This window comes from Pararhodobacter sp. (assembly GCF_034676545.1).
Taxonomy (GTDB): domain Bacteria; phylum Pseudomonadota; class Alphaproteobacteria; order Rhodobacterales; family Rhodobacteraceae; genus Pararhodobacter.
The window spans coordinates 3,455,574-3,509,337 of the sequence record NZ_JAUCBZ010000015.1; the positions used below are offsets into that span (position 1 = coordinate 3,455,574).

General features: G+C 61.9%; 62 protein-coding genes and 2 pseudogenes (2 of these 64 only partly in view). 41 read left to right on the forward strand and 23 right to left on the reverse strand.

The features are described from left to right. Together VDQ28_RS20355 and VDQ28_RS20360 are read right to left on the reverse strand one after the other, a co-directional pair. Positions 1-1,069: the 5' portion of an ATP-dependent endonuclease gene (locus VDQ28_RS20355; RefSeq protein ID WP_323037674.1), read on the reverse strand. 671 nt of this gene lie to the left of the window's left edge; only the first 1,069 of its 1,740 coding nucleotides appear in the window; the start codon lies at positions 1,067-1,069; the stop codon falls past the left edge of the window. A gap of 326 nt (positions 1,070-1,395) precedes the next feature. Next, positions 1,396-2,388 carry a WYL domain-containing protein gene (locus VDQ28_RS20360; protein WP_323037675.1) on the reverse strand — a complete coding sequence of 331 codons (993 nt, stop codon included), beginning with the start codon at positions 2,386-2,388 and terminating at the stop codon, positions 1,396-1,398. 196 nt (positions 2,389-2,584) lie between these two features. Between VDQ28_RS20360 and VDQ28_RS20365 the strand changes: the two genes are divergently transcribed. Then, the gene (locus VDQ28_RS20365; protein WP_323037676.1) at positions 2,585-3,196 is read left to right on the forward strand and encodes a hypothetical protein; all 612 of its coding nucleotides are present in this window, start codon (positions 2,585-2,587) and stop codon (positions 3,194-3,196) included. On the opposite strand, the gene VDQ28_RS20370 is transcribed toward VDQ28_RS20365, so the two are convergent. Continuing rightward, positions 3,177-4,496 (reverse strand): tyrosine-type recombinase/integrase, encoded by a 1,320-nt coding sequence (locus VDQ28_RS20370; protein WP_323037677.1) that lies wholly within the window; start codon positions 4,494-4,496, stop codon positions 3,177-3,179. The genes VDQ28_RS20365 and VDQ28_RS20370 overlap by 20 nt on opposite strands. 572 nt (positions 4,497-5,068) lie before the next feature. On the opposite strand from VDQ28_RS20370, the gene VDQ28_RS20375 reads away from it, so the two are divergent. The 8 genes and pseudogenes from VDQ28_RS20375 (at position 5,069) to VDQ28_RS20410 (ending at position 8,829) form a co-directional block, all read left to right on the forward strand. After that, entirely contained in the window at positions 5,069-5,326 is a 258-nt protein-coding gene (locus tag VDQ28_RS20375; protein WP_323037678.1) for a helix-turn-helix domain-containing protein, read from the forward strand. Further along, positions 5,323-5,589 (forward strand): hypothetical protein, encoded by a 267-nt coding sequence (locus tag VDQ28_RS20380; RefSeq protein ID WP_323037679.1) that lies wholly within the window; start codon positions 5,323-5,325, stop codon positions 5,587-5,589. The genes VDQ28_RS20375 and VDQ28_RS20380 overlap by 4 nt, the downstream gene beginning before the upstream one ends. After that, positions 5,586-5,981: a VRR-NUC domain-containing protein gene (locus tag VDQ28_RS20385; protein ID WP_323037680.1), complete on the forward strand. Its 396-nt coding sequence runs from the start codon at positions 5,586-5,588 to the stop codon at positions 5,979-5,981. Before VDQ28_RS20380 ends, VDQ28_RS20385 begins: the two co-directional genes overlap by 4 nt. Then, on the forward strand, positions 5,978-7,003 hold the full coding sequence (locus tag VDQ28_RS20390; RefSeq protein WP_323037681.1) for a helix-turn-helix domain-containing protein: 1,026 nt from the start codon (positions 5,978-5,980) through the stop codon (positions 7,001-7,003). The genes VDQ28_RS20385 and VDQ28_RS20390 overlap by 4 nt, the downstream gene beginning before the upstream one ends. Before the next feature lie 71 nt (positions 7,004-7,074). Then, positions 7,075-7,467, forward strand: a pseudogene (locus tag VDQ28_RS22700) (DNA cytosine methyltransferase); the annotation flags it as partial. 52 nt (positions 7,468-7,519) lie between these two features. Further along, positions 7,520-7,672: a hypothetical protein gene (locus VDQ28_RS20400; RefSeq protein WP_323037683.1), complete on the forward strand. Its 153-nt coding sequence runs from the start codon at positions 7,520-7,522 to the stop codon at positions 7,670-7,672. 111 nt (positions 7,673-7,783) lie between these two features. Beyond that, the gene (locus VDQ28_RS20405) at positions 7,784-8,173 is read left to right on the forward strand and encodes a hypothetical protein (protein WP_323037684.1); all 390 of its coding nucleotides are present in this window, start codon (positions 7,784-7,786) and stop codon (positions 8,171-8,173) included. Continuing rightward, positions 8,170-8,829: a hypothetical protein gene (locus tag VDQ28_RS20410; RefSeq protein WP_323037685.1), complete on the forward strand. Its 660-nt coding sequence runs from the start codon at positions 8,170-8,172 to the stop codon at positions 8,827-8,829. The genes VDQ28_RS20405 and VDQ28_RS20410 overlap by 4 nt, the downstream gene beginning before the upstream one ends. Before the next feature lie 136 nt (positions 8,830-8,965). Here the strand turns inward: VDQ28_RS20410 and VDQ28_RS20415 are convergent, their stop codons facing one another. Both VDQ28_RS20415 and VDQ28_RS20420 read right to left on the reverse strand, forming a co-directional pair. Next, entirely contained in the window at positions 8,966-9,709 is a 744-nt protein-coding gene (locus tag VDQ28_RS20415) for a hypothetical protein (RefSeq protein WP_323037686.1), read from the reverse strand. Continuing rightward, on the reverse strand, positions 9,706-9,939 hold the full coding sequence (locus tag VDQ28_RS20420) for a hypothetical protein (RefSeq protein ID WP_323037687.1): 234 nt from the start codon (positions 9,937-9,939) through the stop codon (positions 9,706-9,708). Before VDQ28_RS20420 ends, VDQ28_RS20415 begins: the two co-directional genes overlap by 4 nt. Before the next feature lie 22 nt (positions 9,940-9,961). Between VDQ28_RS20420 and VDQ28_RS20425 the strand changes: the two genes are divergently transcribed. Next, a complete protein-coding gene (locus VDQ28_RS20425) occupies positions 9,962-10,747 on the forward strand; it encodes a hypothetical protein (RefSeq protein ID WP_323037688.1) in 786 nt (261 codons plus the stop codon). Here VDQ28_RS20425 and VDQ28_RS20430 read toward each other — a convergent pair. Together VDQ28_RS20430 and VDQ28_RS20435 are read right to left on the reverse strand one after the other, a co-directional pair. Then, a complete protein-coding gene (locus VDQ28_RS20430) occupies positions 10,744-11,343 on the reverse strand; it encodes a lysozyme inhibitor LprI family protein (protein WP_323037689.1) in 600 nt (199 codons plus the stop codon). The genes VDQ28_RS20425 and VDQ28_RS20430 overlap by 4 nt on opposite strands. A gap of 207 nt (positions 11,344-11,550) precedes the next feature. Beyond that, positions 11,551-11,856 (reverse strand): hypothetical protein, encoded by a 306-nt coding sequence (locus tag VDQ28_RS20435; protein WP_323037690.1) that lies wholly within the window; start codon positions 11,854-11,856, stop codon positions 11,551-11,553. A gap of 48 nt (positions 11,857-11,904) precedes the next feature. Between VDQ28_RS20435 and VDQ28_RS20440 the strand changes: the two genes are divergently transcribed. Further along, positions 11,905-12,390, forward strand: coding sequence for a hypothetical protein (locus VDQ28_RS20440; protein WP_323037691.1), 486 nt, complete (start codon positions 11,905-11,907; stop codon positions 12,388-12,390). Here VDQ28_RS20440 and VDQ28_RS20445 read toward each other — a convergent pair. Together VDQ28_RS20445 and VDQ28_RS20450 are read right to left on the reverse strand one after the other, a co-directional pair. Beyond that, positions 12,387-12,611 carry a hypothetical protein gene (locus VDQ28_RS20445; protein WP_323037692.1) on the reverse strand — a complete coding sequence of 75 codons (225 nt, stop codon included), beginning with the start codon at positions 12,609-12,611 and terminating at the stop codon, positions 12,387-12,389. The genes VDQ28_RS20440 and VDQ28_RS20445 overlap by 4 nt on opposite strands. A 34-nt stretch (positions 12,612-12,645) precedes the next feature. Further along, positions 12,646-12,810, reverse strand: a complete 165-nt coding sequence (locus VDQ28_RS20450) for a hypothetical protein (RefSeq protein ID WP_323037693.1) — start codon at positions 12,808-12,810, stop codon at positions 12,646-12,648. A 337-nt stretch (positions 12,811-13,147) separates the two neighbouring features. Between VDQ28_RS20450 and VDQ28_RS20455 the strand changes: the two genes are divergently transcribed. The 5 genes and pseudogenes from VDQ28_RS20455 to VDQ28_RS20475 all read left to right on the forward strand — a co-directional run bounded on the left by VDQ28_RS20455 (position 13,148) and on the right by VDQ28_RS20475 (position 18,002). Next, a complete protein-coding gene (locus tag VDQ28_RS20455; RefSeq protein WP_323037694.1) occupies positions 13,148-13,978 on the forward strand; it encodes an OST-HTH/LOTUS domain-containing protein in 831 nt (276 codons plus the stop codon). Positions 13,979-14,632: 654 nt separating this feature from the next. After that, positions 14,633-15,911 (forward strand): annotated as a pseudogene (locus VDQ28_RS20460) (site-specific DNA-methyltransferase). Then, a complete protein-coding gene (locus tag VDQ28_RS20465) occupies positions 15,908-17,272 on the forward strand; it encodes a site-specific DNA-methyltransferase (protein ID WP_323037695.1) in 1,365 nt (454 codons plus the stop codon). The pseudogene VDQ28_RS20460 and the gene VDQ28_RS20465 overlap by 4 nt, the downstream one beginning before the upstream one ends. A 152-nt stretch (positions 17,273-17,424) precedes the next feature. Continuing rightward, positions 17,425-17,778 (forward strand): hypothetical protein, encoded by a 354-nt coding sequence (locus tag VDQ28_RS20470; RefSeq protein ID WP_323037696.1) that lies wholly within the window; start codon positions 17,425-17,427, stop codon positions 17,776-17,778. Continuing rightward, a complete protein-coding gene (locus VDQ28_RS20475) occupies positions 17,775-18,002 on the forward strand; it encodes a hypothetical protein (RefSeq protein WP_323037697.1) in 228 nt (75 codons plus the stop codon). Before VDQ28_RS20470 ends, VDQ28_RS20475 begins: the two co-directional genes overlap by 4 nt. A gap of 20 nt (positions 18,003-18,022) precedes the next feature. Here the strand turns inward: VDQ28_RS20475 and VDQ28_RS20480 are convergent, their stop codons facing one another. The 7 genes from VDQ28_RS20480 to VDQ28_RS20510 form a co-directional block, all read right to left on the reverse strand. Continuing rightward, positions 18,023-18,589: a DUF3489 domain-containing protein gene (locus VDQ28_RS20480; RefSeq protein ID WP_416349410.1), complete on the reverse strand. Its 567-nt coding sequence runs from the start codon at positions 18,587-18,589 to the stop codon at positions 18,023-18,025. Further along, positions 18,579-18,806 (reverse strand): hypothetical protein, encoded by a 228-nt coding sequence (locus VDQ28_RS20485; protein ID WP_323037698.1) that lies wholly within the window; start codon positions 18,804-18,806, stop codon positions 18,579-18,581. Before VDQ28_RS20485 ends, VDQ28_RS20480 begins: the two co-directional genes overlap by 11 nt. A gap of 101 nt (positions 18,807-18,907) precedes the next feature. Continuing rightward, positions 18,908-19,270, reverse strand: coding sequence for a hypothetical protein (locus VDQ28_RS20490; RefSeq protein ID WP_323037699.1), 363 nt, complete (start codon positions 19,268-19,270; stop codon positions 18,908-18,910). Next, the gene (locus VDQ28_RS20495; protein ID WP_323037700.1) at positions 19,267-19,566 is read right to left on the reverse strand and encodes a hypothetical protein; all 300 of its coding nucleotides are present in this window, start codon (positions 19,564-19,566) and stop codon (positions 19,267-19,269) included. The genes VDQ28_RS20490 and VDQ28_RS20495 overlap by 4 nt, the downstream gene beginning before the upstream one ends. An 11-nt stretch (positions 19,567-19,577) precedes the next feature. Next, positions 19,578-19,796 carry a hypothetical protein gene (locus tag VDQ28_RS20500; protein WP_323037701.1) on the reverse strand — a complete coding sequence of 73 codons (219 nt, stop codon included), beginning with the start codon at positions 19,794-19,796 and terminating at the stop codon, positions 19,578-19,580. Beyond that, positions 19,793-20,017 carry a DUF6900 domain-containing protein gene (locus VDQ28_RS20505; RefSeq protein ID WP_323037702.1) on the reverse strand — a complete coding sequence of 75 codons (225 nt, stop codon included), beginning with the start codon at positions 20,015-20,017 and terminating at the stop codon, positions 19,793-19,795. Before VDQ28_RS20505 ends, VDQ28_RS20500 begins: the two co-directional genes overlap by 4 nt. Positions 20,018-20,019: 2 nt before the next feature. Next, the gene (locus tag VDQ28_RS20510) at positions 20,020-20,205 is read right to left on the reverse strand and encodes a hypothetical protein (protein WP_323037703.1); all 186 of its coding nucleotides are present in this window, start codon (positions 20,203-20,205) and stop codon (positions 20,020-20,022) included. 173 nt (positions 20,206-20,378) lie between these two features. Here VDQ28_RS20510 and VDQ28_RS20515 point away from each other — a divergent pair, with 173 nt between their 5' ends. From VDQ28_RS20515 to VDQ28_RS20555, 9 genes are all read left to right on the forward strand, one after another. Further along, the gene (locus VDQ28_RS20515; RefSeq protein WP_323037704.1) at positions 20,379-20,945 is read left to right on the forward strand and encodes a hypothetical protein; all 567 of its coding nucleotides are present in this window, start codon (positions 20,379-20,381) and stop codon (positions 20,943-20,945) included. Then, on the forward strand, positions 20,893-22,938 hold the full coding sequence (locus VDQ28_RS20520) for a phage terminase large subunit family protein (RefSeq protein ID WP_323037705.1): 2,046 nt from the start codon (positions 20,893-20,895) through the stop codon (positions 22,936-22,938). Before VDQ28_RS20515 ends, VDQ28_RS20520 begins: the two co-directional genes overlap by 53 nt. Positions 22,939-22,948: 10 nt before the next feature. Beyond that, positions 22,949-23,158 carry a phage head-tail joining protein gene (locus VDQ28_RS20525; RefSeq protein WP_323037706.1) on the forward strand — a complete coding sequence of 70 codons (210 nt, stop codon included), beginning with the start codon at positions 22,949-22,951 and terminating at the stop codon, positions 23,156-23,158. Beyond that, complete coding sequence (locus VDQ28_RS20530; protein WP_323037707.1) at positions 23,158-24,669, forward strand: phage portal protein; 1,512 nt, start codon at positions 23,158-23,160, stop codon at positions 24,667-24,669. The genes VDQ28_RS20525 and VDQ28_RS20530 overlap by 1 nt, the downstream gene beginning before the upstream one ends. Beyond that, complete coding sequence (locus VDQ28_RS20535; protein WP_323037708.1) at positions 24,669-26,138, forward strand: S49 family peptidase; 1,470 nt, start codon at positions 24,669-24,671, stop codon at positions 26,136-26,138. Before VDQ28_RS20530 ends, VDQ28_RS20535 begins: the two co-directional genes overlap by 1 nt. A 109-nt stretch (positions 26,139-26,247) precedes the next feature. Then, a complete protein-coding gene (locus VDQ28_RS20540) occupies positions 26,248-26,628 on the forward strand; it encodes a head decoration protein (RefSeq protein WP_323037709.1) in 381 nt (126 codons plus the stop codon). Positions 26,629-26,696: 68 nt separating this feature from the next. Then, a complete protein-coding gene (locus VDQ28_RS20545; protein WP_323037710.1) occupies positions 26,697-27,719 on the forward strand; it encodes a major capsid protein in 1,023 nt (340 codons plus the stop codon). 12 nt (positions 27,720-27,731) lie between these two features. Then, on the forward strand, positions 27,732-28,043 hold the full coding sequence (locus VDQ28_RS20550) for a head-tail joining protein (RefSeq protein WP_323037711.1): 312 nt from the start codon (positions 27,732-27,734) through the stop codon (positions 28,041-28,043). Then, the gene (locus VDQ28_RS20555; RefSeq protein WP_323037712.1) at positions 28,040-28,672 is read left to right on the forward strand and encodes a DUF6441 family protein; all 633 of its coding nucleotides are present in this window, start codon (positions 28,040-28,042) and stop codon (positions 28,670-28,672) included. Before VDQ28_RS20550 ends, VDQ28_RS20555 begins: the two co-directional genes overlap by 4 nt. Positions 28,673-28,912: 240 nt before the next feature. Here VDQ28_RS20555 and VDQ28_RS20560 read toward each other — a convergent pair whose 3' ends face one another. Further along, on the reverse strand, positions 28,913-29,962 hold the full coding sequence (locus VDQ28_RS20560; RefSeq protein ID WP_323037713.1) for a hypothetical protein: 1,050 nt from the start codon (positions 29,960-29,962) through the stop codon (positions 28,913-28,915). 56 nt (positions 29,963-30,018) lie between these two features. Between VDQ28_RS20560 and VDQ28_RS20565 the strand changes: the two genes are divergently transcribed. The 6 genes from VDQ28_RS20565 to VDQ28_RS20590 all read left to right on the forward strand — a co-directional run bounded on the left by VDQ28_RS20565 (position 30,019) and on the right by VDQ28_RS20590 (position 35,696). Further along, positions 30,019-30,441 (forward strand): acyl-CoA transferase, encoded by a 423-nt coding sequence (locus VDQ28_RS20565; protein ID WP_323037714.1) that lies wholly within the window; start codon positions 30,019-30,021, stop codon positions 30,439-30,441. Positions 30,442-30,466: 25 nt separating this feature from the next. Further along, a complete protein-coding gene (locus tag VDQ28_RS20570) occupies positions 30,467-31,405 on the forward strand; it encodes a phage tail tube protein (protein ID WP_323037715.1) in 939 nt (312 codons plus the stop codon). Between the two features lie 3 nt (positions 31,406-31,408). Beyond that, entirely contained in the window at positions 31,409-31,864 is a 456-nt protein-coding gene (locus tag VDQ28_RS20575) for a hypothetical protein (RefSeq protein WP_323037716.1), read from the forward strand. Between the two features lie 98 nt (positions 31,865-31,962). Further along, entirely contained in the window at positions 31,963-32,091 is a 129-nt protein-coding gene (locus tag VDQ28_RS20580) for a hypothetical protein (RefSeq protein ID WP_323037717.1), read from the forward strand. Then, a complete protein-coding gene (locus VDQ28_RS20585; protein ID WP_323037718.1) occupies positions 32,084-34,537 on the forward strand; it encodes a phage tail tape measure protein in 2,454 nt (817 codons plus the stop codon). Before VDQ28_RS20580 ends, VDQ28_RS20585 begins: the two co-directional genes overlap by 8 nt. Continuing rightward, a complete protein-coding gene (locus tag VDQ28_RS20590; RefSeq protein ID WP_323037719.1) occupies positions 34,530-35,696 on the forward strand; it encodes a hypothetical protein in 1,167 nt (388 codons plus the stop codon). The genes VDQ28_RS20585 and VDQ28_RS20590 overlap by 8 nt, the downstream gene beginning before the upstream one ends. A gap of 147 nt (positions 35,697-35,843) precedes the next feature. On the opposite strand, the gene VDQ28_RS20595 is transcribed toward VDQ28_RS20590, so the two are convergent. Then, positions 35,844-37,037 (reverse strand): NADH:flavin oxidoreductase/NADH oxidase family protein, encoded by a 1,194-nt coding sequence (locus VDQ28_RS20595; protein ID WP_323037720.1) that lies wholly within the window; start codon positions 37,035-37,037, stop codon positions 35,844-35,846. 202 nt (positions 37,038-37,239) lie between these two features. Between VDQ28_RS20595 and VDQ28_RS20600 the strand changes: the two genes are divergently transcribed. Genes VDQ28_RS20600 through VDQ28_RS20615 form a run of 4 tightly spaced genes read left to right on the forward strand, consistent with a single transcriptional unit; the run spans position 37,240 to position 41,768 of the window. Then, on the forward strand, positions 37,240-38,208 hold the full coding sequence (locus VDQ28_RS20600) for a phage BR0599 family protein (RefSeq protein ID WP_323037721.1): 969 nt from the start codon (positions 37,240-37,242) through the stop codon (positions 38,206-38,208). Next, positions 38,142-38,390, forward strand: a complete 249-nt coding sequence (locus VDQ28_RS20605; protein WP_323034931.1) for a hypothetical protein — start codon at positions 38,142-38,144, stop codon at positions 38,388-38,390. The genes VDQ28_RS20600 and VDQ28_RS20605 overlap by 67 nt, the downstream gene beginning before the upstream one ends. Further along, the gene (locus VDQ28_RS20610; protein ID WP_323037722.1) at positions 38,387-38,650 is read left to right on the forward strand and encodes a hypothetical protein; all 264 of its coding nucleotides are present in this window, start codon (positions 38,387-38,389) and stop codon (positions 38,648-38,650) included. Before VDQ28_RS20605 ends, VDQ28_RS20610 begins: the two co-directional genes overlap by 4 nt. Further along, on the forward strand, positions 38,640-41,768 hold the full coding sequence (locus VDQ28_RS20615) for a phage tail protein (RefSeq protein ID WP_323037723.1): 3,129 nt from the start codon (positions 38,640-38,642) through the stop codon (positions 41,766-41,768). Before VDQ28_RS20610 ends, VDQ28_RS20615 begins: the two co-directional genes overlap by 11 nt. A 68-nt stretch (positions 41,769-41,836) precedes the next feature. Here the strand turns inward: VDQ28_RS20615 and VDQ28_RS20620 are convergent, their stop codons facing one another. Further along, the gene (locus tag VDQ28_RS20620) at positions 41,837-42,022 is read right to left on the reverse strand and encodes a hypothetical protein (RefSeq protein WP_323037724.1); all 186 of its coding nucleotides are present in this window, start codon (positions 42,020-42,022) and stop codon (positions 41,837-41,839) included. A gap of 148 nt (positions 42,023-42,170) precedes the next feature. On the opposite strand from VDQ28_RS20620, the gene VDQ28_RS20625 reads away from it, so the two are divergent. The 6 genes from VDQ28_RS20625 (at position 42,171) to VDQ28_RS20650 (ending at position 45,669) form a co-directional block, all read left to right on the forward strand. Further along, positions 42,171-42,845 (forward strand): DUF2793 domain-containing protein, encoded by a 675-nt coding sequence (locus tag VDQ28_RS20625; protein WP_323037725.1) that lies wholly within the window; start codon positions 42,171-42,173, stop codon positions 42,843-42,845. Then, positions 42,842-43,120, forward strand: coding sequence for a hypothetical protein (locus VDQ28_RS20630; protein ID WP_323037726.1), 279 nt, complete (start codon positions 42,842-42,844; stop codon positions 43,118-43,120). Before VDQ28_RS20625 ends, VDQ28_RS20630 begins: the two co-directional genes overlap by 4 nt. 4 nt (positions 43,121-43,124) lie before the next feature. Beyond that, entirely contained in the window at positions 43,125-43,991 is an 867-nt protein-coding gene (locus VDQ28_RS20635) for a hypothetical protein (RefSeq protein ID WP_323037727.1), read from the forward strand. A gap of 162 nt (positions 43,992-44,153) precedes the next feature. Continuing rightward, entirely contained in the window at positions 44,154-44,462 is a 309-nt protein-coding gene (locus tag VDQ28_RS20640; protein WP_323037728.1) for a hypothetical protein, read from the forward strand. Positions 44,463-44,580: 118 nt separating this feature from the next. Then, positions 44,581-45,255 (forward strand): YcbK family protein, encoded by a 675-nt coding sequence (locus VDQ28_RS20645; protein WP_323037729.1) that lies wholly within the window; start codon positions 44,581-44,583, stop codon positions 45,253-45,255. 165 nt (positions 45,256-45,420) lie between these two features. Continuing rightward, positions 45,421-45,669: a hypothetical protein gene (locus tag VDQ28_RS20650; RefSeq protein ID WP_323037730.1), complete on the forward strand. Its 249-nt coding sequence runs from the start codon at positions 45,421-45,423 to the stop codon at positions 45,667-45,669. Between the two features lie 194 nt (positions 45,670-45,863). Here the strand turns inward: VDQ28_RS20650 and VDQ28_RS20655 are convergent, their stop codons facing one another. The 4 genes in view from VDQ28_RS20655 to VDQ28_RS20670 are tightly spaced (at most 10 nt apart) and all read right to left on the reverse strand, a layout consistent with a single transcriptional unit that may run on beyond the window. Then, positions 45,864-48,122 (reverse strand): GmrSD restriction endonuclease domain-containing protein, encoded by a 2,259-nt coding sequence (locus VDQ28_RS20655; protein ID WP_323037731.1) that lies wholly within the window; start codon positions 48,120-48,122, stop codon positions 45,864-45,866. Positions 48,123-48,132: 10 nt separating this feature from the next. After that, positions 48,133-48,933 (reverse strand): HNH endonuclease, encoded by an 801-nt coding sequence (locus VDQ28_RS20660; protein WP_323037732.1) that lies wholly within the window; start codon positions 48,931-48,933, stop codon positions 48,133-48,135. A 4-nt stretch (positions 48,934-48,937) separates the two neighbouring features. After that, positions 48,938-50,059 carry an ImmA/IrrE family metallo-endopeptidase gene (locus tag VDQ28_RS20665; protein ID WP_323037733.1) on the reverse strand — a complete coding sequence of 374 codons (1,122 nt, stop codon included), beginning with the start codon at positions 50,057-50,059 and terminating at the stop codon, positions 48,938-48,940. A gap of 3 nt (positions 50,060-50,062) precedes the next feature. Next, positions 50,063-53,764, reverse strand: partial view of an Eco57I restriction-modification methylase domain-containing protein gene (locus tag VDQ28_RS20670; RefSeq protein ID WP_323037734.1) — the 3' portion only. The gene runs 114 nt beyond the window's last position; only the last 3,702 of its 3,816 coding nucleotides appear in the window; the start codon falls outside the window, past its right edge — the gene reads right to left on this strand; its stop codon occupies positions 50,063-50,065.

The following is a 53,764-nucleotide window of genomic DNA, read 5'->3' on the forward strand; positions in this document are numbered from 1 at the left end:
TCTCCTTTTTACCCTTCCCAAAACTAACTGACCTAGGATGGAAAACCTCTACACCTGCGTCCGTCTCGACCAGGCATTCGACAGCGTCCAGATCGGCGATGCTGGCAAAATTTGGAGAATGACTTGTCACGAAGACTTGGACATGCCGTTCCCCCTTCTCGACTTTAATGTCTGACAGGTATTGTAAGAGCACAGCCTGTAAGTGAGGGTGCAAATGCGCTTCGGGCTCTTCGACAATCAAGCTGCGGTATGCCGAATCAGCGTTCATCGCGAGCTCACTTAGGACCACAGCCATATAAATCAGGTTGTTGTAGCCAAGGCCGTTACGTTCGATCTCAAAGCTGTCGACCAGCAAAGATAGGCGAGAAGCCAGCTTCGTGAAGTCGGAACCGCTCAACTCGACCGCCAGCATCTGGGCTAATTGATCGCCAAGCATGCTTTTGTGACGCCCGGAGATGGCTTCTTGTGTCTCAACAATGGCTTTGAGCGCCTTAATTTCCTTGTCGAGGTTTGCGAGTTTCTTGGCGATTTCCTCTTTCCCGTCGTCATCTGAAAGAAGATGCAGCAAGCGGGACAGCTGGCTTGAACGGCTTGGGCGAAGGCCAAGCTCTGCGTCGCGCAGCGGCTGTAGATAAACGCTGCGCAGGTTTTCCAGCATGGTTGCCGTCATCGCGATTTCATGGTGGACGCCGCAGACCTTCCTCGCCCTTAGCCGTCCGGTTTTATCCGCATCGCCATAGGTCACTCTAAGAATGACTTCCGCCTTTCCCGCGACATCAGCCTTTAACCCATGCAGGAAGTCGGCTTCATCGTCGAGAGACAGGTCCTTGAAGACATAGTCGAAGACAATATCACCCGTCGCCGCGCCCCCCTTGGGAAGGTGAACGTCATCGACGTTGAAGCGCGGATAGGGGTCATCGGTTCCGGCGAGTAGCGCTCTCAGCGCGTCAACAACCGCCGTCTTCCCGATATTATTCGGGCCGACAATGATATTTAGCCCAGACTCGAATTCTATTGTTGCAGATTTTATGCGGCGAAAATTGATAATCGTAAGTGATGCCAGATACATGATGTCCCTTATGCGATCGCCGCTATTGCAGCTGCTGTCGACTCAGTTTGACCTGAGCGCATTTATTGGCAAGGGCTTTCGGCGGCACGGAGGCACGGAGGCATCATCGACTCGACAGCTCATGATCTAGATCGAAGTCATTCCACGCCACCACTCGTGCGTCGGTCGGCTCTCTATAGGTCGACCCAATTCCATATTTCCTCTCGCTCGAGCGGCATGAGTGGATGCTTTTCAAAGGTCACCGCAGATGCAGTGGCGCGCTATAGTCAGGCTGCTTTCCACCCTTCGAGTCTAGGCTACGAATGTTGGAACATCGAAATTGGCCATCATGGCAAGACGTGCACGTCACCACTCAGCACCGTCTCCAGCATGAGATGCAGCTCTCGCGGTTCCAAAACCTTGACCGCTCTGCCCCATGAGACCAAGTGCCACGCCATCTCCACCCAACCGCTTGCGCTGAATTCAACCATCAGGCTGCCGTCCGGCAAATCAGTCATCACCTGGTTTGGATGGAAACGGAAGTCGCGCGCCACAGGCGCAGCGCTGGGCACAAAGCGCCAACGAACGGGCCCGTGCTCGGCTTCAGAGAAGAACGATCCGAAAGACTGCGCGCAGTGGTCGTTGATGCAGAAATCCGGATCGCGCACAAAGCCCTGCCCCGTCACAGCCATTTCACTGATCCGATCAAATCGATACTGACGAATCCGCTGCTCCGGCGTCGTATCGCGCGCCACAAGGTAATGTCGGGTGCCGAGGATGACGCCGTAGGGTTCTACAACCCGCTCGCGGGGTGCGTCATCACGGGCGCTGCGATACGTCATGCGGATCGACATCGGCGCGATGAAAGCCTCGAACAATAGCTTCAGATAATGCGGTGATGCCTGACTCGCTGGCCCGGGGCGGCATGCGAACCCATTCGCCTCGAGCATGACCTCGGAACTCACTTCGGCTGAACGCGCTTGTGGCGGCGACGCGGACGCCAGGAGCCGGTCGCGCATCTCGGAAAGCGATTTGACCTCGTTCGCAGCCCCGTCCCGCTCGGCTCTGCGGATCGCAAGATCCAGCGCGGCAATTTCACTGTCGCGAAACCCGCGGTGGCGGATGTAATCGACATCGCGCAGGGACCACCAGCGGCGGCGCTCGTCATCCGTGACAACATCAATCCTCGGGAACACGTCCTCCAGCGCCCGTGCCATGCGTCGCGCCGTCCGCTCATTGACGGCGAACTCTTCCATGATGTCGCGCAAGGTCACGCCGCGGTAACGCGCTTTGGCCATTTCAGCCAGCCGGAACAGGTCCTGCGCCTTGGCGAATGACATGGTGAATATTCTCCCTCCGATTGCACAAGGGGTAAGCAACTTACCCCATAGGGAGATTAAAGCTCTCTTACGTCAATGAGAATCAAAAATCACGTTGTTTCAGTGATTTCGCCGATCAGCAACGACGCAAAAAGCTTAACACCCGCTGCCAGGCTCTGCTCGATCTGGCTGGCGGTCCTTGAAGGAGGATTTGAGTATGGGCCTGCCACAACGTGTTTTTTATCCTGTTCACGAAACCGCTGCACGCTGGGGGTGCACGGTTTCAGACATTGCGGGCTGGGCGGCGATGGGGATGCTCAAGTTCGTTACGGGCATTCCGCCCATCGCGTGTGACGAAGTCCGCATCGCTGGGCTGGTACAGATCGAGCCCGCAGATATCTTGCCGATGTTCCGGCGTTGCGGGACTGGTCCGCAAGAAGCGCACTTGCGGCGCGTGCGGCAACTCGAGGGGGAAGATTGGCTTTATATCACTGCCCCTGAGGAGGGCGTGCCAGTCTCGATCGGCGATCTGATGATCCTCGGCCAGGAAGTGCAGCGTTTTGAAGACGTCAACAATCTCTTCGGTCGTGTCGCCGAAGGCGCTGGGCTTGGTGACGATGGGGATTACGATTGGCCCGGGATGAGTGTTGAGATCACGCGGCGGGTGTTCGAAGAGGGCTTGCCCATATCCCAGGCCGAATGGATCAGGGAGTTACAGGACTGGTTCGCCGCGCAGTCGGAAACTGGGGAATTTCCTGATGAGCGTTCGATCCGGCGACGACTGACCCCGATCCTCAAAGCCGTGAAGTTCAAGAACCCGAAACGGTAAGGTGTTTTGCGCCAACGCGCTGGCCAGGCCGCGGTAGCGGGCTGGCCGCAGCAACAGGCCGATCTGCGTCATGAACCAACCGTGGCATCGGCTTGAAGGCGCAGGCCACCGCGTCGACCCCCGCGCGCAGCGGCGAATCCATCAAATGCGCATAGCGCTGGGTGGTCTGCATCTGGCTGTGGCCCAAGAGCTTGCCGATCATCTCGAGCGAGGCACCACCACTGATTAGAAGCGAAGCGAAGGTGTGGCGCAGGTCGTGAATACGCACATCTTCGATGCCCACCTCTTTCTGAATGCGGATCCAAAACCGGCGCACCTCCAGCAGAGGCTGGCTGGGAACATCACCGGGAAAGAGCCATGGGGATCCCTTGATCACCGCGAGGCGGCGCTGACGCACGATGGCCGCCGCCTCGTCCGAGATCGGGACGCGGTGAACGCGTCGCTGCTTCGTGGTCGTGGCGGGCTTGGTCCAGCTCAGATGCTCGAGGTTGAAATCCTCGAACCGCGCCTGTCGGACCTCCCCCACCCGGGCACCGGTCAACATGCATAGCCGAATGATCCCGGCGGCGCGGTCATCCTCTGCCGCATCCAGAGCTGTCGCCAGACACGCGATTTCCTCATGCGAAAGATATCTCTCGCGCGGCGTTTCCATCCGGCGGCGAAACCCCGTCGCGGGGTTGTCGTCGCGCCATCCCCATTTGACGGCATAGGCGAACATCTTGCGAACGACCTCGCCAACACGGTTGGCGCGAACCGGTGTGGGTTTGGCCCCCTTGAGCTTGCGGGCCCGGTTGTTGGGCTTTTGCTTTGACGGTCGTGCACGTCCTTCGGCGACATTGTTCAAAAGCAACTCGACATCGTAGGACGAGACCTCGGTCACCAGCATGGTGCCCCAAGTCGGATCAATGAACCTCTCCATCATCGAGCGCTGATCAGCAGCGTTCAGGGTCGCCAGATGTGGCAGATGCATATCGACATAACGCTTGACCAGATCGCTGACGCGCGGTGCCTCGCGCTTCGCATCACGCGTCGCCAGCGGGTCGCCGCCCGCGTCAATCTCGCGGCGTAGGGCCTTGGCGCGCTCACGTGCGGCAGTCACGCCCCATTCCGGCCAGCGTGCAAAGGTCATTCGGCGCTGCCGCCCAGCGTAGCGATAGTCGAGCGTAAAAGCCCGTCCGCCGCCGCGGTAGATGCACAAAGCAAAACCACGCACCTCGGTGTCGAAAATCTGATAATCCCGCCCCTCGGCGGGCACGGCGTCGCGTAGGACCTTCTCGCTCAACTTCTGTCTGTCCACCATGTAAAAACCTCTCTCTTGGCCCTGTCATGACGCGTAGTTCCGGCCTGATATCAAGCAAAGCATGGCGCTGAGGGTGGCAGGGAGGCACGGGGTGGCACGACGGAGACGAACTGCATGCCACCCCCTGTTTTTATTGGGGTTCCCGCGTTTCCCTCCACGCTTGGCGCATTTGAGATTGGGTTGATCGACCCGAAGACTGCACGCTCTCTGCCGTCGAGGTCGCTGCAACGGGGCATCAGCCTGTAAATTCCCAATAAACACTGGGGGTGGCACGCTCTTTTGCCGGTTGCCACCCCCACTTTGCAGCCGAATGCACACGAATCCAGTTTATAGCGCGGGTTTTGCCGCTATTTGCCGCTGTTTGCAGCCGAATGCCGTCGAGTCCGGAATTGCTGCGACGCAGCGCAATGGATGGCCTTGGCCAGTGCGACCGCCGAAATGCCAATAAAACAAGGGGTGGCAAGGGGGTGCCGGGTTTCGTGCCACCCCGTGCCTCCCTGCCACCCCGAGACATGTGCCTGAGTAGTCACCAGCAAAGACCCGCATTCGGGTCGCAATTCTGGAGACGCGACATGCAGGAAGTTATCGGTGCATCGACGGCAAAACCGATGCCCAGCACATTGATGAGCGGCTGGATCAGCCGCACGGAACTCGCCCACCAGCTCGGGGTGTCTGAGGACACGTTGCGCCGCTGGGACGCAGCACGCTCAGGACCACCCTGCATTCGGGCTGGGCGCAAGATCTACTACCGATGCAGCGCCTTGCTGGACTGGCTGGAAGAACAGGAAACCAGCGCCCCTCGTCGCAAGCGTGCGGGAGGCCGTCGATGACCTTGCATGACGCCCGCACATTTAACGTGCCCCGCACTGCTGGAACATGGCCCGCCGCGCGCGTGAACGAGGCTCGCGCTGTTATCGCCGATGTCGCCCATCACTCCGACCACCTCGTCCGGCTCGCCTGCAACATTCTGGTCACGCATGGCGAAAACGACACGGAGCGTCGCGACGCCCGCGCACTCCTGTTCGTGATCGACGCGCGGCGCTCCCAGCGCCAGCGCCATATCGAGCAATCTGAGCCGGAGGCCGGGCAATGAAGCGCCGCGGCACACCCGAGGCCGATCTGCAGCGCGCCGTGGTACAGGTCCTGCACTTTGCCCTGCCCCGCTCGGCAATCATTCATCACTGCGCCAATGAGGTGACGGAGGCAGGCCCACGCGGCGCAAAACGCCAAGCGATCCTGGTCGGCATGGGCCTCCATTCAGGCTTTGCCGATCTGGTGGTGCTCTGCGCTGGGCGTGCGCTGTTCCTCGAGTTGAAATCCCTCAAGGGCCGGCTCAGCCCCGCACAGGAAGCGTTTCGCGATGCCGTGTTGGCGCAAGGCTTCGGCTGGGCGCTGGTGCGCAGCCTTGACGACGCGCTGGAGGCACTGGCCAACCAAGGATTTACGACGCGCATCGCGCCGCCCTCGCGGAGGGCTGCGCCTTGAGCCACGAAGCCACCAACTGGGCCATCAAGCAGCGCGGGCTGAAACCAACCACCAAGATCGTACTCTGGCATCTCTGCGACCGGTTCAACCCGGACTATGGCTGTTTCCCCTCGCAGAACAGGCTCGCACATGATTGCGAAATCAGCCGCTCAACCCTGAACGATCACATAGGCCAGCTTGAGGCGGCAGGCCTGTTGCGCAGGATTCCCCGCATCGATCCGGCAACCAAACGCCAGCTGCCCACCCGCTACATCCTGTGCTTCGAGCCAGGCTTCACACCAGCTGAAGTGGTTCCGTGTCCGGATATCGGACATGGGGATTGCGCGCTCAGGGAAAACCCATCTGTTGCAGAAGGTTGCGGCCCGGATGCCATCCCAGAGCAGGACCCGTGTCCGAATTCAGGACACGGGATTGACGCGAAAGCCGTGTCCGGATTTGGCCCCGAGCCGTGTCCGGAAAATGGCCAAAGCCGTGTCCGAATTTCGGACACTAACCTTGTAAGAGAACCCTTAAGTAAACCTGTAAAGGAGGAGGAGGACGCGCAAGCGCGCGATTCCGATTTTGATCGGTTTTTCGCAGAGCTGCTGACGGCGCTCGGCATCGCCGCCAACACCAGCCTGCCGGCCTGGTGGCAAGGCTGGCCAGCACGGATGCATGTTCGCCGCTGGATCGATGATCTCGGGTTGTCCATGGATCGGATCGTTGAGGTCGCCACCGAGACCCGCAGCGATCATCCCAATCCGCCCGATGGCCCCAAAGCCCTCGACCGATTCATGGAACGCGCCGCCCAGCGCGATGCGCAGGCAGCCGAGACCGATGCCAGCAGTATGAGAACCAAGCGTCCGCGCAAGCGCGATGTTGGTCCGCAGCCGAGCGAGGATGAGTTGGCGCAATTCTATGCGGCCAAGGTGAACTCCGACGAGTACCTGCCTCAGAGCATGATCAGCACCGCCATATGCGGATTGATGCTGGCGCGCGGCCTAGTCACGCCCGAGCGCCTTCGGATGCGGGGGATCCGGTGAATGGCATGGTGTCACGCCCCCGGCACGGATTGTCCCTCTGCGCAGGCGGCGGAGGACTTGATCTGGGCCTCATGCTCGCGGAGCCCGGCTATCACACCCGCGCATTTGTCGAATGGGAGGATTGGCCCCGAACTGTCCTCAGCGCCGCCCAGCGCGCAGGATATTTCGCCCCAGCGCCAATCTGGGACGATCTACGCAGTTTCGATGCCAGGGTCTTCCGCGGCGCCTTTGACACGGTGCTGGCCGGATATCCCTGCCAGCCGTTCAGCGCGGCGGGAAAGCGCGGCGGTGCCGACGATCCCCGCCACCTCTGGCCCGACGTTGCCCGGGTCATCGGCGAATGCCGTCCCGAATGGGTCTTCCTCGAAAACGTCGCCGGTCACGTCAGCCTCGGGCTTGAGACCGTCCTGCGAGAGCTTTGGGACATGGGCTACACGCCTGCGGCGGGTCTATTCAGCGCGGCAGAAGTCGGCGCGCCGCACCAGCGGCTGCGCATCTTCATCCTGGCCCACACCGATGAGCCTGCATCCCGGTACGGCGAACTACAACCCGGCCGGGAACAGCGACTTCACCCGCAAGGCGGAAGCGCTGGCGCTGGGCATCACGAACTGGTCGACACCAAAAGCGACGGATGGCGTGAAGGGCGGACCGGGCCAGAGTTATGGCTAAGGTGGCACCCCACCCCTGCCAGCGCAGGCGGCACAATGGCCAACACCGGCAGCACAGAACTGGAAGGGATCGAGCAAAGCCAGTGTTACGCGGGCGGATGGCAAGAGCCGAATGGATATCCTTCATTACCGCGCGGAACAGGGCTTCACCCGCCAGGCCCCAGTGATCACGCAGAATGGGCAGCGGTCCTCGCATCACGCCCTGATCTCGCGCCTGCTCTGGGCTTCAATGATTGCCTCGCATGGGCGGAACGTCTCGCGGCGGATCCTGAAAGCGCGGGCACGGCGGCGGCTCAATCCGATCTTCGTCGGATGGCTGATGGGCTGGCCCACCGGGCACGCGCTCTGCGCCTGCTCGGCAACGGAGTTCACCCGCTGGCAGCAGCACATGCGTGGCGCGCTCTCGCATCTGCCCATGGCCTCGGGCCCTTGGATTTGGCGGCCGACGGACGGGCCGGAGGGCCCAGCGCAGATGAACTTGTTTGAAGGATTGCGGCCATGAGCATGCAGGGACGGATTAGCCGCAACGGCGGCACAAAGGTGAAACGCGCGCTGGGCGTGCAAGCGGCGCTGGAATGGGCGTTTCGGGTGGAACAAGCGCAGTTGGAACTGCCTCCACCAAAGAATGCAACCGAGGAAGGCTTCGGGTTTGGCCTCGAATACGTCCTGCTGCAGCGCGCGGCGCTGGGCTGCAAGGTTGACGGTGGCCAGCACAAGATGGGCAGCTACACCCATGCCGACGCCGAAGTGATCGCCGCAACTGTCGCAGGGATCCCTGACAATCTCGGCGGCATCCGTATGGCGATCAGCGTCGCCGAAATGGCCCGTGCGGGGATAACGCCCGACTGGATGCCCGGCGCGGTGCCCCGCTGCGTGCCGGTTGACATGAAGCGCAACCGGCATGGTGATCGCGCCGTCAGCGTCGTTGTCGGCACCGAGAGGATACTGATCCGCGGCAAATGGCGTACAATCGAAGTGCGGGCCTGTCCGGTAACCTGGCGGCCGCATCCGGAACAGATCACCTCCGCTCGGCGCGGGTATGAGGATTGGTGGCGAACGTTGGATTGGGTGAGGGATGGACTGGTAGCCGGGCGGATGCTGCGGGAGATGGAAGTGACGGCAGTTATGCCGAAGGTGAGACCTTGGGGAACCGGGTGACAACGTCAAGATGGGCGGAAGCCGACCTTCGCTGCGCGGCTCACCAACGACAGCGATGCGCAGAAAGCGGAATTTGCAAAGTTTGGCGAAACGGCCGTTAGCAGTCATTCATCGCGTTGCCTCTAGCGCTGTCCTGCTAGTCGCCCTCATATTTCCAGCGCCGCGTCGGCCCTGCCACAACTGCTGACCGCGAAAGGTCCATAAACTCCCGCTCTTCGCTATGATCGAATGGCCCATCCGCATCCTCCGCATACTTGCGCCACTGCCGACCGAGATCATTCACAAATTCAACCAAATCCTGGCCCGATTTTTCAGCATAGAGCGGCGCCCACAGAAGAAGCGCATACGGGTTTCCTGGAACTTCGATGTAGTGGTTTGTCTGGTAGATAAACGCATCGGCGCTACTGTAGCGCTCACCTGCGAGGATGTCCGAACACAGCCGCATGACTAAGTCAGGAGCAAGCGCGCGGAAGCCATCGTTGACCATGACGATAATGCCCCTCCAACCAACCAAACCAAGCTCCTGTTTCGTTTCTCGAATTTGTCGGTTTGCCTTCTTGATGATCCGTTGCAACGGGGCGCGCAGAATTTTGAGCAGCTCTCGCCCCAGTGGCGCAGTTAGATCATTTGGGTCACCGTTTGGATTTCGATCAAAAGCAGCTTCAATCTTGCTGACAACGGACGGAGCATCCAAAAACTCCGTTTCCAGAACCTTCAGTTCAATGACGACCCTATCATGTCGAAATAGAAAGTCAGCGTTCTGAACTTTCTGCCGAGTAATAAGGGGTGCAACCAATTCACCTCCGGTCCGCTTTACGAACTCCTGCCAATGAGGTTCGTCGGCCACACTTCTCATTTGGCTGTAATCTTTATCACTCAAATGGGATTTCCTTCCTTTTTTAGAACCACGACATTCCCGCCTCTTGCAATCATGCCCTTTTCCTTCACCCAATCCCCGAACTGCTGAACCTCAGGATGTAGCCGACGCAGGTCGGTTAGAACAAGGTAGTGGCGAGCGTTCAAGCTTTCGGGAAAATCTGGCAAGTTCCTTCGCACCTGCAGCGGGTTCAGCGCTGCACCTGATGCGAATGTCTTGTTCGTGCTGGTCACGAAGTTCAGCCGGGGCCGCCCCATGTGGGTTTGGGAAATCATTTCGGGCCGCTGGAACGAGGTGCTGGACACTTTGGCCTATAGCTATGCGGCGCGGCAGAATTGTGGGACTGGACATGGAGCGCCGGAAAAGCGATCTTATGTGCAAAGACGGGCCGGAAAAGGCCCCGACCGCTGTTTAGTCCACGTGGCTGGAAAGGCAATTATGCAAAAACATGACGGCCACACTCACGAAGGCCCAGAGGAAATTCTCGTTTGCATTGTCGATGATAGCTACGGGAAACCAAGCGACCTTGATGAAGAACAGCAATATGAGTGGTATAAGGCACAGCTAGAAAAGGAGTTTTCTCAAAAATTTGACGAGGTGGATGTTGCCCCCGGTTATTCACTCCCTGCATTTGCAACAATCGTCCAAATCGCAACTGAATACTGGCCTGCACTAGTGGCGACGTTCTTTCTTGCGAAACCCGTATCTGAGAATTTGGAAGCGTGGAGGAATGCCGCGAACTCAATCAAGAAGTATTTTTCCAGACCTGACGTGGTCTTGGGAAGAAATGCAGCGGCGGCATTGGCCGTGGAAGCCGTTTTTGACGACATGGGGGGCGTTCCCAAGAAAATCGAGTGCCTTCAGTATTTTTGGAGAGACCGCAGGTTCAAAGAAGAAGATTATTCTGATGGCCAATTAATTCAGGATGGACCTAGAACAGAATACCTAAGCATGGCGGTTCATTTCTATAGGATTCGCGCTGACGGAATCGAATTTGAAGTTGAAGTTGACGGCAAAACCGTTCACGCAAAACGCGTTTAATCCCCATATCTCTCACGCATTTCTTCGAGCATTCGCTTCAATTCGCCAGTCCGGCTCACCGTCACAGTTTCAAGTTCGCTTGCGTAGACAAGGGGGGCCATACTGCCCCCGTCAAACTCAGCCGCCGCGAACTCCGCTTGAGCTTTTGCATAACTTTCCCAATTCGCTTGTGTTTGGTTAAGTGCTGCGATTTGGCTCGCTTCCATCCATCCTGAACGCTCCAATGCGACGATTGCGCGCTCCATCTGTTGCCTCGCTAAATCCGCACGGCGGCCAGCTTCCATATTCATTTCGACTTGGGTCATATAGGTGCTGTCGATAATCTCGATAGCATTTTCGACGAAGGCTTCCTGTTGGCTGTTCAGCACCGCCAAGAATTGGGCAGCATCATCTCGGGCATGTTTCGCTAGTGCAGGGTCTTTGCCAAGTGATTTCAGTTTTTCCATAATATCGAGAGTAAGGACATTCTCTTCGACATTCGCCTTTTTTCTGGCGGTAGGAATGAAACGATTGATCCACTCTGTGCTGGCAGGCATGAAAACCGACCGGAAGAGATCGGCGAAGAAACCCAAAACGAAACCAACTAACCAATCCATTCTGATCCCCCGCATTTATTAAGTGTGAAGTTACGGACAGATTTCGGGTTAGGCAACGTGGGAAGTGGTAAAACAGGCAGCACCCCGCGACCATCCCGCAGCGCCAGCACCTTTGACAGTATGGCGGTAACGCCCGTATCGGACACCATGTCGATTTCCATCGCGACCGAACGTAGTATTTGGGCTGGGAGCGGTCAACTGTTGTACCTAGCACGAAGGTCGGCTCTGGCCGCTCTTGTCGACGAAGTCGGCAGCAAAGTTACTATCCCGCGCCGCATCCGAGGTCGGCTTGGAGCCCATCTTGGAGATTTCTTGTATTGCAGCCAATGACTGCTCCAGCTCCGACAGCGCGCCCCACCGCTCGGCCCGGCGGAAAACCTCAAGGATCACGGCATAGGTCTTGCCGCCGCCGCGCCCTCCGTCAAGCAGCAGGTCCCATTCGAGGGGCAGCGACAGGACGCGCGCCTGAAACGGCATAGGCGCAATGTCGATGGTGGCGGGGTTGTGCATCATTGGGATAGTATAGCCAAATCAGTGACATGCCGCTTTGGGAGATACTTGTTGCCTGACCTTGCCCAACTGACCGCCGCCGAACTCCTCGCGCTCCATGCCCAGATAGGCGAGGAGCTGCGGTCGCGGGGCGTCGTGCGCACTGCCAACAACCCGACCGGCGACCTTGCCGAACACCTGTTCTGCGCCGCCTTCGGCTGGACGCAGGCCCCGAACTCAGAGCGGGGATATGACGCGACCGGGCCGGACGGGACGCGCTTCCAGATCAAGGGGCGGCGGGTCCACCGGCGCAATCCTTCGCGCCAGCTATCGGCAATCCGCGACCTTGCGGGCGGGCACTTCGACGTGCTGGCGGGCGTGATCTTCGATGATGACTTCTGCGTGGTCAGGGCGGCGCTGATCCCGCGCGGCGTGGTGGAGGCGCGGTCAACCTACGTCGCCCATACCAACAGCCATAAATTTATCCTTCGGGAGGACGTGTGGTCCGCCCCTGGGGTCCGCGACGTGACTGCCGAGGTGGCGGCGGCGATGCCCTAACCCTTCCCCTTGATGAAATCTTCCAGCGCATCCGCAATGATCCTGCGCGGATCACCGAACTCATAATGTGCAGCGTCTTGCTGGACTTCGTGGCTCACGCCCCCGTCCATCTTTGTTGGCTTCCCATCGACAAAGACCTTGAGATGCCAGCCGTCCCCGTCGCTGACCATCTTGATTTCAAACGAGCGCCCCTCGTGATCGAACGTCTTAACAGTATGCAAAAGTAACCCTCCCAGAATGTCCGGGATGAACTTGTCACTTCTTCGGCGTCACGTCCACCAACTTGCGGTAGTCCTCGGGCGTCATGGCGGAGGGCAGGTTGATGTTGACCTGCGCGGCGCTGCCCTCCAAGGGCTCGCCCGTGCGGTACGAGTGGCAGGCCTTCGAGGCAATGATCACAGCGTTCACTTTACCGTCCATCGCCAGCTACTACAGCTTGGCAACGAGGCGGTCATGCTCGATGGCCCGGCTCCGGTCCAGCACCTTCTGAACCTCGGGTTGGCGCTCAATAGCCGACACTGGGCCGATAGCGGTTCTGTCCGCAGAGCGTGAGTTCGCTGCGTCCTTGATTTTGCAGTCGCAGCGAAAGTCCGGAATGACGGGCTGCATCGCAGCGGAGGTAGGCCCGGTCAATTGCCGGAATGGGCCGTCCACCGTAGGTCAGAAGCTTGACCCTGGCCGTCTCCGCGGGGCAAGAATTGGCACAACGGAACCAGTCGCAAGGTCTGCTATCGCTGAGGCCGATTGAGGAGATGTGATGAACCCGGAAGCCGAGCTCGAACTGACAGCGTCGCGACACGACGTTCAGCGCCGTTTCGGGCTTTGTCTCCTGCGCCTGCAGGCCTATGAGATGCTGATGAAGGCCGTCGTCGCGGCACACGATATCTCCGCCCGGGCCGCCGACCTCGAGACAGTGCAGGCCGACCGGGTCGCGAATTTCCATGGCAAAACACTTGGGACGGTGGCCGGCGAATTGCTGGGTTCTTTCGTAGTGGGGCCCGAAAGTCAGGGCGCCAGACCAGAAAGGGACGACGCCCCTTCCGTAAGCTACCGGGCGCAGATCATCCTTTCGGGCGGGGATTTCGAGAAAGCCGAGAGCGACATGCGGGATCTTGTCAAATTGCGCAACGACCTCGTCCATCATTTTCTTGGGCAGCATGACTTGGCCACCCACGAAAGCTGCCTGAAGGCGCAAGCCGCGTTGGCGCTGGCCTTGGACCGCATCACCCAAGCCTTTGGGGTCTTGCGCAGCTGGGCCGATGACCTGACGGAGATGCAGGGGCAAATGGCAGCCGCCCTCATGTCATCTGAGGTTCAAGACTATATTGTCGCCGGTCGCATCCCCTGGAACCTGACGCAAATCGCCCAAGCGCTGCACGAAGCAGCTCAGGAAACTGGAATTGACGGTTGGGCTCCTGTTGCCGCCGCTGTTCGGTGGGTGAACGCTCGTCATCCGGATGAACAGCCTGAAAACTATGGCTGCACAAGCTGGCGACAGGTTATTCACCAGTCGCGCCTCTTTGATTTACGGTATCTGATGTCAGGTGGCTTACGCCAAGCCTGCTATCGCACCCGCCCCGCCAGCTGACCACCATCGTTCCCGCAACGGACGGATCGAGGTGAGCCATGTGCCGCTATCCCTTGAAATGAAACGCCCAAGGTAATTTCCGCCTCGCCCGACCCAGTTCGGATGGCCGCTTTCGTCTGCTGGCTCTTTTTGCTATCATCAGCACCTAACCGACCGCTAGGGGCCGGTAGCGGCCACAGCCCCCCGGCATGGTTCCTCCCGAGCCCTATTCGTATACGGGGGGGCTGAGCGCGGCATTTCGCTAGCGCGTGGCTTTTTCACCGGGGAAGCCACTTGGAAGCCACCCCCACAGATCGCCTCGGCATTATGACTCATTATCAGTGACTTACCCGGCACGCAGCGCAGGCAAGGTGGATTTCTTTCGGAAGCCAGGGAAGCCACCTGACGGAAGCCACCCTCGCCGGTAGCCAGCATATAAAGGCACCTCTCGGCCAGGAGCTTTCGGACGTCTTCGAACACGTTGATTCCACGACAAAAAATGGATTGACATTTCTAGCCCTCTTGACCTACCTATTGATCATCGAAAGAATATTGCCCGCAGGTATCCCCTCGCTGGCGTTTTCATTTTTCCACATCGCGGATCCCGATTCTGCAGCTGCCACCCTTGGCCGCGCGCATCGGCTTGCCCGCCCTGCCCCACATGAAAGCGACCCGATGGACCTGGTTTTTGCGCCGAGCCAGATAGAAATCTTGGCCGATTGACCGGCTGCGCCCCTATGCCCGCAACGCCAAGGTTCACGGCACGGACCAGGTCGCCAAGATCGCGGCCAGCATGGCGAAGTTCGGCTGGACCGTGCCCTGCTTGGTGGCCGACGATGGCGAGCTGATCGCAGGGCATGGCCGTGTGTTGGCCGCCATCATGCTGGGGCTGCTCGACGTGCCTGTAATCCGGCTTGGCCACCTCGACGAAGCAGAGCGCCGCGCATACCGGATCGCCGACAACAAATTGACCGAGTTGGGCGAATGGGACGAGGCCATGCTACGCGACGAGATCGCTGGGTTGCTGGCCGAGGATTTCGACCTGTCGCTGCTCGGGATCACCGACGAGGATCTGGACGCGCTGCTGCGCGATCCCGATCAGGTCGAAGGCGGCGCGGTCGAGGGCGAGGATGACATTCCCGATCCGCCGGTCACGCCGGTGTCGGTGGCGGGCGACCTCTGGCAGCTCGGGTCGCCCCGGTCGCACCGGTCGCACCGGCTGATCTGCGGCGACAGCACGTCGGCTGATGTGGTCGGGCGGCTGTTGGGTGATGTGAAGCCACTCCTGATGGTCACCGACCCGCCTTACGGCGTGGAGTACGATCCGTCTTGGCGCAACCAGGCCGGTGCCGCCAAGACCAAGCGCACCGGCAAGGTGCTGAATGACGACCGGGCCGATTGGCGCGAAGCCTGGGCGCTGTTTCCCGGTGACGTAGCCTATGTCTGGCACGGCGCGCTGCACTCCTCGACCGTGGCCGAGAGCCTGGCGGCAGCGGGGTTCGCTGTGCGCTCACAGATCATCTGGGCCAAGGACCGCCTCGTCCTTAGCCGCGGCGATTACCACTGGCAGCACGAACCCTGCTGGTATGCCGTGAAAAAGACCGGCAAGGGGCACTGGGCGGGCGACCGCAAGCAGACCACCCTCTGGCACATCTCCGGCAAGGACCAAGACGCCGCCACGGTCCACGGCACGCAAAAGCCGGTGGAATGCATGCGCCGCCCGATCCTGAACAATTCCAGCCCGGGCCAGGCGGTGTTTGAACCCTTCATGGGATCCGGCACCACGCTGATCGCGGCGGAAACCACCGGGCGGGTCTGCTTTGGCATCGAATTGAACCCGACCTATGTCGATGTGGCCATCGAGCGCTGGCAGCAATTTACCGGCGCCAATGCCGTGCTGGCTGATACCGGCGAGACCTTTGCCGACCTGAAGGCGAAAAGGCTGGCGGCATGAATGCGCCCCTCCTGCCGGGCAGGATCGAACTCTGGCCCCTCGCCCGGCTGAAGCCCTACGCCAGAAACGCCAAGACCCACGATGCCAACCAGGTGGCGAAGATTGCCGCCAGCATGGCCGAGTTCGGCTGGACCGTGCCGGTGCTGGTCGCGGCCGACGGCGAGTTGATCGCTGGCCATGGTCGCATCCTAGCCGCCGCGCACCTCGGGCTGTCCGATGCCCCGGTCATCGTCCTTGGGCATCTGACCGAAGCCCAGCGTCGGGCCTATCGGATCGCCGACAACAAACTGACCGAATTGGGCGGCTGGGATGAGGCGCTGCTGTTGCAGGAATTGCAGGCACTGTTGGCCGAGGATTTCGACCTCGGGCTGATCGGGATCCCCGAGGATGAACTGGACGCACTGCTGGCAGACGCTGACGACCGCCCTGCGATTTCTGATAATGCGGCCGATGCGATCCCGGCCCCGCCCGCTGATCCGATCACGAAGCCGGGCGACATCTGGGCGCTGGGCAAGCATCGGCTGTGCTGCGGCGATGCCACCGATCCGGCCGCTGTCGCGAGGCTGATGCAGGGCGAACAAGCCCCGCTGATGTTCACATCACCGCCCTATGCCCAGCAGCGCGACTACGGGGCAGCCAAGGAAAAGGTCGGCGATTGGGATACGCTGATGCAGGGCGTGTTCGCCGCAGCGCCGGTCACCGCCGAGGCGCAGCTGCTGATCAACCTCGGCCTCGTGCATCGCGACAGCGAATGGCAACCCTATTGGGAAGGATGGGTGGAATGGATGCGCGGCTCTGGCTGGCGGCGGTTTGGATGGTATGTTTGGGATCAGGGCCCTGGCTTGCCGGGCGATTGGAACGGCCGCCTGGCCCCGTCGCACGAGTTCATCTTCCACTTCAACCGCGCGCCCCGCAAACCGCACAAGACCGTCCCGTCCAAGCACGCGGGCGAAACCCTCGGCGGCGGTGGGCTGCGCGGGGCCGACGGCACCGTGCATGCCAAGACCGGCACCGGCAACGCGATCCAAAGCCACCGCATCCCCGACAGCGTCTTCCGCATCATGCGCCACAAGGGTGGACTGGGTGCCGCCGGATCACATCCGGCCGTGTTTCCGGTTGCGCTGGTCGAGGCTGTACTGACGGCGTTTTCGGATCCGGGCGACCTGATCTATGAGCCGTTCTGCGGCTCCGGCACCCAGATCGTCGCCGCCGAACGCACTGGGCGGCGGTGTTTTGCGATGGAACTGGACCCGATCTATTGCGACGTGGCCGTGCGGCGGTGGGAGATGGCGACGGGGCGAAAGGCACAGCTGGAAAATCGTAACGAGACCACCTTTGGCAAGGAGACACGACAGAAATGATTATCGACGCCCCAATCTGGCGAAACGCCGACCTCATACGGACCATTCCGATCACACGCGCGGACCTGAACCAAGCCATATCCCGGAACGACTTTCGGCCGGAAGACACGCCAAAGCCCGGAAAGGCGCGCTGGTATAGCTGGAGAGATGTTGTGGCGGTTGCGGCGGCACAGGACCTGCGCAAGCTCGGCTTTGGTCCGTCTGTCGCATTCGGGCTGGTGCAAGAACACCTGTCACCGTTTCTGCAGGATCGGATCGATGCGCCGGATGATTGCGCCGGCGTGCTTTGGCTGATCCGCCCGAGTGACAACCACCTCACCTTTGAGGCCCCGTGTGAGTTCCTGCGTCATACCGAGTACGAGGAGCTGCTGATCGCGCCAAACGAGAACGCCTGCATCATCGTGAATGTGGGCCGCATTGCAGCGCGCGTGTTCAATGAATTGCAGGCGACCGAGACCGCCAAGGTCATCCGAGAGGAATTTCAGATTCTGGGACCGGTGATATGACCCAGTCGCGCCGCATGTCGCTGATCGAGGCCATTACCAATGTGGCTGTGGGCTATGCGCTGGCGCTGGCGACCCAGATCGTGGTGTTCCCATGGTTCGGGCTGCATCCGAGCTTGGGCGAGAACCTTGCCATCAGCGCGATCTTCGTGGGTATCTCCTTGCTGCGCAGCTACACTCTTCGCCGCCTTTTCGAACGCTGGTGCTCTCGCACACGTCGCAGATGATCCGAGCGTACAGCAGGGCTTCAGGCCGCGTCCAACCTGTACACGGTGCCTCTGCCATCGACCTTTTCAGAGGCAATGGGAAGGCCCAGCTTCTTTTTCAGCGCACCGGAGATCATGCCGCGCACCGAATGAGCCATCCAGCCAGTCTCCGCCACGATCTCGGTGATCGCCGCACCTTCGGGGCGCTGCAGCAGCGCAATGATCTGGGCCTGCTTGGTGCCGGTGCGGATATGGACCGGTTTCGGAGTGCCCGCTGCGGTCGGCTGCGGGTCCGCCACCGGCTCGATCCCGATGGCCAGCAGCCCCGCATCGGTGACAACCAACGTGGTGCCATGGCCATCGCCAGTCTCGCGCCAAAGGGGTTCGCCGCAACGCAGGTTTGCCTCGACTTCTTCAAGCCAGCCGTGTGCGATCATCCTGGCGACAGCCATCTTCGCCGCCGCACCGGCCAGCCCCTTGGGCAGCGGAAGGGCGATGTTGTCGGTGCGCTGGGCCGCTGCGGTGAGGATAATGGTCTGGGTGTCGGTGAGTTTCGGCATGGTGGGATCCTGTTTGATCTGGTGGCGCTGGGCGGGATCAAGCTGCATGCTCGCCCTCCATGAAGGCGCTGTCCGTGATCTGGCGCAGCAGGCTGGCGTAGTGGTTCAGAGTGCCCACATCGCCCCAGTTGATCTCGTCTGGGTGGGTCTCGAAATGCTCTGAGCTGAGCGCGGTCAGCCGTTCCAGCATCGCGTCAATCTGGAGCTTGGTGGTCATGAAAGCGTCGAGGGCTTTGGAATTGTCGGTGGCGCGGCGGGTTGTCATGGCTTGGTTTCCGGGGTGAGTTGCATCGTTTTCCTGTGACAACCATCGCTCTGGTGCAGAGATTGTCGTAGTTGAATCCAAGCAATTTCATGGCTTTGTGATCATGATATCTGGTGTGGATCGATCAGCGCAGCCTGCTCGGCCTCGTGCCGCTGCGCCGCGTCGGGCGGGTCGCGGCGTGCGTTGACCATGGCCACGAAGAGCGCGCGAGCGACGGCTGCCACCTCGTCGGCGCCGACGCAGGAAAGATCGGCATCGTGGATGGCGATGGGCTCGCCCAGATCGGTCAGCGCATAGAGCGTGGCGAACTCCGCCTCGGTCGGGTCGCAGGTAGCGGTGTCGCGGTCGTGCTCGGATACGGCCACGCTGCGGCAAAAGCGCAGATCGAAGCCGATGGCACACTCGCGGCGTGCTAGATCCGCGAGGGTCTCACCTTCGGGCAGGCAATTGAGGGGCAGCATCATGGCACGAGCCTTTCAAAGCTATCAGGGATGATCTCGGCCCAAACGCCGTCCTGCCAGATGTAGAGGTGACAGAACTGGCAGGTTGGGCGCGGCAAGAGAATTGGGTCGCGGGGGTGCTCAAACCCCTCGATCTCATCAGCGCGCACTTGCCGGATCTCGCGTGCGGCGAGGATGTCTTCGGGTGTCCAGCGCGCCAGTGCGGGCAACATGTGGCCGGGGTAGCCATCATAGTGGATGTAAACATGGGCCCATTCCTCGGGGCCGGTCTGGATGGCGATCTGCGCGCGCGTGCTCATAGGGTCAGCCCTCAGATCAATTGCAGGCTCGCCAGCACAGTGCTGGCGGCGGCAAGCTGGGCAGTCGGCAATTCGATCTTGAGGTGCGAGAAGACGTTCGAAGCTTCGGCTGCGATCCCCTCTTCGCGCAGCGCGGCTTCGATCATTTGCGCAGCGGCGTCCGGGCCTTTGGTGTTGAGAGGATCGGGCAGCGTGGCGTGGTCGATGCGAATTGTGGTGGTGGCAATCATGATCTTGTCCTTTCAGGATTGGGGCGGGCGACAGCGCCTGCGCGGCGTCCGGCTTCATAGGCCTCTTCAAGTGCATGGCGGATCGCCCAGACGGCGACATTGTGGAAATCGAGACGGTCACGATTGCGGGTCTCCAGCGTCTCGATGAAGAACCGGCGCTGGGCGATATCAAAGATCAGCGCATCACGGGCGGCGGTCGGATTGGCTTTGCGGCTCGCCATGCTCACTCCTCCCATCGATGCTCGGGGTGGGTCGTCTGCGCGCGGGCTTCCTCGCGCATCATCTCTTGGGCGCGTGCCATCTCGACCATCCCGTCGGCTTGGCTCATCCGCCCCGACATGACTTCGTCCATCACCCAGTTCACCCGCTCCTGCGCGGGGCTGGTGTGGTCTCTCCACCCTTCGCTCATCGAGCTGTGTCCCATCTTTTCCTGAGCGCGCATGGTGGCCTCCGATCCTTGTCCGGGGGTGCGCGATGCACCCGCTTCTTGACACCATGAATCGCTCTATCCGGGAGTGTAATCAACTCAAATAGGCAATCTTTCCTGTTTACTTTCAATATGTTGAGGTTATTCAAAGCGCCATGGAAGGTATAAGCGAACGCGCCTATGCGACCCTTACCGGCCTGTCGCGTGGGGCCTTGCAAAAGGCCCGCAAGACCGGCCGTCTGGTACTGTTTGCCGACGGGTCGATCAACGCGGCCGCCTCAGATGCGCGCAGGGTCGCGATGACAGATCCTGATCAGCAAATGCGGTCACGGGGTGGCTTTGGGGGTAGTGGCGGAGCCAGCAGCGAGGGCAGTGCTGTTTCCGGAGCCGGTGACAGCACCTCCTATCTCAAGGCGCGCACCGCGCTGACGGTTTATCAGGCGCAGGAACGCCAACTATCGATCCAGAAGAAGAAGGGCGTGCTCGTTGACCGGGCGCGCGCCGAGACGCTGGTGTTTCGCCTTGCGCGCCAAGAGCGCGATACTTGGGTCACCTGGCCCACCCGGGTCGCCGCGCTGATGGCCGCGCAATTGTCCGCAGAGATGGAGAAGGCCTCGGGGGTGCCCGTAATGATCGAGACTGCAATCCTGCAAAGGGTGCTGGAAACCCATGTCCGAGAGCAGCTCACCGCCCTGGCCGACCTCCGGGTCGGCCTCGGATAACGACGATACGGCCAACGACGATCTGATCAATGGTGATCTGACCGCAGACCTCGATCTCGGTTTCGACGGTTCGGAAGACATCCTGCGCAACTGGCGTCGCGGCATGCGGCCCGATCCGGACCTCACGGTGTCGGAATGGGCGGATCAACACCGCAAGCTGTCATCACGGGCCTCGGCCGAACCGGGGCAATACCGCACCGCACGAACCCCCTACCTTCGCGAGATCATGGACGCGCTCTCGCCGCGCCACCCGGCACAGCGCATCTCGTTCATGAAAGCCGCACAAGTTGGCGCGACTGAGGCCGGGAACAACTGGATCGGTTTTGTCATCCACCATGCACCGGGGCCAATGCTGGCGGTGCTGCCCACAGTCGAGATGGCCAAACGCACCTCACGCGGTCGGATCGACCCGCTGATCGAGGACAGCCCGGCGCTCAAAGAACGGGTGAACCCTGCCCGCTCACGGGACGCGGGCAATTCGATGCTGTCCAAGGAGTTTCCGGGCGGGATCCTCGTGCTGACCGGTGCCAATTCAGCGACGGGCCTGCGCTCGATGCCAGCGCGTTATGTGTTTCTCGACGAGGTCGACGCCTATCCGGCTTCGGCTGATGAGGAAGGCGATCCGGTCACGCTGGCGGAGGCCCGCACCACCACCTTTGCGCATCGGCGCAAGGTGTTCATGGTCTCGACGCCGACGATCCGGGGATTGTCGCGTATTGAACGAGAGTTTGAGGCCTCCGACCAGCGCCGGTATTTTGTGCCCTGCCCGCATTGTGACCACAGGCAATGGCTGCAGTTTGAACGGCTGCGCTGGGCGAAGGGACAGCCGGAAACGGCGGCCTATGTTTGCGCGGGCTGCGAACGCCCCATTGCCGAGCATCACAAGACGGATATGCTGGCACGCGGCGAATGGCGGGCGACTACGACCTCAAACAACCCCAACGCCATCGGTTTCCACCTCTCGGCGCTCTATTCGCCGATCGGCTGGAAATCTTGGGAGCAGATCGCGCGGGACTGGCTGGCAGCCCAAGGCTCGGACGAGATGTTGCGCGCCGCGCGCAATACGCTTTTGGGCGAAACCTGGGTTGAGTCTGGCGATGCGCCGGAATGGCAGCGGCTGGCGGATCGGCGCGAGGCTTTTGCGGCGCAAATCCCCGCAGGCGGGCTGTTCCTCACGGCTGGCGCAGACGTCCAGAAGGACCGGATGGAGGTCGACATCTGGGCCTGGGGCCGCGGTCTCGAGAGCTGGCTTGTCGATCACATCGTCATTCCAGGTGGCCCCGACGATCCCGCGTGTTGGGATCGGCTGACAGCACTTCTTGGTCACACATGGGCGCATGAAAAGGGTGCGAACATGACGCTGGCCAAGCTTGCCATAGACACCGGCTACGAGTTGGCTGCCGTCTATGCCTGGTCGCGCAAGCAGGGCATAGCGCAGGTGGCACCCGTGAAAGGGGTCGAAGGCTTCAACCGGGCCACGCCCGTTTCGGGGCCAACCTTCGTCGATGCAACCGTGAACGGGCGCAAGCTGAAGCGCGGCGCGCGGCTTTGGACCGTGGCCACCGCCACCTTCAAGGCGGAGACCTACCGCTATCTGCGCATTGAGCGGCCGTCGGAACTCGATGCGCCCGCGCCCTCGGGCACGATCCACCTACCCGACTGGGCGGACAGCGAATGGCTGAAGCAGCTGGTGGCTGAACAGCTCGTCACGGTGCGCAACAAGCGCGGGTATGCCCATCAAGAATGGCAAAAGATGCGCGAGCGCAACGAGGCGCTGGATACACGGATCTATGCCCGCGCCGCTGCTTGGATCCTTGGGGCTGACCGTTTCGATGAGCGAATGTGGCGGCAGCTGGAGAAACAGGCCGGGGTGGAAACCGTCGCTATCACCCCGACCGCCGCACCTGAGAAACCGACAACCCCGCAAGCCGGGCAAGTAACCCCGCCCCGGCGACGCGGCTGGAAGATCAGCACGCTCAAATACATGGAATGATGGATCCCCAATGACCCTCGATGACCTTAAATCCCGCCACAGCGCCCTCTTGGCTGCGCGCTACAGCGGCACGCGCAGCGTGAGTTATGATGGCAAGAGCGTCACCTACGGCTCGGACGCCGAGCTGGCGGCGGCGGCATCAGATATCGAGCGGCGAATTGCGGCCTTGGAAAAGCCCGGCCGCCGCATTCTGCGCCCCTATGCCGTGAAGGATCTGTGATGAACTGGCGACAGCGTCTTGGTGCATTTGTCGGTGGGTTTGACGCGGGCCAGCATCACCGTCGCCTGCGCGGGTTCCGCGCCACGCGCGCGCATGTCAACGCGCTGATCGCAGCAAGCGGGCCTGACATCACTGCCCGCGCCCGCTGGCTCGTACGCAACAACGGCTATGCCGTGAATGCGGTGGAAAGCTGGGCTGCCAATACCGTCGGTGATGGCATCAAGCCAATCTCGAAGATCGCGGATTCCGCCCGCAAAGAGGAGCTGCAACGGCTCTGGCTTGCCTGGACTGACGAGGCCGATGCAGAAGGGCTGACAGATTTCTATGGGTTGCAACGCCGCGCGGCGCGAGAGGTCTTTCTTGCGGGCGAGGTGTTTTTTCGCTTTCGTCCCCGGCGCACGGGCGACGGCCTGAGCGTGCCTGTGCAGATGCAGATGTTACCATCAGAGATGCTTCCGCTGGAACAGACCGGCGTTTCCGCTGCTGGCAATCCCATCCGCCAGGGGATCGAGTTCGACCGGATCGGGCGGCGTGTGGCCTATCATTTTCTGCGCCGTCATCCCGGCGACAGCACCGATCCGGGACTTTCGGGGGAAATCGTGCGGGTTCCCGCGACGGAGGTGATCCATGTGATCGACCCAGTCGAGGGTGGGCAACTTCGCGGGGTCTCAAAACTGGCGCCCGCCATCGTCAAGCTCTTCCTGCTCGATCAATACGACGATGCCGAGTTGGACCGCAAAAAGGTCGCGGCGATGTATGCGATGTTCGTGACCTCCCCCGCACCAGAGAACCCCCTAGCGCCGGAGGATGAAGATGGGCCCGAAGGTGTCGAGATCAGCCCCGGTCAGATCGTGCGACTGGATCCAGGCGAAGATGTCACCATCGGCCAGCCTGCCGACAGTGGCGGCACTTACGAGCCGTTTCAATACCGCACGCTCCTGCAAATCTCGGCAGCCCTGGGCATCCCCTATCCGTACCTCGCGAATGACATGGTGAAGGGGAACTTCTCGAACTCGCGCCTTGCCCTGATCGAGTTCCGCCGGAGGGTCTCGGCCTGGCAGCATTCCGTCATGGTCTGGCAGCTCTGCCGGCCGGTCTATGCGCGCTGGATGGATGCAGCTGTCTTGTCAGGGGCCCTCACGCTCCCGCGCTTTGAGGCCAACCGTAGCCAGCTCCTCGCCGCCGACTGGCTGCCGACCAAATGGGACTGGGTCGATCCCCTGAAAGACGCCAATGCCGAGATCGCCCAGATCGAGGCAGGCCTCAAATCCCGCACGCAGGCCATTGCCGAGCGCGGTTATGACGCGGAACAGGTCGACCGCGATATCGCAGCGGAGCGCGCCCGCGAACGTGCGCTGGGCCTCGACTTCCGCCGCCCCGGTTCGCCCGCGCAGGGTGTGCAGGCTTTGCAAGGCCCGGAGGGGGATGGAGGCAACGACGACGACACCGACCAGACAGATAAAACCGATGATGCGGAACACCGTCCGCGCGACCCTGAGGACCAGTCCTGATGCTGCATGCCCGCATTGCCGCGCGCGCCTTCAACACGCCGCTGCTGGTTGAACCCTCGAAAGCCATGGCGTTCCTCTCCGGTCTTGGGTCCCGCATTCTCGGGCGGCGGGTCGAGTTGGCAGACCATGATCTGCATGACGCACCCGGCACCGTCGTCCCGCCAGCGCGCGCCAGTATTCTGGCGGGCGGAATGCTGGACGAGTACCGCCAGCATGGTGAGGTGCCCTACCCGGTGGTAGACGGCATCGCCGTGATCGAAATCTCCGGCGTGCTGATCCATCGCGGGAGTTGGATCGGACAGTCATCCGGCCAGACCAGTTATGAGGGGATCGCGGCCCAGATCGACGCCGCCGCCAGCGATCCCTCCGTGCGCGGCCTCGCCTTGGAAATTGACAGCTTTGGCGGCGAAGTCGCGGGTGTTTTTGACCTGGCAGATCGCATTCGTGCAATTCGCACCACAATACCCGTCTGGGCCTTTGTGGCCGAACACGCCTTCTCGGCGGGTTATGCGCTGGCCTCCCAGGCGGACCGGATCTTGCTGCCGCGTACCGGGGCGGTTGGCAGCATCGGCGTCGTGGTGATGCACGCTGATCTCAGCGGCCAGCTAGATCAGGACGGAACACGGGTGACACTGATCCATGCTGGATCCCACAAGGTCGACGCCAACCCCTACGAGCCTCTGCCCGCCGCTGTCCGCGACGACATCCAACGCGAGATCGACGTGCTGCGGTTTCTCTTTGCCGAGACCGTCGCGGCGGGTCGTGCCGGACGGTTAAGCCAAGATGCCACCATGGCGACCGAAGCTGCAACTTATCGCGGGGCAGATGCGGTTGCCGCAGGCCTCGCGGACGAGGTCACCGACCTGGCACGCGGCTTTGCCGAGTTCCGGCAGCTGATCGCGCGCACGCCACTGCCCGCGATGGCGCGCTCCAACACCAGAGCACCGCGCCAGACAGTCACTCAAATCAGCCCACGAAAGGAAAGAGCCATGGCCCAAGCCCCTGACCATGAGGATACCACGCAAAAGGACATCGAGGATGCGCAGCGGGATGGTGCACATGACACTGCAGGTGCTGCGCCAGCCAATGATGATGCCCGAGCACCGGACGCCGCGCCAACAGCAGCAATCGCGCCACCCCCCGCTGCGGCATCAGTGGCGCCCACCCCAGGTGCGACGCAACCGGGTAATCTGGCTGAGTTGTCGGCGCAGCTTCGCGAGTCGGCGGCGGAGATCGCCGAGATCGCGGTGCAGGCGGGCCGCCTCGGCATCGCCATCGATGCGGCGAAAGCCCTGCGCGAGGGCACCACGCCCGAAGCCCTGCGCCGCCTCGTGATTGAACGCGCCAGTGCTGCTGCCGACGCGCGCGATATTGTGGCCGCCCCGCCCTCACCCATTCTCCCGCAGGCCAAGGAAAGCCCGATCATTGCCGCGGCGAAACGAGCCGCTGCCGCTGGGACCCGGGCCTGACGCCTCGGTCTCTGCCGGACCGAACCCCAAACCCCCTCTGCCTGACTGATCCCCCGCCGCACCGCCCCGGCGGGGGATGCCTTTTGCCCCCTTTGCATGGATTTCCATCATGACTGTCCTGACCCAGCCTCCCAGCATGGGCGATGTCCTCAAATACGAGGTCAACCCGAACTACACCCGCGAGACCATCACGTTGCTGGTCGGCACCGCCTATCCCGTCGGGTCGGTGTTGGGCCGCATTACCGCGAGCGGCAAGTACAAGCTCGCCACCAGCGGTGGCAGCGACGGCGCGCAGACCGCCGTGGCTGTGCTGCTCTTCGCCGTTGATGCCACTCTGGCCGATGCGGTCGGCCTGGTCGTGGCGCGCGGCCCGGCGATCGTCTCGCGTGCGGCGCTCACGTATGACGCCAGTGTCGATGACGCCGCCAAGATCACCACCAAGATCGGCCAACTGGCAGCCGCCGGGATACTCGCGCGCGACACCGCCTGATCCCGCCGCTGTTCCCCAATCGACCTGACGCGTCAGCCGTTCACCCCCTCGTTCCCCCGGAGTTCCCCATGACCATCACCCGCAACCCGTTCGACATTGGCGGCTACTCGCTCGCCGAGATGACGCAGGCGATCAATATCCTGCCCAACCTCTATACGCGCCTCGGCCAGCTCGGCCTCTTCCGCTTTGAAGGCGTGACCCAACGCTCGATCGTGATCGAGCAGCGCGAGGGGGTGTTGAGCCTGCTGCCCTCGGTTCCGCTCGGCGCCCCTGCCACCGTCGGCAATCGCGAGGCGCGCTCGATGCGTTCCTTTGCCCTGCCGTGGATCCCGCATGACGACGTGATCCTGCCCGGCGACGTCCAGGGAATGCCCGCACTGGGCATGTCAGACACCGCCGATCCTCTGGTCGAGGTGATGAACCGCAAGCTCACGCTTATGCGCCGCAAACACGCCCAGACCCGCGAATACATGGAAATGAACGCGCTGCGTGGCATCGTGAAGGATGGTTCTGGTACCACGCTTTACAACTACTTCACCGAATTTGGCCTCGCGCAGATCTCGGTCGACTTCGTTTTTGGGACCGCCGCCACCAATGTGCAGAGCAAGGTGCGCACCACCCTGCGCGCCATCGAGGACAATCTGATGGGCGAGACCATGACCACCGCGCACGCGCTGGTCAGTTCAGAGTTCTTCGACAAGCTGATCAGCCATCCCAAGACCGAAGACGCCTACAAATTCTTCTCCGCCACCGGCGGCCAGCCGCTGCGCGAGGACATGCGCCGGGCCTTTCCCTTCGCAGGCATTCTGTTCGAGGAATACAACGGCTCGGTCACGCTCTCAAACGGCACCTCGGAACGGCTGATTCCCACCGGCGAGGGCATCGCCTTTCCGATGGGCACGTTTGATACCTTCACCACCTATGGTGGCCCGGCGAACCTGCTGGAAACCGCCAATACCATCGGCATGCCGCTCTATGCCCGCCAGATGATCGACGCCAAGGGCCGCTGGATTGATCTCATGACCGAAGCCTCGATCCTACCGGTCAACAAGCGTCCGCGCCTGGCAATCCGTTTGCACAGCTCGAACTGATGGGGCCGCCCCATGTCCGTCTTCGCGGCTGTCATCGACAACCTGTTTTGCGATCCCAATATCGCGCGCGATGCCGTCTACATTGCCGATGGCGGCGCGCCGATCCTTGTCCGCGTGGTCACCCGCTGCGCGGACGAAATCACGAGGTTCGGCGACGCGCGGCTCTGGTCGGACACCACCCGCATCGACTTGCGCGTGGCCGAGGTGCCCAACCCGCGCCCGGGCGACCGCATCGAGATCGGCACTGAGGCCTTCCTCATTCAGGGCGAGCCCGTCCGCGACCGCGAGCGGCTGGTCTGGACCGTCAATCTGAGGCCCGCATGAAGCTGAAACTCGAATTCAACCCCGACCTCGTCGCCCTGATGCAGGCGGAAATCGCCGCCGGTGAAAAGGCAGTGTCGGCGGCGATGCGCGAAGCTGGCACTTCCCTGAAATCCGCCTGGCGTGGCCAGATCACCGGCGCTGGCCTCGGCACCCGGCTTGGAAACAGCATCCGCCTCGCCAGCTTCCCGAAATCCGGCGATAGCCTGAACGCGGCTGCGCTGGTCTGGTCCAACGCCCCGGCAATCATCGGAGCGCATGACACCGGGCCGCTGATCCGGTCAAAAGAAGGGTTCTGGCTGGCAATCCCCACCGCGGCCGCTGGGAAAAGCACGAAGGGCGGCCGGATTACCCCCGGCGAATGGGAGCGCCGTACCGGCTTGCGCCTGCGGTTCATCTATCGCCGGAGGGGGCCAAGTCTGCTGCTGGCCGAGGGGCGGTTGAATTCGAAGGGCCGGGCCGTGGCATCAAAGTCGAAAACCGGGCGTGGGGTCGCGACCGTGCCGATCTTCCTTCTCGTGCCGCAGGTCAAACTCAGCAAGCGCCTAGATCTGGCGCGGGATGCGGAGCGCGCGGTGGACGGCGTGCCGGGCCGCGTCGTGGCGGGGTGGGTCCAGGGGCGGCTTACGTGATGCCCAAGCCAAATGTCCCGACTTCCCCACGACCAAATGCTTGAGAAATATTTGAAAGATCACCTTGTCTGTCATTCAACGAAGGAGAAAACCCTTGGGTAAGTATAGCGGAAACGATCATTCGAAGGCCGAGAACGATAATCGGTCGAATCAGATGAATCCAACAAGCGATACGTTCTGGACTGACAGGGGGCATGATGAGCGCCCTGACGACTGGAGTTCCCGGTTTGAGGATTGGGACTAAAACTGTGCCAAGCTGCCGCCTTGCGACCCGCCGGGCGGCAGCATCGAATCGATGTTCAGCTTGATCAACACATTCCAATCGTTGAAAGGTGCCATTGGATCGAAACGCGAAAAGGACTGAGCGACACTTTTGTTCTGCAGAAATGCCTTCTGAAGAAAGCACGCCAAAATTCCAATAATATAACACTCGCTCAGATCCTTGCCCGAAGACGCCTTCCTGATATTCTTTGTCATTATTTGAAGCCGATCCACAGAAGGGACTTCAGAACCTTTTCTATATTTCCTGCCTTGGCGAATTCTTGTTTCGTCGTCTGCGCCAGAATCCGCAAGCATGATCTTGAACACGGCATCAAGCGAAGGCAAGCCCGACGATTCCTGAACAAAATCGAACCAATACCGAAGCGCCGACAACTCCCCGGTCAAGGGATCTCGCGACGCAATCATCGGCGGAAGAAAACCGGGGCGATCTCCCTCCGTCTTGGGCTGTTCCTCGCCAACGGCAATCAACAAAACAAGGAGGCTGAGCAGTTGCACCGGAAATCTGGCGGCAACGGCATGGCTTGGTGCACGACGACATTCCGATAGATACCACTGCACGGTTTCGGTGTTGGCCCACGGCAAACGCTCTAGCGCGCCAATGGCGTCATCCGACCGACTCGATGCAAAGTCTTGCGCAATCTGCAAAGAGGCAATTTCAAATTGCTTAACTACGTTTGTTGTGCGTGGGTATGCCCGATCAAATTGCGTTGCTAGGGCGAGCAATTGCCAGGCGCTATCGCGGCACTCGCGAATATCAGCGTCGCGACCCTTCAGGTGATCCAAGCAGGCAGTCTCACCCATTCCAAGGTGAGGCTGGAGAATTCTGCGGATCAAATTTTTGAACCGTTCACGCGATGTCTCTATCGCGTCGCTGCTATTCAATCTGCTCAAATACCGATGATCAGCGCTGTTCCCACCGACACCTTCTTCCCTTTTTCCCAAGAGCCAAGTGCTCTTCGAAATACCGAGCAATTCAGTCAGAAAATCAGGCGATTCGGGAAAGAACACTCACCAACTCCGTCAACAATAACTTGCCGGAACCACTGTGAAAGTAGTTCAAGCGAATGTCTACCACCCGCGAAACCATCCTTGCCGCGCTGCATGCGCGGCTGCAGTTGATTGCCGCCCTTACTTTACGCGATGAGGTGTTGCCCGAGCGTATCCCGGCGGCTGGGTTGATCATCCTGCGCGATGGCCAGCCCGGCGAGCCTGAGGTGACGCTGTCGCCGCTGCGCTACCATTACCAGCACCGGGCCGAGATCGAGGTCGTTGTCCAGGCCGGAACGGGCAGGACAAGTACTTTCGACGACCTGATCGCCAGCATCGGCGCCGCGCTGGAAGCCGACCGCACCTTAAGCGGCCTGTGCGATTGGGTCGAACCCGAAGCCCCTGCCTCGGTCGACCTGCCCATCGAGGGCGCGGCTGCATTGAAGGCGGCGATCATCACCATCGTCCTGCATTACACCACCACCGGCCCTCTGGCCTGACACCCCCAACATCAAGGAGACCCCCATGGCACGTGCGCAAGGCGCGCGGGCGCAGATGGCGCTTGCGTTCGAAACGACCTATGGCACACCGCCCGCGAGCGGGTTCATCCGGATGCCCTTTGCCAGCACCACGCTGGGGTCCGAGCAGCCGCTCTTGAACAGCGAATTGCTCGGCTATGGCCGCGATCCGCTGGCGCCGATCAAGGATGCGGTGACGGCCGATGGCAACGTCGTCGTGCCGATCGACGCGCAGGGTTTCGGCTTCTGGCTGAAGGCCGCGTTTGGTCAGCCCATCACCACGGGCACCAATCCCTACACACACGAATTCCGCTCGGGCGGCTGGACGCTGCCGTCGCTATCGATTGAGACAGGCATGCCGGAGGTGCCGCGTTATGCGGTCTATTCGGGCTGCGTGCTCGACACGCTCAGCTGGCAGATGCAGCGCTCAGGATTGCTGACAGCCACGGCCAGCCTGGTCGCGCAGGGTGAAAGCGTTGCGACCAGTTCTGCCGCGGGCACGCTGGCCGACCTCGGGCTGCAGCGCTTCGGGCATTTCAACGGCGCGATCACCCGCAACGGCAATTCCCTCGGTAACATCGTCTCGGCCGAGATCACCTATGCCAATACACTCGACCGGGTGGAGACCATCCGCTCGGACGGGCGCATTGATGGCGCGGACCCGTCGATTGCAGCCCTTACCGGTCGGATCGAGGTGCGCTTTGCCGATCAGGTGCTGGCGACGCAGGCCATCAATGGCGATCCCTGCGAGCTGAGTTTCGCCTACACGCTGCCCTCCGGCGAGAGCCTGACGCTCACAGCGCACGCCGTGTATCTGCCGCGCCCGCGTATTGAGATCGCAGGGCCGCAGGGGGTGCAGGCCACCTTCGACTGGCAGGCGGCGCGCGATGCGGTGCTGGGGCGCATGTGCACCGTAACCCTCATCAACGCCATCGAGGAGTATTGATCCATGCTTCGCCTGAACCTCGCCCGCGAGCCCTGGTGGCTCGACCTTGGCCTTGGCGTGCGCGTCCGGGTCGAGCCGCTGACCACCGCGCTGATGGTCGCCGCACGCAGCGATCCAGTTGTGCGCAGTCTGCCCGAGGGCACCAGCGATGACGAAATCGCCGTGATCTTTGGCAAGGCCCTGGCCGAACGGGCCATTCTCGATTGGGAGGGTGTCGGCGATGCGGATGGCACGCCGGTGGCCGTCACGCCTGAAGGCATCGCTGCCCTCCTCGACATTTGGCCGATCTTTGAGCGTTTCCAGATGGGCTATGTCGCCAGGGGGTTGGAGCTGGACGCAGAAAAAAACGCCTCCGCGCCCTCGCCGATTGGATCTACGGCGGGGGCGAAGCCTACTGCGCAGCCTGCGCACCCTGCGAGGGCCGCGGCGGCGCCTGCGAAGCCTGCCCGCAAACCCTGAACGCGCCCCGCACGCTGGAAGGCTGGCAGGTCTGGGATCTGGCCGGACGGCTTGGCGGGCAGATCCGGGCAGTACCGGGCGTGGTGCTGGGCTGGGACATGACGGCAGCGTTGGCCATGGCGAATGCGCTGGGCGTGGAGCCGCGCGCTGCCGTCGAATTCTTGCCCGTGATCGAGGCGGTGATGGTGCGCAAGCTCAACGAGCAGATGGACGGCCAAAATGACTGAGAAACGCGTTTCCGTGCGCCTGTCCGCCACTGGCGGGCGGCAAGTCAAGGCTGAGCTGGAAGGCGTGGGTGAAGCCGGTGCCCGTGGCTTCGGGCGGCTGTCGCGCGAGATGGAGGGCGCGAATGCCAGACTCGCCGTCTTCGCGCGGCGCGCGGGTGTCGCGATGGCCGCTGCGGCGGCGGCGATTGCGGCGGCCGCCACCGCTATGGTCCGCTCAGGACTGCAGACTGTGGATGCGCAAGCCAAGCTTGCCCAGTCACTCGGCACCACGGTTGCGTCCATCCAGACGCTCGAGCGCGCGGGCGAACTGGCCGGTGTGTCGATGTCCGGCATTGAGCAGGCGACGAAGGATCTGACCCGGCGGCTGAGCCAAGCCGCTGCAGGGACGGGCCCAGCAGCGGACGCCCTGACCCGACTGGGGCTTACCGCAAGCGGGCTGATGGCTCTGCCGCTGGACCAGCGCGTCGGCGCGATCAACGCGGCCATTGCAGAGTTTGTCCCGGTCGCCGAGCGTGCCGCCGTCGCCGGTCAACTCTTCGGCGAGGAAGGCTCGATCGCCATGGCGCGGATCGATACCGCGACGCTGCGCCAGGCCACGCAGGATGTGCGCGACTTCGGTGTCGTGGTCTCCGAGCAGGATGCCGATCAGATCGAGCGCACCAATGATGCAATCTCGCGGCTGGGGCTAATCTGGCGGGGTCTCTCGAACCAGCTGGCGGTTGCAGCAGCCCCGGCGCTGGAATCCGTCGCCGATGCTATGGCGGCGGCGGCGCGTGCCACCGGGCCGCTTGGCGTTGCCATCCGGGTGCTGTTTGACAACCTCGGGCGGTTGACCTCCTACGCCGCCGGGATTGCGGCGCTGATGGCCGGGCGGTTTGTTGCCGCCTCGATCGCCGCCGCCGTGTCCGTGCGTGGCCTCGCCATGACGCTGGTCATCTTGCGCGGTGCTCTGCTGCGCCTGCCCTTGATCGGGCTCGTCGTCGCAGCGGGAGAACTGATCCACTGGTTTGGGCGCCTTGTTCGGGGCGCGGGCGGGTTCGGCAACGCGCTGTCCCTGCTCGGCGATCTCGCGCGTGAGGTCTGGGAGCGCATGCAGCTCGGGGCTGTCGCGCTAGGGTTATCAATCATGGCCAGCTGGGCCGAGATCAAGGCCGCCATTGCCGAGGCGTTGCAGACGTCGCTCGAAGCGGTGGTGGGTTTCGGCAATGCCGCGCTGAACACGTTTCAGGGGGCGTTTGAGGCGATCAAGGTGCTCTGGGGCGCGCTGCCCGGTGCCATCGGCGATTTTGCGTTTCAGGCGGCGAATGCGTTGATCGCCGGTGTCGAGGCGATGCTGAATGGCGTGGGCCAGCGCATCAACGGGTTTCTCGAGGGGATCAACGCCGGGCTCGAGGCACTGGGTCTCGAGCGGCGCATTTCGCTGATCGGCAATTTGGAACTCGGCCGGATCGACAACCCTTTTGCGGGGTCGGCCGCCGAGGCTGGAACCGAGGCGCGCGCGGCGTTTCAGGCGGCCTTCAATTCTGAGCCTATCGCAATGCCGGACCTCGGGCTTGGCACTTATGCGCAAGAGGCGCGCGCAGAGGCCGAGGCTCTGCGGGAAACCTTGGCCGGTGTGGTCGAGGCCGCGACTGCGCCCCTTGAGTCCATCGCCGCCCTTCGTGAGGCAATCGCCGCCTCCGGCCTCGAGGCTGAGGCCGGGCTCATGGGCGCACGCGCCGCTGCCGACGGGCTTGAAGAATCACTGGACGCGACTGGAGAGGCGGCAGGCCGCGCAGGTGGTGCCGGTCGTGGCGCTGGCCAAGCTCTGCGCGAGGCCGCCGATACCGCGCGCAATGCCTGGGAGGCAACCACCGAAGCGGTGAGCGCCGCGCAGGAGCGCTCCCGCGAGCTGGCCCAAGGTCTGGCGCAAGACATCGTTGGGCCGATCAAGGACGCGCTGAAATCCGGCGAGTTCACCTGGGAGACATTCGCCAGTGCCATCTCGCGCATCGCGCAGAACCTTGCCAACCGGCTGATCGAGCTGGCCTTCCAGCCGATCGAGAACGCAATCATGAGGGCCTTCTCGGGCATGGGCGGCGGCGGTGGTGGCTTCTTCGCGCGCCTCTTTGGTTTTGCCAAGGGCGGCATTTTTGCCAGTGGTCAGGAATTGACCGCCTTCGCGCGCGGCGGCGTGGTCAACCGACCCACGGTGTTTCCCTTTGCCAAAGGCGTGGGCCTGATGGGCGAGGCCGGGCCAGAAGCGATCCTGCCGCTCAAACGCGGTCGGGGTGGACGGCTGGGCGTCGAGATGAACGGGGATGGCGCGGGAGCGGCAGCCCAGTTGTCGACACGGATCATCAACGTGCTCGACCCCTCCGTCGTCGGCGACTACCTCGCCACACCCTCGGGGGAACGGGCGATCCTGAACGTGATCCGCCGCAACCGGAGTGCGTTGAATGCCTGAGTCCGAGCGCACACTGCCTCTCTGGCCCTTCCCGGCAGCGCAGGAAATCAGCGAGGTGCTGGAGTGGCGCACAGATGTGTTACAGGCCCGCGCGGGCGAGCAGCGGATTGTGCTGAGACCCCGGCCCCGCGAGATCATCACATATCGCCATCGGCTGGATGCGCTGGGCATGGCGCGGGCGACGGAACTGGCACGCGCCGGGTTTGTCGGAGACTGGGACGTGCCGCTCTGGCATCTGGCGGTGCAGCCGGTCGCGGATCTCACGCAAGGCGCCACCGAAGTGCTGATTGACACGTCGGTGTCAGATTTCCGCGTGGGCGATTTGGCGGGCATCGCTGTTGATGGCGGCGAGGTTGCACCGGTGGCAATCGCCACTGTTCAGCCCGACCGGCTGACTTTGGCCGAGCCACTGGGGCTGCAACTGCCCACCATGTCGGTGGCGGCGCGTCGGATCACGGTCATGCCCATCCGCGCCGGTTTACTGACCTCGGCGGTTGAGATCACGCGCCGCCGTCAGGGCGAAGGCACGGTCACGGCCAGATTCCTGTTGCGCGATGCGCCGGAGCTGACCCCGCTGACATTGCCGAGTTATCTCGATCGCCCGGTTCAGACCGACCCCAGCCTTGTCCGCCGTTCGCTGACGGCCAGCCTGCGCCAGGCGGTCGAATATGTTGACAACGGCTTCGGCCCGGTGGTGATAGAGCCGATCCGCGATATGTTCGAGCGATCCGAGGCGATCACGCTCAAGGCACAGGGCCCGACCAAGCGGCAGGCTTTGCGCCGCTGGCTCTGGTCCCTGCGTGGGCGGCAGGCGAGTTTCTGGCTGCCGACCTGGGGGCATGAATTGCAGCTGCGCTCCGCCATGACCCCGGGCGCTGAGCTTATGCGCGTGGCGCCGGTCGCGTCGATCGGATCCTATGTCGGGCGCCGGATCATGCTCGAGATGCCGGGAAGCCTTCGGTTTCGAACGATCACTGCTGCGATCGAAGACGGAGCCGACCATAGGCTGACGCTCTCGTCGAACCTCGGTGAAGCTGTGCCCTTGGGAACAAAGGTGCATTTCCTGACGTGCGTGCGGTCGGACGCGGACCGGATCGAGATCCAGCATGGCGCGGTGACGAGTGAGGTGACCTTGCCGGTCGTGGAGGTGTTGGAGTGAAGACCGGTGTCGCACGCTGCCGTCCGAGAACCGTTGCGACGCTCAGCGGGCGGTCCTGACCGCGAGGGGCGGACCGGACGTTCGCTGCGTGTTACGCTAGGGTCTGCAGTGCGGACGAAGTTAGCATTCGCTGCGGTTGCGCCTAAGTCAGCTTAGCTTTGAATTCCAAATCCGCCGCCGCGCGTCGTCTCGGTTCTCGTATTCCGCAATGGCGTCTTCTAAGTCATCAGGCGAAAGCGCGACCTCACTTTTTGCATTCTGCGTGATCTGCATCGTGTACCATGCGGTCACACCGCCTTCAGGCGGGTTCTTGAAACGCGGAAACTGCGGTTCAGCCCGCTGACCGGATAACCAAAAGGACGGCAGTTCTGGATCAACAATCAACGTACGCGCCAAACCGACAACATCGGCGGAGCCATCAGCGATGGCATTTTCGGCTTGAGCGAGCGTTTTGAACCCACCTGTGACCATCAAAGGTATGTTTGTCTTTGCACGAGCGCGTCTTGCGAAATCCAAAAAATAGGGGCCAGAGCCAGATCGATCAGAGGATGATGCCGCACCGGGAAAGTATGTGCCGCCGCTGATGTCGAGCAGGTCGATTCCCGTTTTGTCCACTGCTGCAACTACCTCAAGTGATTCATCTTCATCAAAACCGCCTTCAAGCTGATCGGTGGCGTTCAATTTGATGCCGACCGGATATTCGGGACCAACCGCTTTGCGCACCGCACCGATCACTTCAAGCAACAACCGCATCCGGTTTTGCAGAGAGCCCCCATAGGCATCCGCTCGTTTGTTGAACAAGGGCGAAAGAAACTGGTTGAGCAGAAATCCATGGGCCGCGTGCAGTTCCACGCCCCCGAACCCAAGCTCTTTCGCGAGGCTCGCAGTGCGAGCAAATTCGGCGGGCAGCGCGTGTATCTCGTCCAAAGACAATGCTCCGCAGGTCAGACCGTGCAAGTCCAGCGCGCTGGGTCCTTTTGGTGTGCTGATTGGGGCATCCGCCATTGCGCCCGCGTGTCCAAGTTGGAGCCATAGATGCGCGTTGTCGGTTGCCCCTGCTTTTGCGAGGCGTTTGAGCAAGTCTCGATCTGAATGGCCATTCAAAATGAGGTTGCCGGGCTTCTCTGCAAAATGGGGCGTCGCTTGAACTTCGCCGATGATTGACAACGCCAGACCGCCTTTGGCCCACCGTTCGTAAAGCCTGATCTGATCGTCGGTTGGGTTGCCAGCGCCGTCGCCAAGAGAATCCGACATTGCGGACTTGGCGATCCTGTTCTTCAGCGTAGCGCCGCATGGCAATGTCAGCGGTTGGGCGAGTGGTGAAGTTTGCGCTTTGGACATGCGGCCTCGTATTTCTTTTGTCGTGACAAGTCAAAGCAACCATTCGTGCAAAGCGCAGCATCAGTCATTAAGGGCTCAAACCTGCCATTAGCGGCCTGCCCCGCCAGAGGCCGGTTTAGCGCCGAATAGATTTTGCACCCCCTGCGACGCCACCCAAAACAGGTGAGCGCCCTGCCCACTCACACCCGCTGAGTCCCCACCCATGACCTACGCCAGCATCGAAACCTCCAGCGCCGAGGGCCGCCCGTATTTCCTCTATCAATTCGTCGAGGGGGAGCAGGTCTGGCGTTTCACCAGCCGCGTCGACGCCTGGACCAGTGCGGGCAGCGGCGGTGAGACAATCACTTGGGACCCCGCCGCCGTGGCCCATGGCGATGTGGTGCAGACGAGCGAGATCGAGCGCGGGCGGCTGGAGCTGACCTGGCCCTTGTCGCATCCCTTCGCGCGGCGGTTCCTGGCACCCATGGGCAATACGCCGGTAACGCTGACGATCTTTCGCGGCCATGAGCAGGTGCTGGGCGAGACGGTGGCGCATTGGAAAGGCCGCGTTGTCGGCGCCGAGGTTGAGGGTCCGCGCATCCTCTTAACCTGCGAATCCGTGTTCAGCACACTGCGCCGGGCCGGTGTACGGGCCAAGTACCAGCGGCTTTGCCGCCACGCGCTTTATGGCCGAGGCTGCGGGCTCGACATCGCGGAACATTGGCAAACCGGGACAGTCACAGCCGTTGCCGCCAATGCAGTCACGATCCCAGAGGCCGCAGAACAGCCCGATGGCTGGTTTCGCGGCGGGGTGCTGCGCTTTGGGACGCAGCTTGGTTTCATCACAGGCCATGCGGGTGCGGTGCTCACGCTGTCGCGCCCCATGCCGGATCTGGCCGCAGCTGTGGCAGCGCCAGAACTGGACCCAGAGACCAGCGATCCAGTTCCCGTCCTCGTCGACATCGCCCCGGGCTGTGACCTGCGCGCCGCCACCTGCACGGCCAAATTCGGCAATCTTCTCAACTTCGGTGGTTTTCCCGAAATCCCCTGGCCAGCAATCCCTTCGGTGGCGGCTCCATCGTCTGACGCGCACTCGCAGCGCCCACCTGCAAACGGCAATCCCCCATGGTCTGGACCTTCATTGCGCGGCTCGTTCTCGGGCTGGTGCTCTCGGCGATTTCTTATGCGCTGAACCCACGCCCCAAGACAGAGAAACCTCAGGCGGCCGGGCTCGACGATTTCTCGCTGCCCACCGCCGAAGAAGGCCGCCCGATCCCAGTGGTGTTCGGCACCGTGCTGATCACCGGGCCCAACACGGTCTGGGCTGGTGATCTCAAGGTCGATCCCATCAAGAAGAAAGGCGGCAAGAAATGACGGATCCAGATCAAACCGCCCCAGAACCCCTTGTTGTCACGATCCAGGATCTTCGCGCGGCGCGCTATTGCCTCGCAGGCGTGCGGCCATGGTTTCAAAGGCATGGCCTCAACTGGCAGGATTTTCTTAGCCATGGCATCGACGCCGAGCGCCTGCGCGCCACCGGCGATGCGCTGGTCGATCCGGTGATCCAGGTGGCCAAAATACGGCTGGAAACTTTCGAGCCGTCCGCATCGCAGGTGGCCAGCGATGGGCGGTAGCAAATCGCAGACTGTCGGGTTTCGCTATTCGCTGGGGATGCATCTCGCCCTATGCCATGGGCCAGTCGATGCGATCCGCGAGATCCTGGTTGATCGCCGCACCGCCTGGTCCGTCACAACCGGCAGCAGCAGCTCTGGCGGAGGGTCTGCGCTCGAGAAACCCATAGGCTTTGCCACGGGCATGTCAGCGACCGCCGCCTTGCCCGGTGAACCCGGTGCGACGATCACCTTTCCCGGCACGCTGCCTGGCGTGAAGGTTGGCCAAGACTATCGGCTGCGATTGGCGACTGGCACAAGCCAGCGGGTCACGCTGCAAAGCGTGGCGTTTGACCCGGCGACCGTGACAACGTCCTGGACGGTGTCGCCCGCCACCTTGGCTTTTCCGGCACAATCGGTCGAAAGCCTGCTCGCGACCACCGCTGCCAGCAACGCGGGCGCGGTCGGCGGGCAGATCCGCATCGACGCGCCTGATCTCTTTGGCGGTGAGAGCCGTGAAGGCGGTATCAGCGGTGATATCGATGTGCTGATGGGCGGACCAGAGCAGGGGCAGAACGACTATTTGGCAGCCCGCATGAATGGCGAGGTGCCAGCCTACCGCGGGCTGTGCAGTCTTGTACTGCGGCAGGTCTATCTCGGCATCAATCCATACCTGAAGCCCTGGGCCGTGCGCATCACCCGCGTACTGTCCGGTGAAGCAGGTGCCCAGCAATGGTATCCCGAGAAGGCGGCCATCGTTCCCGAGGCCAGCATCTCCGATGCTGCGATCTACATCGCGCTCGACACCTCGGGCTCGATGTCGGGCACCCGTATGGCGGCGCAAAAGGCAGGTGTAGCCGCGCTGATCCGTGAGATTGGCGCAAGCGTCGATCCCGACCGGCCCAACGACATGCGCATCGTGTTGTGGAACGCCACGGTCGCGGGATCGATTGAGCGGCGCGACATGGGCCCCGGAGACTACACGGAGCTCGAGGCCTGGATGCTGGCGCTGCCGATCAGCACCTTTGGCGGCACCAGTTTCAACGCGGCCTTTGCCGAGGCCGCCGCCTTCTTCGCGGGCAGCGGTTCCAAACGACGGATCGCGATCTTTGTCACCGATGGGTTTCCCGAACCCGCCTCCTCGGTTGATGCCGCGGAGGCCATCATCGCCACCCTGCCCCCAACCGACATCTTTGGCTTCAATATTGCGCTCACAGATACAAGCTGGACTGCGCGCATCGACAGTACGCCGGTTGATGGCGTGCCGGTAATCCCGCCCGGCGACAGCCAGGCACTGGTCGCCTCCCTGCGCGGGGCGTTTGTCAACGGGCCGGACATGAACCCCGCGCATATCATCCGCGAGTGCCTGACCAATCGCGACTGGGGTCTCGGGTACTCGAGCGTCGAGATCGGGGCGAGTTTTGCCGCAGCGGCCGATACGCTCTACGCCGAAGGCTTCGGCCTGTCGCTGATTTGGCAGCAGGACAGCTCAATCGAAGAGTTCATTGCCAGCATACTCGACCCTATCGATGCGACGCTGTTCATTGACCGGCGCACCGGGCTTTGGGAGATCAAACTGATCCGGGCCGATTACACGGCAGCCACACTGCCCCTGTTCGATGAGACAAATGTTGTCGACTGGGGCCGCTTGGGGCGGCGCGCCCCGACGGATCTGATCAACAGCGTCACCGTCCGGTTCACCGATGCAAACACCGACGAGACGGGCGCGGTCAGTGTGACCGACACCGCCCGGGTGCAGGCCATGGGCGAGGTGATTGCCACCACACTGGATTATCCCGGCATCCGCACCCAGGGACTTGCGGTGCGCGTGGCGGAACGCGATCTGCGCGCGCTGTCGGTGCCGCTTCTGACGGGCGAGATTGTCGTCAACCGCGAGGGCGCGGACCTTGGCCCGGGTGATGTAATCCGGCTGCGCTCGGAAAGGCTGGGGCTTCAGGATGTGGTCATGCGCGTTTCCGAGATCGGCCAAGGCGACGGGCGTGACAATGGAATTCGCCTCAAACTCGCCGAGGATGTGTTTGCGCTGGGCGCGACCGCCATTGCGGGTGGGCGCATGCCGAGTGGCACCGTCGTTACGGCACCACCTCGGGCGCTGGCGCGGCGGATGGTCGAGGAAGCCCCCTATTGGTTGCTGGTCCGCGAGTTGGGCCACAGCGAGGCGGACCGAATTCTTGCCGAGGATCCGGACGCGGGCGCGCTGATCGCCACGGGCGAGCGGCCCAGTGCGGATGCTCTGGCGGCGCAACTCTGGATCGACCCTGGCTCCGGCCCCGTGCAGGAAGGTGTCGTGGCTTTTGCGCCGACGGCGGTTTTGGCCAGCGATATGTCCGATCACCCCGAAGACCGGATCATTGCCGTCACCGGTTGGCGCAACATCGGCGAGATCGGGATTGGCACGCTGGCCAGCGTTGGCGGGGAGCTTGTGCGCATTGATGGGATCACCCAGATGACGATCACCCTGGGCCGAGGCTGCCTTGATACGGTGCCGCGCGCGCATGTAGCGGGAACGCCGATCGTGTTCTTCGACGAGGCCGCACGGATCACCGAGGCCTCATGGGCTGCTGGCGAGATCCTGGCGGTTCGGCTCCTGCCCGAAACCGGGCGCGGTACGCTGGCTTTTGCACTGGCCCCCGAGGATGGTGTGACCTTGGACCGCCGCGCCTTCCGTCCGCTGCCGCCCGGCCGGGTGCAGGGCAATGGCAGCTACGTGCCGGGCCTTGATGCGCTGCTCATCGGTGATCTGGAACTGACCTGGGCGCATCGGGACCGGCTGACGCAAACCAGCCCGGTGATCGTCGATCACACTGGCGCGTCCATCGGCCCAGAGCCGGGTGTCGGCTACATGATTGAGGTTCGATGGATCGATCCAGGTACAGGCGTGGCCATACTGCCGGCGGGCCTCGTCATCGACGCGGGGTCTGGCACCAGCTGGACCCTTGCGCCGGAAGATATCCAAGAGAGCGGCGCGCCGGAACGAACCGCCGAGATCGAGGTCGCGGTCAGGGCCCGCCGTTTGGTCGAGGGCACCTGGCTCACTGATCGCGAGGCGCGCTGGTTTCGCCTGACTGCGCCCTTTGCCGCTGGATGGGATCGCGGCTGGGGATATCTTTGGGGCAGCTGAGCCGATGCGACGGCCAAGTCCGCGAAGAACCGGGAGGTGGCGCGGCACCCAAACTGCGCAGTCACACGTCAACCCCATTGCATGCGCAGCAACTCCTCGGCCAGCCTACGATCGAACGGATCGTCACTCAAGGCCAGCAGCACCGCGCAGGCTTGGTGCAGGCTGACCGTTTCCGCGCACGTGCGCAGAACGGCACGCGCCAAGGCGATCTGGGCGCTGCGGCGCTCGGGATGGTAATCGATACTGTCAAACACGGACGGGCTACCAACTCTTCTCAACACGAGTTTGCAGAGGCCCGAAAGGGTGCCGCAAGCCATACGGCCCCCACTCTGCGCCCGGAACGCGCCTCGCGCAATCCGGCACTTCATCCCGTCACTCCTTTGCACTCCAACGAGGACTTACATGCCAGAACGGATCATGCCGGGATTGGGGCTGCGCGCCTTCTACGATCCCGGCCAACGCAATTGGGGCACCAGCCTCAGCGAGGACCTGCGCCGCCTCTCGGTGATGGTGCAGGCGCGCGCCGCATCGCGTAGCACCCCGCTTCCAGTCACCGGCAGCACCGGCCAGATCCTGATCGTGCCCGCTGGGGCCGCCACAAACCCCGGCGCGCTCGCGCTTTGGGACGGAGAGACAGGCGCTGAAGCTTGGGTATTTCTGCCCCCGCAAGACGGCTGGCAGGTTTGGATCACCGATGAGGCGCGGTCTGCGCGTTTCGCGGGCGGAGCGTGGGTCGAGGTGCCGCGTCCGGGCATTGTGACAATCCGCACCCTCACCGCCACGGCGCATGTGCTGGAACTCATCGATCTAGGCGCCATCCTCGAAACCATCGGGGCTTCCCCCGTCACAGTGACGATCCCCTCCGAGGCGAGCGTGGCATTCGAGATCGGCACGCTGATCAACATCACGCAGGTGGGCAGCGGCGTGGCGACGATCACCGCAGGCGCGGGCGTCTCGCTAAATGGTGTCGTTGCCGGATCGGTCGCCCTCGATGGGCCATGGTCCGGCGCCGCTCTCAGCAAGCGCGGCGCCGATGCCTGGGTCATTCAGGGTGCGCTGGCCGGGGCCGTGGCATGAGCCTGCTCCTGATGCGCGCCGCGATCCTCGCTCAAGGCCGCGCCCCGACCCCTCCGCCCCCGGTCCTCTATGAGCCGCCCGAAGCAGACAGCATCATTCTCGAGTTCAGCGGGGGACCCTTCGTCCCTCCAGCGAGCGGTGCCATCACCCTCATATTTGGCGAAATCCCACCGCCGGGCCCCTACGCGCCGCCCGACGCGGGCAATATCACCCTCGTTATCCCCGACATCGCTTTCGTCCCACTGGCGAGCGACACGCTCATCCTGGAGTTTTGACACCATGGCGCAATTCAAATGGCTTGCCCCGGCGCGCTGGGCTACGGCCGACACGCTTTTCTCCAACACCGAAGCCGATCTCGCCCTCCTGACCAGCGGCGGGTCCAAGGGCTTCTTTGCCCCGGCCGGCCAGCAATCCGTCTTCGGCCGCTCAGGCGGTGGCGGTTCTGGCTCGAGTTTCCGGATCACCGCCGACGCCACGGCAAGCCAGACCAACGAGATCCTCGCCGTATTCCCATACCCGTTCAACAATCAGACCAGCGTGTGTTTCTGCCGCTCCTCGGACGCCTGGACCCAGACCCCGAACGGCTCAATCTTCGCGGCACCCCAATCGTCGACCATCGCAATCCGACGCCGGAGCACCTCGGGCGGCGAAGGCGATCTCGCGACGATCAACCTCGCCACGCTCGGCCGCAATCGCTGGCCCATCACCGCGCGGCTGCGGGTTGAAGGCACCGGGACCGTCAGCGTCTTCGCCAAGGCCTGGCCGATCGGCGAGCCCGAGCCTAACGCCTGGGATGTCACCACCTCCTATACCAGCACCAACGATGCAGGCTTCTCGGTGATCGGTCGCACGGGCACCGGCTTCCCCGCCTTCCTGTCGCATTTCTCGACGGGGACAAATGGCGACAGCGCTCCGCATCTCTATGGGGCCCTCTCCGGCATCGTGCGGGCAGAGGGCGCGCCGGTCTCGCGCCCCGTGGTGGCCGTCGCCCGCGGGGATCAGAAATATCTCTTCCACGGCCAGAGCGACGTCAGCGGGCTCTTCTCCATCGCCGCCCTGACCGGCTTTGACTACACGGTCTTCGCCCTCGATCCACTGGCGGGACCTTACAACGCCGCGGTCGTCGACAAGGTCGCGTTGGCCTGAACACCTGCCCCACCTTTGTGATGCCGGCCGAGGTCGGGATCGTGTCGTCGTGCAGACCGACTGCGACCCCGTAAAGCTAGTCCCAAAACGCTACCAGAGCCGCCGCCGCCCTTCGCGACGCCGCCCGCACCTGTCTCGAAAGTCCCCCATGAAAGAACCGACATGACTGATCGCACCACGCTTCTGCAGGAGGTCGCCCAAGCGCTTCGCGACAATGGCCTAGCCTCCGCAGTCACTGCGCTGGTCGGCGGCGGTATCGCCTTGCTGGCCTCCGCCACCCGCAAAGCGTTTACAAACGACGCCATGCTGGCACGGCTTGACCGCGAGTTGATCGCCGAGCGCAACCGCGTCGATCGCCAGCGCGCCGAGGACCGCAAGGGCGATGCCGACCGGCTGGAACGCATCGAGGCCGACATCCGCGCCATGCGCGATCTGATGTTTGAGGCGTTCCAGCGCGGCCGAACCGACTGAGCGGCGCACACATCTCTAGCCAACAACAAACTCACCCCGGCGGCTATGCCCGCCCTAACCAAAAGACTGCCCCGCGCTGTGGCGCGGGGCATGACCTTTTCGCATCTGGAGGATCACGATGCCGACCCTGACCTACACCCATTGGCGCGATGTGCCCGAAACCACATGGCGCTGGCCCAGCTTCTCGCCAACTGAGATGGCCTGCCGCGGCAGTGGCGCGATCAAGATCAACACCGAGGCGATGGACATGTTGCAGCGCTTGCGCAATCGGCTCGCCAAGCCGCTAATCGTGCTGTCTGCCTATCGCAGCCCTGAGCATAACCGTGCCGTCGGCGGTGCACCTGCGTCAAAGCACATGCTGGCCACCGCCTTTGACATCGCTATGGCCAACCATGATCCGGTGGCGTTCGAGGCCGCAGCACGCGCCGTCGGGTTCCTCGGCTTTGGCTTTTATCCGCGCTCGGGTTTCATGCATATCGACCTCGGCCCAGCGCGATCCTGGGGCGACCGCTTCCCGGTCCAGGCAACGGCGTTCATCGAGGAAACACCGCCCGCGCGCGAAGTGCTGGCCCAGAGCCGGACGCTGCGCGGAACCGGGGCCGCCGGCGTTGCGACCGTCGGCGCGGCCGGGATCGAGGTTGCGCAGGAGGTTCTGGCCGAGACGCAGGACGCGGTGCTGCCGCTGGTGCCGTATCTAGAAACCCTGCGCTGGGTGTTCATCGCGGTGGCACTGGGCGGGATTGCAGTCGCGGTCTGGGCACGGATCGATGATTGGACGCGAGGGCGGCGATGATGTGGGGCAGCTTTCTGGCCGGGATCCTCTCCCGGCCATGGGCGCGGCGGGTAGCGATGATCGCTCTCGCCGCGCTCACGATCACCCTCTTCCTTCTCAATCTCCGCCGTATGGGCGAGCGCGCAGGCCGCGCCGCCGAGCGGATCAACATACTGGAGCGTACCAATGAAATCCACCACCAGATGCTGGACGCAGCCGCTCGCCGTCCTCGTGATCGCAATGAGCTTGTTGACCGGTTGCGCAAAGGCGGGTTTTGACGCGCCGCCCAGCATCTGTCCGCCCGTGGTGGAATACAGCCGCGCCGAGCAGGCGAGCGTGGCGGAGGAGATGGACGCGCTGCCCGAGAGCGCGCTGATCGCAGGTTGGCTTGCCGACTACGTGGTCCTGCGAGATCAGGCGCGGGCCTGTCAGTAGCACCAAGAACCGGAACTACGTCTGCCCGACCGCTCGCTGGTTGCAAAGGCCCGTTGAATTGCGACCCAGCGCGACCGCAATTTCGAAGAATCCTCGCCGTAAGTGACCACGGAGTTCGAGGACACTGCTTTCGATTGATTTGGCATGATATCGGTCGCGGGCCGGATACTGCGCCGAATAGGGATGGCTAACGTTTAGCCATAGGCCTTCTCGAAACGTTGCTTCACGTATTCGGTGATTGCGCTGCCCTGAAGTTCGGCAGTGGCGTTGCCACCACGAACGAAAAAACGCTGCAATGAGCCGTCCTTAAGGAATGCCTCACGCGGACCAGGTTCGCATCGCACCAGCAGGACACGCACTCCATCTTGTTCTTCGAACCTCGGGTGAACGTAAGGACGGAATACGTCGCCCAGCCTGGATGTAATCAGGTTCACCAGGTGCAGTGCCATCTTGTCTTCGTTCGGAAACCCGTCAGCTTCCAGCCCCAGCACTTCGCCATCATCGGCCACCCCGATGAGTAATGTCCCACCCTTAGCATTCAGAAACCCTGCTATCGTTTTAAGCGCAGAAACTTGGATTTTGTCATCCTGCTGATTTGTGTGCAGGTTAACGCGCAGAGTCGATTTGAACTCCACCGCGTCAGTTTCACCGGAGTTGATCAACTCTGTCACACTTATTTCAGTCTTATCGGCGATCGGCGCATTTCCCGCCAGGAGTTTCCATGCCGCTTCAATAACGCGAGCGATGCGCTCGCGTCGCTGCACCAAGAAATCTTCATAGGGTAAAGTCCACCACAGATGCGGTAGCGCATGCCAGAAGTAGAGCTGCGTTCGTTTCTCTGCAGACAGCGCCGCATCAAGAGGCGGGACATAGGCAGAAGGGGGCTGCTTCCCGATACTGATGTTCTCGGGCCACTCAATCGATGCGAAGTTTGCAATCTGGTTGATTTTCTTCAGTTCCCGGATCCCTTGTCCTTCCAGATAGGCGCGTGGAAAAAGGTGATGCCTTTCCAGAGCAACCTTGGTCCCCTTGACCGCCGGATCGACAAGGCTAGCGATCTTCACTGGACTGTAGAGCGCATCCGCATCAAGCTTGATCAGCGACGCGTTGTAAGCAAAGAGCGATGGGCTCTGCGACGCTGACGTTGCCAGTTGGCTTGGCAAGGTTATGCTCCAATAGTCAGGCGTCAGCGTGGTAGAGCAGATTTCCCTCAGTTTCGCGAGATACGCTGCGCCATCTGGAAGTTCCCGGACAATGGCCAGATCAGACTCAAAACGGGTTTCTGGCGAATTGGTATAGCGACCAGTCAAAGCTGCCATGAAAAAGAACTCAGCGATGGCCTGTCGCATCGATTTTTTGTCGATACCGTAATCCACGATTCCGACCAGATAGAGCACATAGCTGTAGATGATCGCGGTCCCCGAGCTAATCATCTTCTCACCACGATACCCGGCCAGTGTCAGCGCGCTTAGAAAATGGTGCCAGTTCGCAAGGTTAAGCGCAGCCGCCTGTCCCGCCTGCATCTTCTGGAACTGTTCGTCGCGTTTTTCCGGGTTGTCGATACCCGTCTTCGCGTCACGACCGCGCAAAACGTTGTAAACATTTTCGAGCCTTGCGCGCTTGAGCGCCAGACCAATGGTCGCCCTAAGCATTTGATCAGGTGCAGGTTTAATGAAATGGTTGAACGGGGATGCTTGGCCATCATGTGGCTTTGTCGCTGCGCTCGCGAATGCTTCAAGCTCTGTGCGGCCTTCGTCCCAATGGACCGACATCAGCGTCATGATGAAGTCCGACTGATTGAGCTGCTTTCCCTCACCGTTGATGCGCACGAACACATCCGCCACGGTGGCACCGTCCACCGTCGCAGATAGCGTGAGTGCTGTGAAAGAGTATTGATTGGTTAAACCATGCAGCTTACCGATTGCGTTCTGGATTTTCTTTTTGTCGACGTCCGATACCTCGCGCACGGAAGAAAGCTGGTCGAGGAATTCGCTCGCGATCGAGAATACATTGGCTTCGGGGCGCCAAAGCTCTGAGATATCGGGAATGTAGGATTTGTCTTTCACGATGGCTGCGTCCCAGACCGCGAAACGCTCAGTCAACGGGTTAAAGGCTATGCGGATGCGCTCTTTCTTGAAATTTGCCCGTGTCACCTCCTCCCCCTTTACGACCGCATAAAGGGAGGTCAGCCGCTGCTGGCCATCGACAATCGCAAGCTTTGGAACGGCCTTGGTGTTTTTAGTACCAATCCCCCGCAACCCGCCTTCTGCCCCCGTATCCCAGAACAGTAGAAAACCAGCCGGATAGCCCTTGTAGAGGGAGTCAAACAGGTTGCGTACCTTGACGTTTTTCCAAACAAACGGGCGTTGCAGATCTGGCAGGCCAACCTTTCCAAGATCGATATCGGCGATCAGAGCGCCTACGGGATAGCTGGTTGTCGTGAAAATTGTCATGTGCGGAGCCTTATTGGTCGAAATTGTTTGATTGGTTCTGGCTCGCATCTCGCGACGCTGAACCGTTGAAAGCATGGTCACGGTGCCACGCAAGATTTTTCCGCTGTCGCGACGTCAGCGAGAGCGAAGCCTGCCAGCGTAACTCAGTACGGGCAGCTTCGCTCAAGGCTGGAGAGAATTCAGGTTCTCCGGCGTCAGCGAAAGTGACAAGACCACGGTCGAACGCTGCATCCCAGAGAGCCGAAAGCAAAAGGCCGTTATGTACATCAAGGCGCTGAGCGTCGCCAATGCAGTCCTTCCATGGCACAATATGCGAGGCACGCAGGAGCGCCGGGTCGGTGATACCCGTCAGGGGGCAACGGCCTTGCCAATAGGTCATCAGTCGGTCGCGGAAGATATCCTGGCCGACGCGCTGGATGACCAATCGTTCGGCCTCGGTGGTCTTAGGCAAGCCTGCAATTGCGGCACGAAATTCTTCGAGCGGGCCATCAGGTAACGTCACGGCCAACTGATAGATGCGTGGCATCACAGCATAGAGCGCGGTCAGGTTGTGATAGGCATAGCGCAGCAAGCCCGGACCGGGCACATCAGCGGGCGGCAAGTTTAGGTCCTCAACGATCCCACCGTGATCGAGCGCCAAGAACCACGGCCCCTCGTGCCCACCTGCCGCGAACCAAACGGTGCCCTTCGCGGTCGTAGACCCATATCGCGCCCAGCCATCCGCTTCGCCCAAGGCGCGGCGATAGCCGTTCTGCCAGGCAACCTTCTGGCATTCTTGGCTGACAATAAAGCTCTGGGGCGACTGGATCATTTCCCTAAGCCTTCTCGTTCCAGAGCTTCTGCGCCGCGATGCCCATAGCTGTTTCCACGGCATTCGCCGCCCGGGTCACTGCATACAGGTTCAAATCTTGGAAAGCGCCCTTGTAGTTGGCCAGATAGCTTTCACTTCTGGGTTTCAGCCCGTTGCGCATTGCGACCAGATAGGCCGTCATTTCCGCCTCGACTTCCATCAGCGCGTGCGGCGTATCCCTCCGATCCGGCACCCGACGACCAGCATCAAGCCCGAGGTGCCCCAGGTAGAGATGCGCCAATTCATGCGCCACCGTGACGAAGCGCGTGGCGGCGTCGTGATTGCTGTTGTAGCCGAGCTGATAGAGGTTCTTGCCGGACTTGGCAGTCGAAGCCGCCAGCAACCTGATCCAGCCTGCCTGGCCATCGCCGGCGTCAAGGGCGACAAGGTCGATCCGTTCCTTCTTCACCGCTCGCATGAATTCGGTGAACCGGTTGTCGGTCAGGTTGCCGAAGGTGGGGAAGGCAAAGGCATCAACCGGGACATCGCGCCCCTCGGTATCGAGGATGTCGAAGACGAAATCGACCGGGCCCTTGGTGCGCAAAACCAACAGTGGGCGGGTGCCCTTCTTCGGCACCCGCCCGAACCGCTTGTGCCAGTCCTGTGCCGTTGCTGCGTGGGTCAGCCCCGGCTTCTGGATGTGCAACAGCATCGCGTTGAACGGGGCGAATTCGCGCAAGCGTATGGTGAAGGCGAACAGCTCCTTGATCGCCACTCCGCTGTTGTAGAGCTTCGTTGCAGCGATCAGCTGGTCGATCAGCGCGCGCTCGGTGTCATCCTGAGCGGAAGGTTGACCGCCGAACAGATCCGGCTGGATAAATAGAGAGGCGGGTTCCTCAGCCATGCCTGGCGTCGAAAGGGCAATGACAAACGGGTCGACGAGACCCTGCCGGACTTCATGAAGAAACAGACCGATGTAAGGCAAAATAGCGAAGTCCGATTCGTCCGGAAGCCCGTCTGATCCCAAGAGTTCAATCTCGGTGATGGGGTCCGATAGCCAATCATCTTCCGGCTTATAGATTTCTCGGACGCATGCGCAAAACAGTGGCTTGAACTGGCCATACCTGGTCGGATCAACGACGCCCATCCCCTACATCCCCATCGCCGCGAATTCGCCGTTCGCTTCCATCCGGTCCCAGGCGGCGAGGACGAGGCGGCGGGTGCGGTATTCGCCGTGGTGGCGGATTTCCTTTTCCTTCAGGACGCGGAAGGTTTCCGAGGGGTAGTCGGGGCCCTTCACGTCGGCGGGGTCGAGGATGTAGCGCAGCTCGTCGCGGGTCAGACCGTAGGCGCGGGCGTAGAAGGCGTCGAGATCGGCGCGGAGGAGGGCGCGGCGGTCCTCGTCCCAGGCGAAGGGCAGGCCGTCATGGCCCAGATCGCGGGCGAAGGGGGCGAGGCTGTGCGAGGTGTAGGTGAGTTCCAGCACCTTCGGAGTGATGAAAGCCACTTGGGGCGCAGTGTAAGATTCTGGGTGAAGCGTTGGGAACTGCGCAATTACATTCTTTCGAATATGTGTTCCGCCTACTTTGGCTTGAGCAACATAATCTAGGGTCAGACTATTTAGATTTGCCAACAAGCATGCACTTAGCGCCGGCGGGTCAATCAATGGCAACAACAGCGATAGTGTATCGTCTGTTGCCGTTATCGGAAACGCGGCCGCCACGACTGTCCTTTCGTTGGATGCGTTGGTTATATCTCGCCAACCCATCATCCAGCTGCGGCGCCACCCCTTTTCCAGAAGTCGATTAGCCACCTCTGTCTTGGGAACAAACCGATCAGTCCCACGCCAGTCCTGTGCGCCGAGGCGGATTTGTTCGGGTGCGTCAAAGCGATGGTCGTAGTGCCAGATGGATCCTCCCCTCTTTACAGGTAGAAGATTACCATTGCTATCATGCCCCAGATATTTCTCAAATAGCTCTGCATCTGACTGATTTGATGATGTAAAGAAATTCTGAATCACAATTACTTCGAATGGCGAGCGCTCTGGTTTACAGGTCGCATCAATAAGTGCAGCACCGAAAGAGCAGATCTTTGCAGTCAGTGACGCATCATGCCTCGTGCGGAAGACCGGCGCCGTTTTGGTATTCGGATTAATGGCGGCGATTTCCTGAGGTGAAAGACTGAAGTTGCGTTCCGGTTCTGCAATCTGAGAGGGTTCGGTTAGGTAGAAGGCAAAGTGTGCTACCGGTTCATCTCTGCCAAGCGTCAGGAGGGCGAATTTATAGCTCCTGTGGACGCTTGGAAAAATCGGCGCAGAGTTTTCAAAATCCACAAGTCGGGAGATCCTTTTTCCTTCGACAAGGTGAGCAAAGAAAGTTGCCGTCGTTGCGTCAGTAGCTATTCCCGTTGGCACTACGATTCCGGCGCGCCTCAGTGCAAGTTCAGAGAATAACTCAGCAAACAGGCTATATGTGTTCACCTTTCCTCGGGCAGTGAGATCAAATCGCCCAGACTCTCTTGAGAATTCATTGCTGGCATCAAAGGATCGCTTGCTCTTCGTGAACTCTGAAAATGCGTTTGGGTCGTTCTTTTCAAGTGCCGCGATTGCTCTCTTTCGCGCCGCGCCTTTCATTTCGGCGATTTCGGGCCTTCGCGACGCAAAGTATTCCTCTTCTGACAGCTGCATCACCTCCCACGGCGGGTTGCCCAGCACCACGTCGAACCCACCCCGCTGCATCACATCGGGGAACTCCAGTGGCCAGTGAAAGGCGCGGGCGCGGCGGGCGGCCTTGGGCGCGTCCATCATCGCCTGCCGCATCTTGCCCTGATTGAGGGCCATCCACAGCTCCTCGGTCGTTGGCACGGTGCGGGCAGAGGCCCCCGCCGGTGCGCCGCCAACCTTGGGCAGCAGGAAGGCCGCGACATACAGGTTCGCCGCCGCCGTCGCCCGAACAAAGGCCTGCCCCTTGCGCAGTTCCTTGAATCGCGCGGCCTTGGCCCCGATCTGCTCGACCGTATCCTCGGGCAGATCGCGGAAGCCCGAGAAATCCAGCGCCAGCGGTTTCATCTCGGGCATGGCAACCTGGCCGGTGCCGAAATCGAACCCGCCCTGACCGGACGTCGCGGCGCGGTTGGCTTGAAGGTAGTATTTCGCGGTGGGTTTGTCGTCACCCGTCAGCGGCTTGTAGGCCGCATCGGGGATGCCGTCTTGCAGCACCTTGAGGTCGAACACGCCCAATAGCGCATCGCCGCAGCGGATCTGCGCGTCGAAGAAGCCGAGGGGAAGGCCGGGGTCCACCGTCTCGATCCACAGCGCGACCTTGGTCAGCTCTACCGCCATCGGGTTACGGTCCACCCCGTGCAGGCAGGACCGCGCGACATCGCGCAGGGCATGGCGGAAATCGGAGAGCGACGGCGTGCCATCGGCGCGGATGCGGGCGAGCCGCGTGGCGATGCGGCGGGCGGCGGCCAGCAGGAAGTGGCCCGAGCCGCAGGCGGGATCGATGACCGAGAGTTTCAGCAGCACCTTGGCGGGATCGTCCGCCTCGGCCTCTGTCTTGTCCAGCACCGGATCGAGCGCAGTGTCGAGCAGCGCCTGAACGAGGCTGTCGGGCGTGTAGTATGAGCCTGTGGTCTTGCGCTGGTTGCCCTTCTGCTCGGCGGCTTCAGACGCGAAGAGCAGGGTCTTGCCGTCGTCGCCCAACTGCGGCTGCAGTTCGAGGAGGGATTCGTAGACGGAGCCCAGTTCCTCGGTCTCCATGGCGCGCCAGTTAACAGGGACCATGCCGGTTTTCTGGTCGAGCCAAGAGAGGCGGTAGAGCGCCTCCATGAAGGCACGATTGCGCAGGCGGGCAGTCTCGAGGTGGGGCAGCTTGTCGTCGGAGAAGAGGCCGCCGAGGGCCGGAAGCGCGAGTGCGGCCTGGCCATGGGCCAGCGCATGAAAGACAATCTTGACGCCCTCATAGCGGTCGTGATGCTTGTCCCACGAGGCGGCGCGGTAGCATTGCGCGCGCAGGGCCACCAGGCTGTAGCCCTCTGCATAAAGCTTGCGGGCGTCGGGCTTGCCCTTTTCGGGGTGCAGGAGATTGCGATCCTCGGCCACCATCAGGAAGATCAGACGGTAGACAAGGCGGAGGAGTTCGTTGAACCACTCGGTCAGGTTGACCTCGCCTGATTTTAACTTGGTCGCGAGATCAGGGTTGGCCTCGAGGAAGCCAGACCCGAGAACCTTGAGCGCGATCTGGACCTGAAGTGCCAATCTGTCGCGCGCAACTTCGCCTTCCTTCGACCCTGCGTCGCGCCAGCGTTCCAGCGCGCAATCTGTCGCCGGGGCGTCTGCGACGCCAAAGCGGGTGCGATGGATCAGTAGCCAGAGGACGGCAAAGGAGGCGGCATCCTCGTTGGTGAATATCTGGGAGAGGTCGGCCTCGATATACGCTGGGCGGGTCAGCGATGCGTTGTCGCGCATCAACCGGATCAAGGTACCGTTTGTAACGAGCCCCCAGAGGGTTTCGTCATGCTCGTTCAGGTGGTCCTGAAGCGCGAAGGCGGGGGAGCGTGTGCGGTCAGTCGAGAGCGTCGCACTGCGCCGGTCAAGTTTTTCGTCTGATGGGGGTACAACCACGATCGGCACTCGTCCGCCCGCGATGAAGGCCAAAGCGCCATCCGCTGGGGCAAGGTCATCGAAGCCAAAGGTTTCCTGCAGAAAGGCTTTGATAAAGCGTCGCGTCGCATCTGCGGAGGGGTCAGCGATCTTGGCAAAGGTGTCAAAATGGGACTGGCCGACGCGAAAAGCGGTTGAGATTTCCTCGCGGATCGTCAGCCCCTTGCGGATGCGGTAATCAGCCTCCGT

What these genes read in the sequence shown, in the direction of transcription:
- VDQ28_RS20360 (WP_323037675.1), bottom strand. Translation starts at nt 2,388, where the DNA reads ATGTCATTCGCCAAGGCGCAGGACCTGTTCCGGCTGGCTGAAATGGCC.
- VDQ28_RS20365 (WP_323037676.1), top strand. Translation starts at nt 2,585, where the DNA reads ATGGGCCTGCCACAACGTGTTTTTTATCCTGTTCACGAAACCGCTGCA.
- VDQ28_RS20370 (WP_323037677.1), bottom strand. Translation starts at nt 4,496, where the DNA reads ATGGTGGACAGACAGAAGTTGAGCGAGAAGGTCCTACGCGACGCCGTG.
- VDQ28_RS20375 (WP_323037678.1), top strand. Translation starts at nt 5,069, where the DNA reads ATGCAGGAAGTTATCGGTGCATCGACGGCAAAACCGATGCCCAGCACA.
- VDQ28_RS20380 (WP_323037679.1), top strand. Translation starts at nt 5,323, where the DNA reads ATGACCTTGCATGACGCCCGCACATTTAACGTGCCCCGCACTGCTGGA.
- VDQ28_RS20385 (WP_323037680.1), top strand. Translation starts at nt 5,586, where the DNA reads ATGAAGCGCCGCGGCACACCCGAGGCCGATCTGCAGCGCGCCGTGGTA.
- VDQ28_RS20400 (WP_323037683.1), top strand. Translation starts at nt 7,520, where the DNA reads ATGAGCCTGCATCCCGGTACGGCGAACTACAACCCGGCCGGGAACAGC.
- VDQ28_RS20405 (WP_323037684.1), top strand. Translation starts at nt 7,784, where the DNA reads ATGGATATCCTTCATTACCGCGCGGAACAGGGCTTCACCCGCCAGGCC.
- VDQ28_RS20410 (WP_323037685.1), top strand. Translation starts at nt 8,170, where the DNA reads ATGAGCATGCAGGGACGGATTAGCCGCAACGGCGGCACAAAGGTGAAA.
- VDQ28_RS20425 (WP_323037688.1), top strand. Translation starts at nt 9,962, where the DNA reads ATGTGGGTTTGGGAAATCATTTCGGGCCGCTGGAACGAGGTGCTGGAC.
- VDQ28_RS20430 (WP_323037689.1), bottom strand. Translation starts at nt 11,343, where the DNA reads ATGGATTGGTTAGTTGGTTTCGTTTTGGGTTTCTTCGCCGATCTCTTC.
- VDQ28_RS20435 (WP_323037690.1), bottom strand. Translation starts at nt 11,856, where the DNA reads ATGATGCACAACCCCGCCACCATCGACATTGCGCCTATGCCGTTTCAG.
- VDQ28_RS20450 (WP_323037693.1), bottom strand. Translation starts at nt 12,810, where the DNA reads ATGGACGGTAAAGTGAACGCTGTGATCATTGCCTCGAAGGCCTGCCAC.
- VDQ28_RS20455 (WP_323037694.1), top strand. Translation starts at nt 13,148, where the DNA reads ATGAACCCGGAAGCCGAGCTCGAACTGACAGCGTCGCGACACGACGTT.
- VDQ28_RS20465 (WP_323037695.1), top strand. Translation starts at nt 15,908, where the DNA reads ATGAATGCGCCCCTCCTGCCGGGCAGGATCGAACTCTGGCCCCTCGCC.
- VDQ28_RS20475 (WP_323037697.1), top strand. Translation starts at nt 17,775, where the DNA reads ATGACCCAGTCGCGCCGCATGTCGCTGATCGAGGCCATTACCAATGTG.
- VDQ28_RS20480 (WP_416349410.1), bottom strand. Translation starts at nt 18,589, where the DNA reads ATGCAGCTTGATCCCGCCCAGCGCCACCAGATCAAACAGGATCCCACC.
- VDQ28_RS20485 (WP_323037698.1), bottom strand. Translation starts at nt 18,806, where the DNA reads ATGACAACCCGCCGCGCCACCGACAATTCCAAAGCCCTCGACGCTTTC.
- VDQ28_RS20490 (WP_323037699.1), bottom strand. Translation starts at nt 19,270, where the DNA reads ATGATGCTGCCCCTCAATTGCCTGCCCGAAGGTGAGACCCTCGCGGAT.
- VDQ28_RS20495 (WP_323037700.1), bottom strand. Translation starts at nt 19,566, where the DNA reads ATGAGCACGCGCGCGCAGATCGCCATCCAGACCGGCCCCGAGGAATGG.
- VDQ28_RS20500 (WP_323037701.1), bottom strand. Translation starts at nt 19,796, where the DNA reads ATGATTGCCACCACCACAATTCGCATCGACCACGCCACGCTGCCCGAT.
- VDQ28_RS20505 (WP_323037702.1), bottom strand. Translation starts at nt 20,017, where the DNA reads ATGGCGAGCCGCAAAGCCAATCCGACCGCCGCCCGTGATGCGCTGATC.
- VDQ28_RS20510 (WP_323037703.1), bottom strand. Translation starts at nt 20,205, where the DNA reads ATGAGCGAAGGGTGGAGAGACCACACCAGCCCCGCGCAGGAGCGGGTG.
- VDQ28_RS20515 (WP_323037704.1), top strand. Translation starts at nt 20,379, where the DNA reads ATGGAAGGTATAAGCGAACGCGCCTATGCGACCCTTACCGGCCTGTCG.
- VDQ28_RS20520 (WP_323037705.1), top strand. Translation starts at nt 20,893, where the DNA reads ATGTCCGAGAGCAGCTCACCGCCCTGGCCGACCTCCGGGTCGGCCTCG.
- VDQ28_RS20525 (WP_323037706.1), top strand. Translation starts at nt 22,949, where the DNA reads ATGACCCTCGATGACCTTAAATCCCGCCACAGCGCCCTCTTGGCTGCG.
- VDQ28_RS20530 (WP_323037707.1), top strand. Translation starts at nt 23,158, where the DNA reads ATGAACTGGCGACAGCGTCTTGGTGCATTTGTCGGTGGGTTTGACGCG.
- VDQ28_RS20535 (WP_323037708.1), top strand. Translation starts at nt 24,669, where the DNA reads ATGCTGCATGCCCGCATTGCCGCGCGCGCCTTCAACACGCCGCTGCTG.
- VDQ28_RS20540 (WP_323037709.1), top strand. Translation starts at nt 26,248, where the DNA reads ATGACTGTCCTGACCCAGCCTCCCAGCATGGGCGATGTCCTCAAATAC.
- VDQ28_RS20545 (WP_323037710.1), top strand. Translation starts at nt 26,697, where the DNA reads ATGACCATCACCCGCAACCCGTTCGACATTGGCGGCTACTCGCTCGCC.
- VDQ28_RS20550 (WP_323037711.1), top strand. Translation starts at nt 27,732, where the DNA reads ATGTCCGTCTTCGCGGCTGTCATCGACAACCTGTTTTGCGATCCCAAT.
- VDQ28_RS20555 (WP_323037712.1), top strand. Translation starts at nt 28,040, where the DNA reads ATGAAGCTGAAACTCGAATTCAACCCCGACCTCGTCGCCCTGATGCAG.
- VDQ28_RS20565 (WP_323037714.1), top strand. Translation starts at nt 30,019, where the DNA reads ATGTCTACCACCCGCGAAACCATCCTTGCCGCGCTGCATGCGCGGCTG.
- VDQ28_RS20570 (WP_323037715.1), top strand. Translation starts at nt 30,467, where the DNA reads ATGGCACGTGCGCAAGGCGCGCGGGCGCAGATGGCGCTTGCGTTCGAA.
- VDQ28_RS20575 (WP_323037716.1), top strand. Translation starts at nt 31,409, where the DNA reads ATGCTTCGCCTGAACCTCGCCCGCGAGCCCTGGTGGCTCGACCTTGGC.
- VDQ28_RS20580 (WP_323037717.1), top strand. Translation starts at nt 31,963, where the DNA reads ATGACGGCAGCGTTGGCCATGGCGAATGCGCTGGGCGTGGAGCCGCGC.
- VDQ28_RS20585 (WP_323037718.1), top strand. Translation starts at nt 32,084, where the DNA reads ATGACTGAGAAACGCGTTTCCGTGCGCCTGTCCGCCACTGGCGGGCGG.
- VDQ28_RS20590 (WP_323037719.1), top strand. Translation starts at nt 34,530, where the DNA reads ATGCCTGAGTCCGAGCGCACACTGCCTCTCTGGCCCTTCCCGGCAGCG.
- VDQ28_RS20595 (WP_323037720.1), bottom strand. Translation starts at nt 37,037, where the DNA reads ATGTCCAAAGCGCAAACTTCACCACTCGCCCAACCGCTGACATTGCCA.
- VDQ28_RS20600 (WP_323037721.1), top strand. Translation starts at nt 37,240, where the DNA reads ATGACCTACGCCAGCATCGAAACCTCCAGCGCCGAGGGCCGCCCGTAT.
- VDQ28_RS20605 (WP_323034931.1), top strand. Translation starts at nt 38,142, where the DNA reads ATGGTCTGGACCTTCATTGCGCGGCTCGTTCTCGGGCTGGTGCTCTCG.
- VDQ28_RS20610 (WP_323037722.1), top strand. Translation starts at nt 38,387, where the DNA reads ATGACGGATCCAGATCAAACCGCCCCAGAACCCCTTGTTGTCACGATC.
- VDQ28_RS20615 (WP_323037723.1), top strand. Translation starts at nt 38,640, where the DNA reads ATGGGCGGTAGCAAATCGCAGACTGTCGGGTTTCGCTATTCGCTGGGG.
- VDQ28_RS20625 (WP_323037725.1), top strand. Translation starts at nt 42,171, where the DNA reads ATGCCAGAACGGATCATGCCGGGATTGGGGCTGCGCGCCTTCTACGAT.
- VDQ28_RS20630 (WP_323037726.1), top strand. Translation starts at nt 42,842, where the DNA reads ATGAGCCTGCTCCTGATGCGCGCCGCGATCCTCGCTCAAGGCCGCGCC.
- VDQ28_RS20635 (WP_323037727.1), top strand. Translation starts at nt 43,125, where the DNA reads ATGGCGCAATTCAAATGGCTTGCCCCGGCGCGCTGGGCTACGGCCGAC.
- VDQ28_RS20640 (WP_323037728.1), top strand. Translation starts at nt 44,154, where the DNA reads ATGACTGATCGCACCACGCTTCTGCAGGAGGTCGCCCAAGCGCTTCGC.
- VDQ28_RS20645 (WP_323037729.1), top strand. Translation starts at nt 44,581, where the DNA reads ATGCCGACCCTGACCTACACCCATTGGCGCGATGTGCCCGAAACCACA.
- VDQ28_RS20650 (WP_323037730.1), top strand. Translation starts at nt 45,421, where the DNA reads ATGAAATCCACCACCAGATGCTGGACGCAGCCGCTCGCCGTCCTCGTG.
- VDQ28_RS20655 (WP_323037731.1), bottom strand. Translation starts at nt 48,122, where the DNA reads ATGACAATTTTCACGACAACCAGCTATCCCGTAGGCGCTCTGATCGCC.
- VDQ28_RS20660 (WP_323037732.1), bottom strand. Translation starts at nt 48,933, where the DNA reads ATGATCCAGTCGCCCCAGAGCTTTATTGTCAGCCAAGAATGCCAGAAG.
- VDQ28_RS20665 (WP_323037733.1), bottom strand. Translation starts at nt 50,059, where the DNA reads ATGGGCGTCGTTGATCCGACCAGGTATGGCCAGTTCAAGCCACTGTTT.